Annotated in this window: 46 protein-coding genes and 3 pseudogenes (1 of these 49 running past the window's edge); 18 read left to right on the top strand and 31 right to left on the bottom strand. The window is 56.5% G+C overall.

The window, feature by feature from the left end; all coding sequences use genetic code 11:
• From LCF40_RS18420 to LCF40_RS18410, 3 genes are all read left to right on the top strand, one after another.
• Nucleotides 1-42: the 3' end of a helix-turn-helix domain-containing protein gene (locus tag LCF40_RS18420; RefSeq protein ID WP_224829650.1), read on the top strand. 714 nt of this gene lie to the left of the window's left edge; 42 of the gene's 756 nt are visible here — the last part of the coding sequence; the start codon falls outside the window, past its left edge; the stop codon is at nucleotides 40-42.
• Nucleotides 43-114: 72 nt separating this feature from the next.
• Nucleotides 115-2,664, top strand: coding sequence for a heavy metal translocating P-type ATPase (locus tag LCF40_RS18415; RefSeq protein ID WP_224829649.1), 2,550 nt, complete (start codon nucleotides 115-117; stop codon nucleotides 2,662-2,664).
• Nucleotides 2,665-2,710: 46 nt separating this feature from the next.
• Complete coding sequence (locus tag LCF40_RS18410; protein WP_224829648.1) at nucleotides 2,711-3,733, top strand: sodium:calcium antiporter; 1,023 nt, start codon at nucleotides 2,711-2,713, stop codon at nucleotides 3,731-3,733.
• On the opposite strand, the gene LCF40_RS23820 is transcribed toward LCF40_RS18410, so the two are convergent.
• Nucleotides 3,730-3,897, bottom strand: a complete 168-nt coding sequence (locus LCF40_RS23820) for an amphi-Trp domain-containing protein (protein WP_224829647.1) — start codon at nucleotides 3,895-3,897, stop codon at nucleotides 3,730-3,732. The two genes, LCF40_RS18410 and LCF40_RS23820, sit on opposite strands and share 4 nt — an antisense overlap.
• A 179-nt stretch (nucleotides 3,898-4,076) precedes the next feature.
• On the bottom strand, nucleotides 4,077-4,487 hold the full coding sequence (locus LCF40_RS18400; protein WP_224829646.1) for an arsenate-mycothiol transferase ArsC: 411 nt from the start codon (nucleotides 4,485-4,487) through the stop codon (nucleotides 4,077-4,079).
• A 102-nt stretch (nucleotides 4,488-4,589) separates the two neighbouring features.
• Between LCF40_RS18400 and LCF40_RS18395 the strand changes: the two genes are divergently transcribed.
• Nucleotides 4,590-5,585, top strand: coding sequence for an arsenic resistance protein (locus tag LCF40_RS18395; protein WP_224829645.1), 996 nt, complete (start codon nucleotides 4,590-4,592; stop codon nucleotides 5,583-5,585).
• Nucleotides 5,586-5,636: 51 nt separating this feature from the next.
• On the opposite strand, the gene LCF40_RS18390 is transcribed toward LCF40_RS18395, so the two are convergent.
• From LCF40_RS18390 to LCF40_RS18380, 3 genes are all read right to left on the bottom strand, one after another.
• Nucleotides 5,637-5,960, bottom strand: coding sequence for an SWIM zinc finger family protein (locus LCF40_RS18390; protein ID WP_224829644.1), 324 nt, complete (start codon nucleotides 5,958-5,960; stop codon nucleotides 5,637-5,639).
• A 169-nt stretch (nucleotides 5,961-6,129) separates the two neighbouring features.
• Nucleotides 6,130-6,393 carry a hypothetical protein gene (locus tag LCF40_RS18385; protein ID WP_224829643.1) on the bottom strand — a complete coding sequence of 88 codons (264 nt, stop codon included), beginning with the start codon at nucleotides 6,391-6,393 and terminating at the stop codon, nucleotides 6,130-6,132.
• A 101-nt stretch (nucleotides 6,394-6,494) separates the two neighbouring features.
• A complete protein-coding gene (locus tag LCF40_RS18380) occupies nucleotides 6,495-6,746 on the bottom strand; it encodes a hypothetical protein (protein ID WP_224829642.1) in 252 nt (83 codons plus the stop codon).
• A 2-nt stretch (nucleotides 6,747-6,748) separates the two neighbouring features.
• Between LCF40_RS18380 and LCF40_RS18375 the strand changes: the two genes are divergently transcribed.
• Nucleotides 6,749-7,660 (top strand): hypothetical protein, encoded by a 912-nt coding sequence (locus LCF40_RS18375; RefSeq protein ID WP_224829641.1) that lies wholly within the window; start codon nucleotides 6,749-6,751, stop codon nucleotides 7,658-7,660.
• 355 nt (nucleotides 7,661-8,015) lie between these two features.
• Here the strand turns inward: LCF40_RS18375 and LCF40_RS18370 are convergent, their stop codons facing one another.
• From LCF40_RS18370 to LCF40_RS18315, 12 genes are all read right to left on the bottom strand, one after another.
• Nucleotides 8,016-8,168: a DUF8012 family protein gene (locus LCF40_RS18370; protein ID WP_224829640.1), complete on the bottom strand. Its 153-nt coding sequence runs from the start codon at nucleotides 8,166-8,168 to the stop codon at nucleotides 8,016-8,018.
• Nucleotides 8,169-8,241: 73 nt separating this feature from the next.
• A complete protein-coding gene (locus LCF40_RS18365; protein WP_224829639.1) occupies nucleotides 8,242-8,712 on the bottom strand; it encodes a hypothetical protein in 471 nt (156 codons plus the stop codon).
• Between the two features lie 608 nt (nucleotides 8,713-9,320).
• Nucleotides 9,321-9,686, bottom strand: coding sequence for a zinc ribbon domain-containing protein (locus LCF40_RS18360; protein ID WP_224829638.1), 366 nt, complete (start codon nucleotides 9,684-9,686; stop codon nucleotides 9,321-9,323).
• 268 nt (nucleotides 9,687-9,954) lie between these two features.
• The gene (locus LCF40_RS18355) at nucleotides 9,955-10,815 is read right to left on the bottom strand and encodes a DNA-binding protein (RefSeq protein WP_224829637.1); all 861 of its coding nucleotides are present in this window, start codon (nucleotides 10,813-10,815) and stop codon (nucleotides 9,955-9,957) included.
• Between the two features lie 1,267 nt (nucleotides 10,816-12,082).
• Nucleotides 12,083-12,622 carry a hypothetical protein gene (locus LCF40_RS18350; RefSeq protein WP_224829636.1) on the bottom strand — a complete coding sequence of 180 codons (540 nt, stop codon included), beginning with the start codon at nucleotides 12,620-12,622 and terminating at the stop codon, nucleotides 12,083-12,085.
• 1,303 nt (nucleotides 12,623-13,925) lie between these two features.
• Nucleotides 13,926-15,479, bottom strand: coding sequence for a primase-associated protein (locus tag LCF40_RS18345; protein WP_224829635.1), 1,554 nt, complete (start codon nucleotides 15,477-15,479; stop codon nucleotides 13,926-13,928).
• Nucleotides 15,472-16,395, bottom strand: coding sequence for a bifunctional DNA primase/polymerase (locus tag LCF40_RS18340; RefSeq protein WP_224829634.1), 924 nt, complete (start codon nucleotides 16,393-16,395; stop codon nucleotides 15,472-15,474). Before LCF40_RS18340 ends, LCF40_RS18345 begins: the two co-directional genes overlap by 8 nt.
• A complete protein-coding gene (locus LCF40_RS18335; RefSeq protein WP_224829633.1) occupies nucleotides 16,392-16,700 on the bottom strand; it encodes a hypothetical protein in 309 nt (102 codons plus the stop codon). Before LCF40_RS18335 ends, LCF40_RS18340 begins: the two co-directional genes overlap by 4 nt.
• Nucleotides 16,701-16,702: 2 nt before the next feature.
• The gene (locus LCF40_RS18330; RefSeq protein WP_224829632.1) at nucleotides 16,703-20,836 is read right to left on the bottom strand and encodes a helicase HerA domain-containing protein; all 4,134 of its coding nucleotides are present in this window, start codon (nucleotides 20,834-20,836) and stop codon (nucleotides 16,703-16,705) included.
• Between the two features lie 885 nt (nucleotides 20,837-21,721).
• Entirely contained in the window at nucleotides 21,722-25,921 is a 4,200-nt protein-coding gene (locus LCF40_RS18325; RefSeq protein ID WP_224829631.1) for a TraC-like domain-containing protein, read from the bottom strand.
• Nucleotides 25,922-25,939: 18 nt separating this feature from the next.
• Complete coding sequence (locus LCF40_RS18320) at nucleotides 25,940-27,550, bottom strand: TrbL/VirB6 family protein (protein ID WP_224829630.1); 1,611 nt, start codon at nucleotides 27,548-27,550, stop codon at nucleotides 25,940-25,942.
• Between the two features lie 73 nt (nucleotides 27,551-27,623).
• Nucleotides 27,624-27,998 (bottom strand): hypothetical protein, encoded by a 375-nt coding sequence (locus LCF40_RS18315; protein WP_224829629.1) that lies wholly within the window; start codon nucleotides 27,996-27,998, stop codon nucleotides 27,624-27,626.
• 732 nt (nucleotides 27,999-28,730) lie between these two features.
• Between LCF40_RS18315 and LCF40_RS18310 the strand changes: the two genes are divergently transcribed.
• Nucleotides 28,731-29,708, top strand: coding sequence for a hypothetical protein (locus tag LCF40_RS18310; protein ID WP_224829628.1), 978 nt, complete (start codon nucleotides 28,731-28,733; stop codon nucleotides 29,706-29,708).
• A 32-nt stretch (nucleotides 29,709-29,740) separates the two neighbouring features.
• On the opposite strand, the gene LCF40_RS18305 is transcribed toward LCF40_RS18310, so the two are convergent.
• The 4 genes from LCF40_RS18305 to LCF40_RS18290 form a co-directional block, all read right to left on the bottom strand.
• Nucleotides 29,741-30,793, bottom strand: coding sequence for a hypothetical protein (locus LCF40_RS18305; protein WP_224829627.1), 1,053 nt, complete (start codon nucleotides 30,791-30,793; stop codon nucleotides 29,741-29,743).
• A gap of 17 nt (nucleotides 30,794-30,810) precedes the next feature.
• Nucleotides 30,811-31,767: a DUF8159 domain-containing protein gene (locus LCF40_RS18300; protein ID WP_224829626.1), complete on the bottom strand. Its 957-nt coding sequence runs from the start codon at nucleotides 31,765-31,767 to the stop codon at nucleotides 30,811-30,813.
• Between the two features lie 97 nt (nucleotides 31,768-31,864).
• On the bottom strand, nucleotides 31,865-32,539 hold the full coding sequence (locus LCF40_RS18295; protein ID WP_224829625.1) for an HNH endonuclease: 675 nt from the start codon (nucleotides 32,537-32,539) through the stop codon (nucleotides 31,865-31,867).
• Nucleotides 32,536-33,435: a hypothetical protein gene (locus LCF40_RS18290; protein ID WP_224829624.1), complete on the bottom strand. Its 900-nt coding sequence runs from the start codon at nucleotides 33,433-33,435 to the stop codon at nucleotides 32,536-32,538. The genes LCF40_RS18295 and LCF40_RS18290 overlap by 4 nt, the downstream gene beginning before the upstream one ends.
• A 113-nt stretch (nucleotides 33,436-33,548) precedes the next feature.
• Here LCF40_RS18290 and LCF40_RS18285 point away from each other — a divergent pair, with 113 nt between their 5' ends.
• The 4 genes from LCF40_RS18285 (at nucleotide 33,549) to LCF40_RS18270 (ending at nucleotide 37,580) form a co-directional block, all read left to right on the top strand.
• Entirely contained in the window at nucleotides 33,549-33,929 is a 381-nt protein-coding gene (locus LCF40_RS18285; RefSeq protein ID WP_224829623.1) for a hypothetical protein, read from the top strand.
• Nucleotides 33,930-33,951: 22 nt separating this feature from the next.
• Entirely contained in the window at nucleotides 33,952-35,577 is a 1,626-nt protein-coding gene (locus LCF40_RS18280; protein ID WP_224829622.1) for an Hsp70 family protein, read from the top strand.
• Between the two features lie 30 nt (nucleotides 35,578-35,607).
• A complete protein-coding gene (locus tag LCF40_RS18275) occupies nucleotides 35,608-37,110 on the top strand; it encodes a J domain-containing protein (protein WP_224829621.1) in 1,503 nt (500 codons plus the stop codon).
• A gap of 209 nt (nucleotides 37,111-37,319) precedes the next feature.
• A complete protein-coding gene (locus tag LCF40_RS18270) occupies nucleotides 37,320-37,580 on the top strand; it encodes a hypothetical protein (protein ID WP_224829620.1) in 261 nt (86 codons plus the stop codon).
• A gap of 117 nt (nucleotides 37,581-37,697) precedes the next feature.
• Here the strand turns inward: LCF40_RS18270 and LCF40_RS23815 are convergent.
• The 4 genes and pseudogenes from LCF40_RS23815 to LCF40_RS18250 form a co-directional block, all read right to left on the bottom strand.
• Nucleotides 37,698-38,396: pseudogene (locus LCF40_RS23815) on the bottom strand (transposase domain-containing protein).
• A 217-nt stretch (nucleotides 38,397-38,613) separates the two neighbouring features.
• A complete protein-coding gene (locus LCF40_RS18260) occupies nucleotides 38,614-39,819 on the bottom strand; it encodes a hypothetical protein (protein WP_224829619.1) in 1,206 nt (401 codons plus the stop codon).
• Between the two features lie 76 nt (nucleotides 39,820-39,895).
• Nucleotides 39,896-40,594: pseudogene (locus LCF40_RS23810) on the bottom strand (transposase domain-containing protein).
• Between the two features lie 78 nt (nucleotides 40,595-40,672).
• Complete coding sequence (locus tag LCF40_RS18250; RefSeq protein ID WP_224829618.1) at nucleotides 40,673-43,630, bottom strand: hypothetical protein; 2,958 nt, start codon at nucleotides 43,628-43,630, stop codon at nucleotides 40,673-40,675.
• Between the two features lie 395 nt (nucleotides 43,631-44,025).
• On the opposite strand from LCF40_RS18250, the gene LCF40_RS18245 reads away from it, so the two are divergent.
• Nucleotides 44,026-44,397 (top strand): hypothetical protein, encoded by a 372-nt coding sequence (locus tag LCF40_RS18245; RefSeq protein ID WP_224829617.1) that lies wholly within the window; start codon nucleotides 44,026-44,028, stop codon nucleotides 44,395-44,397.
• Nucleotides 44,398-45,472: 1,075 nt separating this feature from the next.
• On the opposite strand, the gene LCF40_RS18240 is transcribed toward LCF40_RS18245, so the two are convergent.
• Entirely contained in the window at nucleotides 45,473-46,693 is a 1,221-nt protein-coding gene (locus tag LCF40_RS18240; RefSeq protein ID WP_224829616.1) for a Cdc6/Cdc18 family protein, read from the bottom strand.
• A gap of 236 nt (nucleotides 46,694-46,929) precedes the next feature.
• Between LCF40_RS18240 and LCF40_RS23970 the strand changes: the two genes are divergently transcribed.
• From LCF40_RS23970 to LCF40_RS23580, 4 genes and pseudogenes are all read left to right on the top strand, one after another.
• A complete protein-coding gene (locus LCF40_RS23970) occupies nucleotides 46,930-47,175 on the top strand; it encodes a VOC family protein (protein ID WP_263623755.1) in 246 nt (81 codons plus the stop codon).
• A complete protein-coding gene (locus tag LCF40_RS23965) occupies nucleotides 47,154-47,363 on the top strand; it encodes a VOC family protein (RefSeq protein ID WP_484593362.1) in 210 nt (69 codons plus the stop codon). Before LCF40_RS23970 ends, LCF40_RS23965 begins: the two co-directional genes overlap by 22 nt.
• Before the next feature lie 339 nt (nucleotides 47,364-47,702).
• Nucleotides 47,703-48,005 carry a hypothetical protein gene (locus LCF40_RS18230; protein ID WP_224829615.1) on the top strand — a complete coding sequence of 101 codons (303 nt, stop codon included), beginning with the start codon at nucleotides 47,703-47,705 and terminating at the stop codon, nucleotides 48,003-48,005.
• Between the two features lie 163 nt (nucleotides 48,006-48,168).
• Nucleotides 48,169-48,569, top strand: a pseudogene (locus LCF40_RS23580) (VOC family protein).
• Nucleotides 48,570-49,176: 607 nt separating this feature from the next.
• Here LCF40_RS23580 and LCF40_RS18220 read toward each other — a convergent pair.
• The 4 genes from LCF40_RS18220 to LCF40_RS23800 are packed head-to-tail and all read right to left on the bottom strand — an operon-like array spanning nucleotide 49,177 to nucleotide 54,087.
• The gene (locus LCF40_RS18220; protein ID WP_224829613.1) at nucleotides 49,177-50,397 is read right to left on the bottom strand and encodes an SAVED domain-containing protein; all 1,221 of its coding nucleotides are present in this window, start codon (nucleotides 50,395-50,397) and stop codon (nucleotides 49,177-49,179) included.
• 40 nt (nucleotides 50,398-50,437) lie between these two features.
• Nucleotides 50,438-52,753 carry a ThiF family adenylyltransferase gene (locus LCF40_RS18215; RefSeq protein WP_224829612.1) on the bottom strand — a complete coding sequence of 772 codons (2,316 nt, stop codon included), beginning with the start codon at nucleotides 52,751-52,753 and terminating at the stop codon, nucleotides 50,438-50,440.
• A 19-nt stretch (nucleotides 52,754-52,772) separates the two neighbouring features.
• The gene (locus LCF40_RS18210) at nucleotides 52,773-53,891 is read right to left on the bottom strand and encodes an SMODS domain-containing nucleotidyltransferase (protein ID WP_224829611.1); all 1,119 of its coding nucleotides are present in this window, start codon (nucleotides 53,889-53,891) and stop codon (nucleotides 52,773-52,775) included.
• 22 nt (nucleotides 53,892-53,913) lie between these two features.
• Nucleotides 53,914-54,087 carry a DUF7386 family protein gene (locus tag LCF40_RS23800; protein WP_425504259.1) on the bottom strand — a complete coding sequence of 58 codons (174 nt, stop codon included), beginning with the start codon at nucleotides 54,085-54,087 and terminating at the stop codon, nucleotides 53,914-53,916.
• A gap of 607 nt (nucleotides 54,088-54,694) precedes the next feature.
• Here LCF40_RS23800 and LCF40_RS18205 point away from each other — a divergent pair.
• A complete protein-coding gene (locus tag LCF40_RS18205) occupies nucleotides 54,695-55,447 on the top strand; it encodes a hypothetical protein (protein WP_224829610.1) in 753 nt (250 codons plus the stop codon).
• An 8-nt stretch (nucleotides 55,448-55,455) separates the two neighbouring features.
• On the opposite strand, the gene LCF40_RS18200 is transcribed toward LCF40_RS18205, so the two are convergent.
• Nucleotides 55,456-56,091 carry an RPC7 family DNA-directed RNA polymerase III subunit gene (locus LCF40_RS18200; RefSeq protein ID WP_224829609.1) on the bottom strand — a complete coding sequence of 212 codons (636 nt, stop codon included), beginning with the start codon at nucleotides 56,089-56,091 and terminating at the stop codon, nucleotides 55,456-55,458.
• A gap of 132 nt (nucleotides 56,092-56,223) precedes the next feature.
• On the opposite strand from LCF40_RS18200, the gene LCF40_RS18195 reads away from it, so the two are divergent.
• Nucleotides 56,224-56,643: a hypothetical protein gene (locus LCF40_RS18195; protein WP_224829608.1), complete on the top strand. Its 420-nt coding sequence runs from the start codon at nucleotides 56,224-56,226 to the stop codon at nucleotides 56,641-56,643.
• An 86-nt stretch (nucleotides 56,644-56,729) separates the two neighbouring features.
• Nucleotides 56,730-57,245, top strand: a complete 516-nt coding sequence (locus LCF40_RS18190) for a hypothetical protein (RefSeq protein ID WP_224829607.1) — start codon at nucleotides 56,730-56,732, stop codon at nucleotides 57,243-57,245.
• Nucleotides 57,246-57,671 lie beyond the last annotated feature (426 nt).

Raw genomic sequence — 57,671 nt, 5'->3', positions numbered from 1 at the left:
GGGAACCCACTGGAAGCAGAGTCACTGTCTTCTTCTCTCTGATTCACCTGCGACGAACGAGGTTTGGCGCACGCCAATTAAGGCAAATACGGATAGCGTTCGTATCCTAAATTGATGAGTCAATCAACGGATTCCACCCAGTCCGGATACACCTCTGACGGTCGTCTCCGGACGCTCCAGCTCACGGTTCCCGAAATGGACTGTCCATCGTGTGCTGGGAAAGTCACCAAGAGCGTCGAGAAACTCGACGGGATCGAGGAACTTGATCCACAGCCAACAACCGGAGCGCTCACAGTCACGTTCAACCCTACGAAAACCGACGAAGATGCGGTTCTCGATAGGGTTGAGAAAGCCGGCTACGCTGTTGAGCGTCCGACAGAAGAAGTTACTGGGCGGTTTACCGTCCCCGAGATGGATTGCCCCTCGTGTGCCAAGAAAGTAGACAAGAGCCTGGAGGGGATCGAGGGGATTACCGAAATCGATCTCCAACCCACCACCGGGACGGTTACGGTCATCTACAATCCGAACGCGACCTCAGAGCAGACCATTACTGAGGCGATCGAAGGCGCAGGGTATGAGGTCACTGAACGTTCAGCTGATGATTCGGAGGCCACAGCTGGCGGTGTTGCAGCGCCAGCGGAGATCTGGACGAGTACACGGGGGATCAAGACGTGGATCGGCGCGGGATTCCTGACGCTCGGACTCCTGGTCGAATTCCTGCTGACAGCACAGAACGTCATCGTCGGGGATCTTCTTGGCTTCGAAGTTCTGCTCGCCGACGTCTTCTTCCTCGCTGCAATTGTGAGTAGTGGCATTCCGGTTGTCCGAAGCGGGTACTACTCCGCCCGAAATTTGAGTCTCGATATCGATCTGCTGATGGGAACTGCGATCGTCGCCGCCACCGGCATTGGCCTCTTCGTCGAAGCCGCGACGCTTGCAGTGCTGTTCAGCATCGCAGAACTCCTCGAAGAATACGCGATGGATCGCGCCCGAAACTCCCTCCGTGAACTGATGGAGTTGTCGCCGGATGAGGCGACCGTCCTCCGGGATGGCGACGAACAAACCCTGCCCGTCGACGATGTCCACGTGGGTGATACGGTCGCCGTCCGGCCTGGCGAGAAGATCCCGATGGACGGCGTGGTCACCGAGGGCGGAAGCGCGGTCGATGAATCACCGATTACTGGTGAAAGTGTCCCTGTCGACAAAACCCAGGGTGACGAGGTGTACGCGGGCACGATCAATGAAGAGGGGTACCTCGAAATCGAAGTGACGTCCGAGGCATCGGACAACACGCTTTCGCGAATCATCGAGATGGTCCAGGGCGCACAGCAGCAGAAAACCGAAAGCGAGCAGTTCGTCGATAAGTTCGCAGGCTACTACACGCCCATCGTCGTCGTGGCCGCAATCCTGACTGCGGCCGTTCCACCGCTCGTATTCAATGGCCCGTGGCAGACGTGGTTCGTTCGCGGCCTCACGCTGCTCGTGATCGCCTGCCCATGCGCATTCGTCATCTCGACGCCAGTGAGCGTCGTCTCCGGGATTACGAGCGCCGCAAAAAACGGCGTCCTCATCAAGGGAGGCAAACATCTCGAGGCGATGGGCGACGTCGAGGCCATCGCCTTCGACAAGACGGGGACACTCACGAAGGGTGAACTCACCGTCACTGACGTCGTCCCGCTGAACGGGTATAGCGAAGCTGATCTCCTCCGCTATGCTAGCGGGCTCGAACAGCGGAGTGAACACCCAATCGCGGATGCGATTCTCGATCACGCCACCGAGGCGGATGTGGCGCCTGCGGAGGTGGCTGACTTCGAGAGCATCACCGGGAAGGGTATCCGGGCCGAGATCGATGGGACGACTTACTTCGCCGGAAAGCCGGATCTCTTTGGTGATCTCGGTGCCGACCTCTCACACGCTCACATCGCGACGGACGGCGGTGTGCTCACTGACGCCGAGGACGAGTGCGAACAGGGCAGCTGTGTTGATTTAACGGACGACACGATCCCTGACCTCCAAGCTGACGGGAAGACGGTCGTGGTCGTCGGGACAGAGACGTCCGTATTGGGTGTGGTTGCGATTGCAGACGAAATGCGACCAGATGCCGCTGCGGCTGTCGAGCGGCTGCACGAGCTCGGCGTCGAGCATCTGATCATGATCACAGGTGACAACGAGGGAACGGCCCGGGCCATCGCTGAGCAAGTCGGAATCGATGAGTACCGGGCTGAGCTCCTCCCCGATCAGAAGGTCGAAGCGATCGATGAGTTGAGTGAGGAGTACGGCGGAGTGGCGATGGTTGGCGACGGCGTGAATGACGCGCCCGCGCTCGCAACTGCGACCGTTGGCATTGCCATGGGAGCGGCCGGAACGGATACGGCACTCGAAACCGCTGATATCGCGCTGATGGGCGATGATCTTTCGAAGTTACCGTATCTCTACAAGCTGTCACACAAAGCAGGAAACGTGATTCAACAGAACATCTGGACGAGTCTCGGCGCGAAGGGCCTGCTCGCAATCGGCGTCCCGCTCGGCTACGTCAGCGTTGCAGTGGCCGTGATCGTCGGCGACATGGGGATGAGCCTCGGTGTCACCGGGAACGCGATGCGGCTCTCACGGATTGTTCCCGAGCGTCTGCGCAGTGACGCTGACCAAGAGACGGGCGCATGAACTCATGACCGTCTGACTACCAAACAGAACTCCTTATTCTGATTTGATGTCGCTACGCATTGGCTTTTGGTTCGGTATCCTACTAATTTCGGTTTTTGCAGCCCACTGGGGAGCAGAGCGATTGAGTAGTCCCTTGAAAAAACTGCGGCGGCAGTGGGGATTAACCGCGGTTGCCGGGGGGACGTTTATTGGGCTGGCTGCAGCCAGTCCGGAGATCGCTATTAACACGGTAAGTGCACTCCGTGATGTCGGCTCTATCGGGCTTGGAAATTCATTCGGGGCGAACGTCCTCTCAATGCCACTCATGGTGACGGCCGCTTATCTGGCCGTCCGCACAACGGACGTAACTCAGCAACGTGGCGAAGACAGCAAAGCAGCCGCGTCTCAGAACCCGACAGATTCTCCAGAACAACTTCCAGTCAGGCGAACGGCAGTAACCGTCTTAGCGATTCCCTATATTCTAATTTTAGTTCTCGTTGCTGTATTGACTCTACCTGCGCCCTGGCGAGGGCTCCAACCCCTTGATGGGTGGCTATTGGCCATCGCTTATCTCATTTATGCGGGCCAGGCGCTTGTACGCGGCCGACAGGAGGGTGAGAACGTCCAGTGGACCAGAAAAGAGGTCGGGCTTGCAGTGGCGGGTGTGATCGTGCTTGCTGTCGGGTCATATTTCGCGATTCGAGCGACCGAACAACTCGTCGCTGCGTTCGGCATCTCGGAGATCGTCGGGGGACTGTTCATCACTGGCACGATGAGTACGCTGCCCGAACTTTTCGCGACGTGGAGCATCGTGAAGAGCGGGCAATTTACATCGGGAACGACGGGTGTGGTTACAGATAACGCGGTGACGATGACTGTCGCCCTCGTTCCACTCGCATTTGTGACCGTGCCAATAGATGATTTCCAGCTCTACTGGGTGAGCTTCGCGTTTCTAGTGGCGATGCCCTTGCTATACACTGTTTTCATCTATTGGAGCCCAGAACAATCCGGATTCTCACTCTGGCAGGTGATCGCCTTCGATCTCAGCTATCTTGTCTTTCTCGGTGTCATCATCGCTGTCATCTTCTAGAGTGATTGTTGATAGCTCTTCCAGTTCTGCGTCTCCCTCTTGGCTTGCCATTTGAGTTCGAACTCGATATTCCGTTCCACAGCACCAACTTCCTCACCTTCGTCTTCAACTTCAGCTTCGAAGATGACGGTGGTAGGAGGATCAACGTAGAAGGTCTTGAACACGACTGGAACGGTAACAGGGCCATCATCGCGGAGCTTCTCGGCGAATTCCTCGAAGTAGTTAGGATCTCTGCTCGGGCAAGCTGCTGTTCAGCCTCAATTTCGTCAGACATCCCCCAACTGATATTATGTACATGTGAGTGCCATTTTGACCTTGTGGCATAGACTTTCAAGCATATAGATTAGTGAGAAGCTTCGAGCTCATCGAAAAAGTCGTTCACTCGGTACTTGATCTCATCACGTTGCTCTCGTGTCCCGTCGGTTCCTTCGCTGGTTGCCTCGAGCGACCACACACGATGTTCGCCGTTCCAGCCGTCGGGTCGGAATTGATCGACGGAGCATCCCATCGTCACGATGCAGTCCGCATCCTCGACATCGTCCGGCGTGATACGGCGCGGCGTGCGTTCGCTAATGTCGATACCCTCCTCTCCGAGTACGTCAACGACATCATCATGCACGCTCTCCGCGGGCTCAGTCCCTCCTGTTACAATATCGACGTCGAGATCCCGCCGGTCACGTTCCTGTTCTGCGAACGCTGTTGCCATCTGGCTCCGGCCAGCGTTTCCGACGCACGCGAACGCGATCTTCGTCATCGTCCGTGGGCGTTCGCTCTCTGATGCCTATACTCTGTTGCTGGCACGAATCCTGGGTGCAATCCACAGTCCTAACCCCGCATGGAACCGACGCTTTAGTGAATGGAGTTCGTCGAGAAGTACCAGACGGTATTCGTTCTCGCCGCCATCGTCGGTGGGCTCGCGCTGGGTCAAATCGCGGGTATCCCCGCCGTTGCGGATCGGCTGATCCTCCCATTTCTGATGGTCATGCTGTTTGCTGCGTTCACCGGTGTTTCGTTTTCCCGGCTCCGGGCGGCGTTCGGGAACCGCCGCGTCGTCGGATCGAGCCTCCTGGTCAACTTCGTCTGGAGTCCGCTGTTGGCCGTCGGCCTCGGTGCGCTTTTCCTTCGGGATCACCCGGCGCTCTGGGTCGGTCTCATCATGCTGTTGGTCACGCCCTGTACGGACTGGTATCTCATCTTCACCGATATCGCCGACGGAGACGTTCCCCTTGCCACCTCGATCCTTCCGTACAACCTCGTCTTACAGTTGGTACTGCTTCCGGTGTATCTGTACGTCTTTGCGGGAGCGTTAGTTGAATTACCCCTCGGGGTGTTGATAGAGAGCGTCGGTCTCGTCCTCGTGGTTCCACTCGCGTTTGGCGGGCTCGCTCGGTGGGGGTTGACCCGCACGAAGGGGACGACGTGGTTCACCGATCGATTCCTCCCGAGGCTGAGCCCGGTCCAGATCGTCTTTCTGAGCCTCGCAATCGGAGCAATGTTTGCCTCACAAGGGGAGGTAATCGTCGAGAACCCGGGACTGCTCGCGTTGCTCGCGCTTCCCGTCATCGCGTTTTACGCGATCAATCTCGGTGTCGGCTTCGGTATCGGTCGCCTGTTGTCGTTTTCCTATCCAGAGGTGGTCTGTTTCAACAACACGATCCTCTCGCGGAACTCCCCGACAGCGCTGGCGATTGCAGTCGTCGCCTTTCCCAACGACCCGCTTATCCCATTAGCACTCGTCATCGGTCCGCTATTGGAACTGCCGTTGCTGGGGATCATCGCACAGGTCCACGTCGCAATCAGGGACCGGAACTGGTGGTCGCTCGATCTCCGGTCGGTACTCGGAAGCAGCTGAGGTCAAGAGCGGTTTGTATGCACCTGGACGTAACACGATCGCAAGTATTGCTCACTGAGTAACGACTGGGGGAGCAGAGAGATTTCGAACTCGCTGGAGATTACACGCCGAGTCGAGGACGTGTGAACGGATCGCGATCGTGACTCGATGTTTGCACGCACTTGGATGGTGTTCGTCGGCTGGGCACTCACAGCTGTCTGGAAGCCCGTCGTCGATCGTCACGAGGTACTCGTGATCAGTCGGATCCTCGTGGCTCGCGTTGCGGACGAGCACGCCTTGTTCGACGAGTTCGAACTCGAAGGCTTCGTACTGAGCGCGTTGAAGCGTTCTGTCCGTTAGCTCGAGGCGGTCAAGCGGGTGCGGTGAGACTGACATGGGAGTCACTGGGAAGGCTTTCGTTCAGCGTCCGTGAGCGGCGCTGAGAGCGAGCGAAGGACAGACACGAGGATTGGGCTGGGTAGTCGACCTGTCCTGTTCTCGGCGGCCAGAGACGGCCAGCGTGGGCACGTGTCCGTTCTCAATCGGCTCGAAGCTGCGTTATGGTTCATTCGCACTCCGTACAGATGAGCGAAAGTCCGAGGCGTTCGGCACTCTCGCAGTGGTGTGTCTCGACGAAGCCGATCTTGCCACAGTAATCACAACTCGTATTCGTCTGATCGGGCAGGTCGAACAGTTCGAAACGGGCACTGGCTGTCTCGAAATCGGAATTGGGACCGGACCTGGGACCGGACTCGAGATCAGGATCGAGCGTTGGTTCGGGGGTGAACTCGGCAGTGATCGGTTGTGAAGCCTGACTGGCAGTGATCATCTCGGTCTCCTCGCCCCTCAGGGGGACCGGCCAACGCCACCGTGCGGTGCGAGCCGCATGGTCGCCGGCCCTCTCATTGTCGCTGTTAGTCCCCTACGTCGTCACGGCAATCCCTTCCCGGCCTGCGTTTGGATCTTCTCAACGCCGTGGCTCCGCAGTTCCCATGTTTCGGCAGGCGTCCAGTCGTTGTATTCCCGATCGGCGCATTTGATCTCGTGGCGAATGTCGCATCCAATGCCGGGATACCAGTTCGCCACGATTCGATGCGTCACTGTGATGTGACGCTTTTGAATCCCAGTATACGGACTGTCCGACCACGTAGCGATCAACCGCTCTGTCTCGGTTTCAGCCATTAGTGAAATCCTCCACCCCTCTTGGGGAGTACAACAACACAACCAGGCCGTGCGGTCGGGTCAGTGATCATCAGGCCGTGTGCTGGATCGTCATCCTCGAATCCCTCTCCCCCTTCTCGGGGGTGAACGACATCACGTCCGGTACGGTCAGCGATCAGCGGACTGCTGGTGCTGTGGAGGAGCGTCAGTTACCCCACACGTGTGTACTGGCCGTTGTTCGTGGGGTAACCCAGAGTCAGCAAATAGTATTAATAGCGCGACGACCGTCGATCGGATGGAGCATGGATCGAGACGCTTTCGAGATTGGTGAGCCAGTGGTTGACCGCGATTCACCTGACGACGATCCCAACACGGCAATCGTTGTCAATTGCCCGCCACAGGCTGCCGACGACTGGACTGCCTACCGCAATACGACCGTCGCAGAGGACAATCCCGACTATCCCGAGGATGCCTCCGTTGCCATCGTGGTCTACCGCCACGAACTCGCCGAATTCGACCCCGACTGGGCTGAACGCGACGGGCCGTTCCCGCTCGCCGAACTCAACGAAGCTGGTGTTTCTCACTATTCGTACCCCGTCCCCCGTCTCAGAAGCCTCGCCACCGACGATTCCGGCGAACCCGATGAAACCGACGAGGAAGGCGAGAACGCGGACACAGGCAACGAGGATCAGACCGAAAGTGATCCCACCGAAACCTCTACAGACGCTGACCAGACCGACTCCGAGCCGTCTGCCGACGTCCGCACGCTCAAAGAGAGGCTCATAGACTGTGGGCTGGCCGCCGAGATCGAACCCGATGGACACACTGTCGTCACCGAAAAGCTCGGTGTCACCTACCGCCTCACACCCGGTGAACTCCTCGAGGGCGACGGTCCCCACCGCGACCAGATCGAAGAGATCGCCGCTGACGTGTGACCAGCGGGACGGCTACACCGTCGTCGAAACGTTACCTGCCTATCTGTCGGTCACCGTGGCACCGTTCGATGCGGTGGCTGCGTACAGTATTGCCATACCTCGCGGAGGATTCCGCCCCCGTACTCCTCTCGTGGGCCAATCCAATCTCGTGGGCCAATCCAATACTACGGGCTGGCGATCCGTGGGCCATCCGGAACCGACGCGAACCCGAGCGGTGGCGCGCGATGAAAGCGCGCAATAGCGCGCTGAACGCGCGAGGGACGACCAAGGAAGCGCACGCCAGTGCGCCCCGCAGGGCGTCGGCTGGGGAGGACGCGAGCGAAGCGAGCGTGTGGTTCTACACCAAAAAAAGAGCCTATCGAATCTCCACAATCCCCACCTCTTCAAGACTTCCCACTGCTTCAGCGATCTTCTCTCGATCCTCGCTGCTCAACTGATCATCGTCGATGCTCTTGAGATTGCTTAACGCCAGATGCACCCGGTAGGCGGCTCCGTGTTGGGACTCCATTTCCTAACCCCTCTACCCTGGGGGGTGACCAACGCTACCGGCTGTGCGCTCTCTGCTCGCGAAGTCGATCGACTCAGACGATCGGCTTTGGTCCTCGCAACGACAGTGTGAGATCCCCATTCTCTCGCCCATCGCCCTCCCTCAGCAGCTCGTAGCGTTCCTCGAGGTCACTGCAGACCCGGTCTGCGACCGAGAGTGCTTCCTCAAGCGTTGGGACTTCCGCTTCGATCGATCCCCAGTCCGGGTTCGCGTTCGGGTACACTCCCACTTGGTACGTTCCACGGATTCGCTCGCGCCAGCTCGGCGACGGCTGGTACAGCGGCGTCGGCGCGATCGTCACCTCCATCGGCGTCGACAGTATCCCCTCTTGTATTTCCTCCTCGAAGAACCGAACTAACGAGAGGACACACTTTCGTCGTCCCAGTGCCCACGGACGGACGCTTCCCTGCTCGCAATCCCACGCCTCGAATCGCGCGTCGATGCTTTCGGTCGTCTCGAGTCCCTGTGCGGTCGCGGATCGACTAACTGAGTTCTGTATCGACATCTCTGAAACCCTCTACCCCTCCGGGGGGTTGAACAACGCCACCGGGCGGCTACGTTTTCGTGTCACTCTTGTTCGTGTTCATCGACCAGCCATGGGTCGTCTCGTCGAACTCACCCACACTCTGAACAGACGAGATCAACGTCCTGGATCATGGCGTCCTCGCACGCCGCCGTCGGCACTAGGCCGTAGGTCCCACAGCTGTCGCACCGCGTTCCAGACTGAGCGGCAAGCGCTGGCACTTCGCCGTGAGGATCGTGATCGGGTTTCGCAAACTGCGGATCGTCTTCGGCTGTGAATTCAACAACAATCGCCTCTGGCTGGGCGTCTGGTCGATCCGTCATCTCTGATCCCTCTACCCCTCGAGGGGGCGAGCAACGCTACCCCACGAGCGACTCCTCAATCAGTCTCTCTAGGCCGTTCTTTCCCCACCGTCTCCTACGGAGCGTACGGGGAGGTGGCGCGCGATGAAAGCGTGCGATAGCGCACAGAACGCGCGAGGGACGGCCAAGGAGGCCCACGGTAGTGCGCCCCGCAGGGCGTCGGTTGGGGAGGGCGCTCGCGAAGCGAGCGTGTGGCCAAATACACCAAAAAAGAGCCCTTCGGCAGGGTTAGTTCCCCCGCCGCCACGTGCACCCGCACGTCCCACGGTACAGCCTCGTTCCCGCCTCGTCCGCTGCTCGCGTCTGCTGGATCACCACCGACACGGCAACCTCCACCTCACAGTTCGGACACCGCGCCGTCTGTGCTGCCTCCTCCACCGTCTCGTTTCCGGCTTCGTCTGCGTCCTCGTCCTCCGTCCAGATCTTCTCCACCGTCTCTTCTTGAAACAGCGTCACGCTGAACTCTGTCTCCAAGCTGACGACCCGCGCTGCATCGATCAGCTCGCCGCCCGCGAACAGCGACTCCACCGCTCCGACCGCTTCTGTCTGGATCTCGGTACCATGTCCGTCAGTCGGGTTTGTCCTCGTTGACATCTCTTCGAAACCTCCTACCCCTCGAGGGGGCGAACAACGCCACCGAGCAGTGCACTCTCATGACCACTCTCTCCAAAGCGGTTCCGTCCACCCCTTCCCTGCGGGGCTACGAGCGGTGGCGCGCGATGAATCCACGCCGAAAGGCGTGGAGAACGCGCGAGGGACGACCGAGGAAGCGCACGCCAGTGCGCCCCGCAGGGCGTCGGCTGGGGAGGACGCGAGCGAAGCGAGCGTGTGGTTCTACACCAAAAAAAGAGGGGAGTGTCGGCTACTCGTCGGTCCACCACCGGCCGCGCTCGGGGAACTCGAGTCGACTCCACCCGGTCACGGCCAGATTGCACGTCTCGTCGTACCAGTTCTTCTTCACGTTCCTGAATCGCACGGTCTCTCCCTCGCTCACCTTCGTCTGGTAGGAGTTCTTCCAGATCGTGAACTTGATCTTCTCGGTATCGTCCGCGATCAGTCCGACTTGTTGGATCGACGGCTTCGAGGGCTCCCACAGTTCGATGATCTCGCCTTCCACGTCCACTTCGCCCGTCTCCACCTCGGGGACGTCTGCGATGTCCACGATCGACCCTGCTTCAGCCTTGACTTCCTCCATCTGCTCGAGGGTCGCGTCGATCATCGACTTCCCATCTGCGACCCTCTCGGCCAGCCCACGGCTCACTGCCGCCCGGCTCGGTCCCCCACGCACGCTCTCTGTGATCCGCACTGACTGCGTGTTCACTTCTGCGACCTTCGCTTGCTCCAACTCCGACCGGGGATCGACCCGCTCGATCCGCCGCTCACGGCGCTGTTCGACGACCACTTCACGGGTACGCTCTTCACGCCCCTCTTGCTGGCCGAACGTCGCTTTCGCGCTGATCATCTCGAGCTCTTCCTCTCGAGCCCGGATTTCTTCCTCTTGCGCTAACGGCAGGTGGCCGTATTCGTTCTCGTCCCGCCCGACCACCGTCTCCGGGTGCTCGGTCTCGACTTTCGTGTTGACCTCCTGATCGACCGACGCCGCGAACTCCGGCGTCTCGTCCACGACGTCTTCCGCGAACGGATCTGCCTTGTCCGCAACCGCGTACTGGTCATCATCCTGTCCATCCGAACCTTTATCACCGCTGAACTCCTTGGAACTCATGGTTCTAATCCGAAGGCGCTTTCCAACGCGTCTTCACTTCCAACATCTCTCAGTTCCAACTCCGTCGTCCCCTGCAACCGCTCTCGCTCGCGCCTTCAGGTCCCCTAAGGCGCGAGCAGAGCGGGACACCCACCCCCACCAGCCAGCACCGCGCGCCGACCCGCCCGGAGCGAGCGTCCAGCGCATTCCCCGTTCGCCGCGACGCAACCACGTCCGTCGCGGGCGGCGAAGCCGCGGTCCGCAGGACCCGAACGGGTGAAGCGCTGGCGTCGAGACCACATCCAGTTGAGCCCGGAACGCCGCTGTGCCGGTCAGTCGGGTGGTGAGCTGTCGACGGTGCCGTGCGGGAGTCGGCGGCGCACGCCCGGAATGGTCGGTCGCGAGCGAGCGGAGGGCGGCACGCGGCGAGCGGGGCGTGCCGTCGCGAACATACCGGTCGAGCAGCTCGAAAACGGCCGGCTCTTGATTCCCCTTCCTGGTGGACTGCGAAAGGGCGAGGGCATCTCGGTCGTCCCCCGACGACGCAAGCACCGCAACGCAGTGAGGAGCGCAGCGAGGCGCGGGATGCCGAGCGCCCGAGGGCTTTCGGACGTCATCTGCATCGTCACCTCGACTCTGATTCCATTGTCTCTCCCTCGAGATTTCCCACTTCTCCTCCTTCCTCCTCTGCCTCGATCACGCTCACACCCATCGACGACACGACCACGACTTGCGAACCACACCCACGATGCGCAAGCGATCACACCATAGTTCAGCTGAATATCGATGAAGACTCCAACAATCCTCCCAACAGTAGCAGCGGTGATGACGCAACAGCAGCAGCGGTGATGACGCCGATCGCGACACTGGCGGCCCTGTCGACGCTGGCAACAGCACCGAGATCACCAGGGAGTCGCGACCCCGAGCGCGAGACACCGTTTCACGCTGGCAGACCCCCTCATGACGTCCGCACGGAGCAATGAGCGCGGCATCTGGTGCTGATGCTATCCAGCGCACCCCGTCTGGAGCACTGCAATGCACCACAGAGCGGACAGGGAAAGCCCGGCAGCGCAGCGACCGCAGGGAGCGAGCCGCCCGGACCCTGGAGGTGGGTGGGGGTTCGTGGGATGGCGGTACTGTGCGGTGCTGGGCAGCTCGTGAAGTGAGTCCACCGGCACCGGCCGATCGCCACGCTGTAGCGTTCCGCTCCGATCCACCAGATGCGGACGCCTCGAGCGGCCCCGCTGGCCTCGTGATGCCGCCGTTGGCTGGTCGCTACTCGCCTTCCCTATTCGCCTCTCGAGAAGAGCCCTCGAAGTCGATCGCCAACCGAGGCGAGCCAGGCCCGCGTTTGGACCCGAATCGCATGTCGGAGGTCCTCCCGAAGGACCGTGACTTCCCTGTAGTACGAACGCGCCCCCTTCGGCAGTTCGTGGAACCGCTTGTCGCAGTCGATGCACGTGTACTCGAACTCGGCACGGACCCGATTCTGATGCCGCTCGAGATCGCCCCCCTCGCTGTAGTGGAACTCCTCGTACACCAGTTTCTTCGAGACGAACCTACGACTGTCACACCGGGGACACTGCGTCATCGACAGCGGATCTTCTGAAACCGCTCGCGAGGGCGAGCCAGGAATCGGTGACTCCTCACTCATGTGTGGACCCTCTCGAGTCTTCGCGGCGGCGCCCGCGTCGGACTGTGTCTCCTTCCGACCCCACGGCCCCGACTCTTTGCCTTCCTGGACCCACTCGTCAAATTCTTCCTCCAGAACCTGCTCGTGGTTGTCGTCCGGTTCGTCCTCCGTCTCGTGTCGGTCGCTCCATCCCATCGTACCTCTACCCCTCTCTGAGGGGCGACCGACACCACCGTGCGGATGAGTCCGATCGGGACAAAACTGCTCCCCGTTCAGCCCCGCTCCTCGAGTCCCCGAACTCCCTCACTGGTCTGCTCCTCACTGCTCCTCATTCACCCTGTTTTCACTCCTTCTTCTCACGCCATTCTCACTGACTATGGGATCTGATACTTTCCCGTGATTGTGACCTCCTTTCCCTCCTACTTTACCCTCTCCACTATGCGGAGAGATACCGTTGATCTACGCCCTCTTACTCCCAGCTCTCACCTCCTGTTCCCCCGGCCAGCCAACTACTGCATTCTCACCCTTTTCTGTCTGCTTCTCTCCCACGTTTCACTCTCTCCCAGACCCCCGTGTATTCTCCTCCACCACCCCCGCTCACACATCTATATCTTTCCTGGTAATTTCCTGTTCTTCCATTCTTTCCACCGCCCACTTTTCTCCCCGTTAACTACCCCCCTCGTATCTGCATACCTCCCTTATCCTTTGGACGATTTCCAGGTGTGCAAGAGGAGTTTAACGGGCTTAAAACTGGTTAGAGGTTCGTTGGGCATCTCTAAGGCGCTAGAATCGTGGTTAACGAAACCAGATTTTGATGGTGGAACAGAAAACGTGCTGAACGAGGGGGTGAAACTTCTGAAATCGGTGGAATATCGAGTTTTACATTGATTAGAAGTAATGAGTAATCCATTAGATTCGCTATATTATTCTTCTAGATCCGTTCTAACCTTCGTTTGTAGCAGTTTGAGAGGCTAAATCGTGGTTAACGAGATAGATGCGTCCCAGATTAACTTGTTAAGAATATACTCTATATAACATATGTTTTGGGTGGGATCGTCCTCACAGACAATCTGTGAATATGTACTTTAGTTAGGAAAAGACGTAATAGATAACCTTCTCAATTCAGTCACAAAGGCGGAGTAAAAATGTTGTTTCCGGGGTTGGATATGGGAACCAAATGCTCTACCGTCGAATAGTAGAGGGGGAAATCCCCATTTCAGTCCCTTCTTACGGTGGCCCCAGTCATTGGTTCGTTGGGTGGAGACTTTTCTGCACTACTAATATCCAATAATATATGAAGAAAGGGAGAGAATTCAGAGATATATTAATCTGCTCTGAGGGGGAAGAATGAAGTGACATTTCCCGTTCAATCCGGCTCCTCAAACATCTCAAGGCCACCGTTCGTTCCATTCATCTATAGGTGAAATATTTATAGTTTATACTGGATAACAGTGGTATATATTATCGGATGTGGGGTGGATAGAAACGGTGGAGAACTTTAGAACCAGTCTTCGGATTCGTCAAGTTGATCGTACATTTCGTCGGGGAAGGGAAGGCTGCCGTAGATCGAGTACGGGCACTGATCTTTGCCGATGCAGTGTCGTTGCATATCGTCGTTATCACAGCCCATCGGAAGTGGGGTATTTCCTTTGGGACCGATCCCGCGTTCACCGCGACGGTGTTCATATTTGACTTGGTAGTCGGTGATCTCCGAATCGTGCCACGGCCAGCGGCTGAACAGGTCTTGGATTTGTTCGGTGATTTCGTCGATCGGTTTGTCGCGATATTGGGGGAGCCACATCGTCATCCGGACGAAGTTGAAAAGGTCTTTCCGCACTGGCGGGTCCTCGTGAAGCTTGTCGTCCATCGCTGCCATGCACGGGAGTTCGAAAAAGTCTTCAAGTTCCGTGATTTCGATCGGGCGCGCGCCGCCGCCCGAGTGCCCAATCTGGTAAGTGTTGGCACGGCCGGTCCGGTCAATCGTCACTGACCGATGTGAGTCGTGGTCGGCAAGGGTGTTTCCCACACTTCGGGGACTTGAGAGCTGTTGGAGTTGGGCATGTTCGCCCTCATTATCTGGGTTGTAGGCCTCAAGCGCTTCGTATAACTCTGTAGCGGTGTGGAACTCGCCGATTTGGACGCGGGGATCGGTTCGCATGGCTTCTCGAATGAGTTGGACGACGCGCTCGCCGCGATCCCAGGTTGTCCAGATCTGTTGGTAGTGTCCCAGTTCGATAGCGCGGTCTGTGCGGTCGGTGATCGCTGTTTCGGTGGTTGCTAACCAGTTGCGTTCTTCGTCACTAAGATCGTCTTCTTGGGCCGCTCGCAAGCATCCAAAGCCTGTGTCAACATACGTCCGGTATCTGTCTCGCACGTACGCGAGTGGGATATAGAGATTGCCGTTCGCGATCCGGGTGAGAATCTCGCCAGTTTCCTCGGCACTCGTCGCTTCGCTTGTTGACCGTGCAAGGCACGCGCGCGAGGCGGCTGCCATTGGGATTTCGACGTAAAGCTCCTCTTCGGTTTCGTCTTCGCCTTTTTTCTTGTCCTTCTCGTCATCGAACTCGGGCATGGTGGTGACGTCGGTACAGACCCGTCCGGGGTGAGGGCCGTCGTCGTTTGGCGGTTTCGCGTAGAGGACTTCAGCGATCTCTTGGTAGAGTGTCGGGTCGTCGTACTCGTATAAGAGTGCGAGCACGTTGGTCGCGAACAGTTCGCGGATGTTGGCGACCACTTGGTTACGCCGGAGTGGTGTCTCCTCGAACCGGGGTTGGTCCTCGACACAGAGTGTACTCAACGTCGCCAGCAACACGAGCATTCCAGGGTCATCGACGAACGGGTACTCGAGGGGGCGTTCACGCTTCGCGTTCTCGAACGCCGCCGTCCCAAATTGTTCGATATCCGAAATCAAGTCCTCCCTCGCGAGGTCGTCATCGTGCAGATAGCAGTCGTAGCCCCGGAGGAACAACTGAATGATGTCCCGGTTCGAAAACTCGGTCGGCACTGCGACGACGAGATAGGCGTCTCGTTCGGTGTGTCGTGGGTCAACCATTGGGATCACTCTCGAGGAACTGTGGTTGCGCGTCCGTTCGGGGGTCGAACGACGGACTCTCGATCGGCTGGACGACACGACAGACGTCGGCATGCAACGAGTAGGGCACTCGAAGCAGGCGGCTCCGATCAGCGGTCACCACGGGATCGATCGGGATCTCGTATCGCTCGATCAGGAGATCGTTAAGCACTTCTCGGCTTTTCTCGTCGTAGTCGTGCTCGAGATCGTCGTCGAGCAGGTAGACGTGGACGCCTTGCCCAGAGTAGACAACCATCGTCTCTTCGGCAGTGAAGTCTGCTTCGAAGATATCCTGCGTGTCGAAGCCGTACTCAATTGCACGGTTAATGTCCTCGAACGCGTAGGGATACCCCGCAGGGTCGGCGTCACGAATGCCGGAGTCAGCAAGCAACATCTCGCTTCGGCTTGGATTCTCCTGGTCCATTGCGAACGGGCCGTGCTCACCGTCGAGTTCGCGTTCAGCCCGTGCTGCGGCAATATCTTTTGCATCGATATCGACAGCGACCACCCACGACCGCTCCCAGTTGTCTAACCCGTAGTACACCCCTGCTGAAACCGGGTCGGATTTCTCGATCAGATCGGGATCGACGAGTGCGTACTCACTTCCCTGGAACGGGTCGTGCCGCGCGGGAGATTGAATGAACGACAGAACGTCCTCGAGCCCGCCGAAGTTCTGTGAGATCTGCTCTCCATTCGAGTCCGTCCGCCGCGTCGCTCGTCGGATGAAGTTCCGATCTGGGCGCTCTTTCTTGCGAATTGGATGGCGCTCGCGAAAGCTGATCCCGAACTCTTTCGGTGCAGTCGCCATAATGAACCCTGGAAGCTGGTCTGTGTACTCGGGAAACTCCTCAGTATAGTACGTGTAGATCTCGTCGCGCGTTGCTTCTCTCCAGGTCATGGGCTTATTCCAGCAAATTGGATGAAATCAATCGCGACGATCAACCCCAGGAGAGCAATAACACCGACCACGACGCCATCCCCCCGTCGCGGGAACGGCGTCCACCTCGGAGTGAGGATCGTCCCGATGAACATCCGGACAGTGAAAAGGACTGGCAGCAACAGCGCGTAGATGACGAGCGCGACAGCAGTGATACTGAGCCCGATTTCCAGTATTCCCCCGTAGGAGTAGATTGGTATATACTGCGACAGATATACCGACACAATATCCAGCTCCGACACAAGACGACGGAGGAGCGAAACCATCGCTATTCCTCTATTCCCTCATTCATTTTTCGGAAGGTCTGTATTGTTGTCATCCCATCGGCTTCAAACTCTTCGACCGTCTCTTGCATCCGTGAGAACACGTGAGCCGCCCGTCCACTCACTTTGCTGGGAAGTCGATTGTGACCGGCCAATACCTCTATCGTATCCTCCGCTTCGCCACGGGACCGAAAAGCCCAGATTGCGTCCGCGTCGACGGCAGCCATTTTGTTGTAGTCGTCTACGACCGCTTGCGCGTTATTCGATGCCATCTCGACTTCACCGACCCGAACGAGTTCACCATCGATATCGAACCCGACGACATCGAATACTGTCTCCGAATCCTGCTGGTGATATCGATCAACCCGCTCAACCTCCTCGAACGTGTTGAACCATTGGACCAGGAGTTCTACCCCAACTTTGTGTGGTGTCTTCTCTCCGAGATCACCAGTTCCTGCGTCGGCTGTGAGCGACTCGTCGAGTAGCTCTCGCCCCTCTGGAAGAACCGTGTAGTATACCCGTCGATTCACCGTCTCTTTCTCGAGCAAATCCTGCTCAATCAATACATGAACATCAAGCCCATCAAGCCCATCTTTCAATTCGTCCATCCCGTCCAAGAGCGTGTAGTCCGGGAGTTCGCGGTTCATCGCGTCTAACACTCGTTTGAGGAAGATCGCGTCGTCTCGAGAGAGGCCGCATTCGCGAAGAGTACCGTCCGTGACTGGACAACTCTCAGTGCCGCCCTCGTTCGCGCCAAAGAGCGAGGGAGTTGGGGAACTGTCGACGGACTCGTCGGACTCGTCGGCATCCCCCACGTCTCCGTCGTCTTCGGTGTCATCTCCGCTGTCTATGACGTCCCTATCGTCTGTGGAGTCAATCCTCTCCCCCATCTCCCTGCTCTCGCCGCCTTCTTCGGTGTCTTCATGCTGGGCCTCGCTCCCACTCTCCGGGGCAGTGTCATTTAACGACGGGCGTTCTGAGTCAGCAGCAACTTCACCTTTCTTTTCGTCCTCACCCCGATCCTCCTGTTCGATCTCAGCCTCACCCTCTTCCTCGACCTCATCTTCGCTCTCGCTTTCGACCTCGGCACCGATCTCGACCTCGTCTGACTCGAGTTCCGGCGGCGACCCCCGCTCGTGATGTGCCCCGTCCCACTCCGACCAGTTCATCACGTCCTCGTGCGTGGGCACTTCCAAGCCGTATTCGTCGTCAGTCCGCTCGATGACCCCTGGCAGGATTTCGTCATCAAAGCGTGCCTGCTCGGTCTCCGACAGCGGCTCGTCGCTCTCTGGATGTCCACTGATGATCGGCAGCGAGTGCAACGTCAGCGGTGCTGGTCGATCCTCACCGAACTTGGGACTCGCAAGCTTCGTGAACCACTCGCCTGACGCTATCCGATTGATCCGGTTGCGAACATCCTCCACGGACAGATCGTCGTGCGTGAACGTTTTCGCAAACCGATCCGTAATCGAGATGTCCCCGACCAGTTTCGTATGCACCTCTGTCAACAGCTCTTCGTACGCGCCGTTGTTGTCCTCGTCCCAGGGGTTGACCTGCTCGGGATACTGCATGACGAGTCCCATGCTCAGCCCCGATGAGCGACCCTGTGGGAGGAGCTGATCGGCGACTAACTCCGTCGCGATGAACGGCGCGGCCTCCTCAAGAATCACGTTCACCACGTTGTCTGGCGACGATCGCCGTCGGTGCTGAATCGAGTGCCACAGGTTACTCAACAGGACCGTGGTCAACCCACGCTGGGCGTCCAGTGTGAGGTCGCCGAGGTCGAACAGGATCGTCACGTCCTCGTCGAGGATATCGCGGAAATCGAAATGGACGTTCTGGTCGTGGAACCCGTAGAGGCTGTCGCCCTCGGCCTCTCGACCGGGCTTGTGGCGCAGCATCCAGTGGAGGTGACGGTCCTCTTTCAGCCGGTTGAGTCGATTGAGCACCGCACCCATCGTGGTGTGGAACTGATGATCCTCCTTGGCGAACTGTGCAGTGAGAGAGTCGTGGATATCCTGGTTGATCCCCGAGACGTCCGGCAGCTCTTGATTTCGCTGCATCCGCGTCGCAGCCTCGACCAGATCATCGAGGCCGAAGACGTCGTCCCCGTGAACAGGATCGAACAGCGCGTGGATGAGGAACGTCAGGATTTCGTTCGCGACGAACGCCTGCTCGTGACGCTCTGCACCCATAATCATCCGCATCAGCGCGTGGAAGTGATCGGCCTTCTCCTTGACCGCGGTTTCCCGGTCGTGGCCGGCTTCGAGCGCGGGCCGAAGATCGAAAAACGAGACTGCAGGAAGCGTCTCAGGCTCGCGGAAGTAGTAGACGTCCTCGAGCGAGCCATGCCGCTTGTAGTGGCCCATGAGGTAGTTGGTGCACATTCCGTCGCCTTTCGGCTCGAACAGGATGTTCGGCCCTGACGTCGTCTCGCTGAGCGAGCGCAGCATCCGATTGACGAGTTGACTCTTCCCACCTCCGGTCGTCGCGCAGACGAGCCAGTGGCGGGTCTGTCGGTCCGGTGGTAATCGAAGCGGCCCATCAATGGAACTGGCGGGGTCCTCGCCCAGCACCATCCCTGTCGTGTACTGCCGGCGCTGGGCAGCCTCCAATCCGGGGAGTGATGTCCGGCTTTCTGGATTCGCGTGGGTTTCTTTGGTGGCCTCGTCAGTGAGGTGCTCGGTGCTCGGCACGATGATCATGTTGCAGAGTTCGTTCGGGTCGAGATGGAGGTCGGGCGTCGAGCGTCCGAGTCGCTTGCCGGTCACGACGTCTCGATTCAGGACACGGTTGAAACAGCGCCGCGAGTACGTCCGGCTGCGGCGGGCGAGCAAGCCTTTATCGTACAATTTTTCGCTCTCAATGCCATAGAATCGCCCCTCAAGCGGATCGAACACCGTGCTGATGCTTCGGAGCGACTGTTTGAGCTCGGACGTGTCACTGCTCGCCGACTTCGGGGGGACGGTTACTACCCGCAGGTTGGCCGTGAACGTATGCCCCAAGTCTTCTGTTTGGAGGTTGTCGATCAGATCACGATCGGCTTCGGGGATCGGTTGGGAGTCCTGTGGATGGCGCTCTTGCTTGGGCTCGGGACCATAGAAGAAATCTTCGATAGCTTGATTGATCGCCTCCCCCCACGTTTCTCGGTCGCCTCGGATCTCCTCGATACGCTGATTGCCACTGTGGGTCGAATCCTGTTCGCCTTCGAACGCTGCCTGAAAGACGATCGGATAATCAGTCGTTGCGAAGTGGTCGATCAGCACGGTTAGGGGCGCGTGCGAGCTATCTTTCGTGAAGTCTTCGTCATCAAGTTCCTCGTCGAAAAGCCTGATCGGCGTCATCGGGTCGCCACTGCCCGTCCACCGCAGACTATACGGCTCAACGTCGTCCGGGTGGGGCCGCGCGAGAACGCCCTCGCCGGTATCACGTGGCGTCTCGAGCCCGAATCTGAGCGAGCCTGGATCGCGGTTTTCTTCGTCCTCTTGTTTCCGGAGTGCGTCGAGGTCAACGCTTGGGAGTTGCCCTCCAAGCGGGGTGTTGGCTCCCGACCCCAACTCCGGCCCCGACTCCGTTCCCGATACCGACACCGACCCCGGGCCGTCGCTGGTACCGGCCCCATCAGCAGCGAGGGGCTGACCGCCGTGAACACGGGTGATCGCTTCGACCTCTTCGACAGAGGTCTGAAGCGCCCCGTTTTCCAGCGCTGCCTCGAACTCCTCGTAGCTGTATTGCTCTGGGGCGACAAGCTTTTCGGCGAGATCGACGGTCACGCGTTCGATTTCGACTGTATCAGGGTAGGCGGAGTTGAGCCGGTCATAGAGCGTCGAGAGATGCTGGTCAGTCGAATAATAGAACTCGATTGGCGCATCCGTGCCGTTGCTGTAGATGGTGAAATCGAACGTCAGCGGGTCAGGGCTGGCAAACGGGTTGATTCGCTGCCAGAACGATTCTTCGGTCGGGTTCAGGGCGTGCAGAGGGCGGATTTGAGTGACGATCTCGGACGGTGCTCGCTCACCCGTCGACGGGATGACGCGAACGTACTCCTGTTTGCGATCGAGCGGAGAGTCGGTGGACGCGTCGAGAGTGAGGACGATCGAATGGACATCCTTCGGGTTGTGGACGCCTTTGCAGACCACTTTGGGGATCTCGGCTTCGACCGTCCGGAACGTGATCGTCCCATAAGAGAGCAGTCGTCCCGCAAGCGACTGGTGACGGGTGGTTTCGACGACACGCTCGAGAGCGAGCTTCGTAAATTGGTCTCCTCGAATCCCTCGTTTGCGGGCGTAGAGCACGTCAGACGTGAGAACATATTCGGTTCGAATCGATCGCAATAGTGGGAGCAGGCCGACGACAACGCCCGTGACTCCGAGGGCGATTGGGATCGCCCCAAGCCACCACAATGGGAGGGTGACGGTCGTCACGACCAGTCCGATCTCGACCGGCGCGAGCCCGATAAGGGCCGGCCCCGTAGCGAATCCAGCGACGCTGGGAGTCGCGAGGGCGATTGCAAGCCCAACGAGGAGGATCGCGCCCGCGTACGCACGAAGCCCACTCCGAGCCAGTGGAGTGCCGACCCACTGCACGTCGAGGTCGGCAACGTCAGCTACTCGGTCGTCTTCTGCAACGATCCACTCGAGATTTGGAGTGTCATCCGTTCCTTCGTAGGCAGACTCACGAGACCGGTCCGCATCATGGTCGCGTCCATCCCAATCATCGGTAGTCATTCCGAGTCACCACCTTCACCGTCAGGGTGGCCGTTGTCGGTCCAGCATCGGAGGGAGTGAAGAGCATGCCACGTTTTCGCACCTCCACTCTGGCCGGGAACGACTGATCTGTCGCTGTCGGCATCCATCTCTTCAGCCCCACCCCTGCCTTCGTTCTCACTCGCTCGCGCGTCGTCCGTTGGATTATTGTCTATTGGATTGGCATCTATTGAATTGGTCATTCGTGTTTCACCTCGTGAACTTGCAGACTGGTGAGCACGGGTCCCACATACCGGTCGCACTCGAGGCACTGCTGTCCTAATCGTCATCGTCTGGACTCACCCCCTCGTCCGCAGGAGCTGATCCACCACTGTCTGGCCTGCCCGGCTGCTCATCAGCAGCAGTGTCACTGCTGGTGGTGGACTCGGTCCGAGCGACGCCGATCCACTTCTCTAGAAGCGTCGAGGCGATCAGCGTCTGCTCCTCGAGGGACCCAGGTTCCGCCGCCGCGAGGTCGTCAACGGTTTCGACCCCCGCCTCACGGAGCTGGCTGCTGTAGGATTCCCCAATCCCCGTGATCGTCGTGACCTCTTGGCGATCGTCTGCTGTACTGTCAGCCGCTTTCTCGCTGCTGGACGGTTCGTGCGTGTGTTCTCGTTCGGTGGGAGCGTCTTCACTCTCGTCCTCGGGTGTCTCGTTGTCTGGTTCTTCGTCAGTGCTCTCGGTACTGCGTTCCTCCTGCTCGTCTTCCGTCGTTTCTGTCGACGGTTCGCTCTCTTCTGCTTCGTTTGCTAACTCGTCCTCACCATCTGTCTCTGTGGTCGTCGTCCCGGTCGAGTCGTCAGCTGCGGGGAGTGTGTCTGCAGTGCCACCGGTACTATCAGCAGTCTCGCCAGCCGACGAGTGATCCTCCTCGTGAATTGCTGCCAGAGCCGTCTCAAGCGGACCTGGCCCGTCGCCAGTCTCCTTATCTTCATCCTTGTTCGTCGCCTGAGCAGTGCGTGACTCGTCGTCGGTTCCGTCCGTGTGACCGTCGGATTCCTCGCCCTCGTCCTTGTCCTTCTCTGCCGCCCGATCAGTACGTTCCTCGTTGGAATCTTCGGCCTCGAAGACCTGATCGAGGGCAACGGGGTCGCTCACATATGGGCGGATGTACGACTGGAACGCGCCGTGCTTGTCAGGATTGTAACTCAGGAGTGCGTCCTCAAATTCCCCGGAAGCGACCTCGAACGTGTACCACTCTTCTTCGTCACTGAACCCGACGATCCCCGTCGAATGGCCTACACCAGCCTGCCCTGTCACTGCCTGACTTGTCACAAAATTGTATTGGCTCTCGTTCAATCCGAACGCCTTACCGACCGACCAATCGATATCCTTCAACCGGAAGAACTCGGTCGTCGTACACTGGCCTCGGATCGCGTTTTTGTGTCCGGCTCTGTCGTCGTCGCCGCTGATGAACTCGTCCGGCCGGTGCGAGAGGAACCACAGCCCCGCGTTGTAGTGCCGCCAGTGGCGTGCAGCTTGTTGCAGCCACGGCAGCATCTCCTCGCTGTGCAAGAGATAGTGCGCTTCGTCAACCACGAAAATCGTCTCCTCAGGCGCGCGCTTGACCATCTCGTAGACGTTGCGCAACAGAAGTTGGAGCATCGTGGACTTGTCCGCCGTTCCTAGCGCCTCGATCTGCTGCAAGTCCAGATAGTTGACTTCGCCCTCCTCAAGCGTCACCTCACTCTCGCCGATCAAGTGCTGGTAGCGCCCGTGTTTCTTGAAGCCGACGAGCTTCCGGAGAAACTGCCGCACTTCCTGTTTGACTTCCTCCCCTTCGATATTGTGCCCGGAGAGGGTGTACTCCGTCGGGTTTTCGAGCATCGTGGTCGTCTTCTCAATAAAGTCGTCCATCGTCGGGCTCTCCCGCTTGTGCGTCTCCGGACGACCGGGGTAGATCCCCGCCTCTCGGTAGGTCTCCGTGACGATCTCGCTGACTAAGTGCTTGAAGTTGTCTGGATCACCACCCTGAGCCTTAATGATCGAAAGAATCCAGCTCACCGCCGAATCGCGGGCCATCCCGAATGGATCGACGTCTTTGGTCTCCATCACCGTCTCGGGCGTTTCCTGGATCAACAGCGGGTTGATCGTCGTGTTGCCGTCGACGACGATCCGGTTGCCGTTGACTGCCTCTGTATGCTGGTAGAAACCGCCCATCGTATCGAGGAAGATCACTGTCCGATCTTCCTTGCCAAGCCACCAGCGCAATGCTTGCTTGCCCGCGTGGTAGGTCTTCCCGCTGCCTGAGTCTGCCAGCGTAAGCTTGTGCCCGGCCCCACCTCTCGCGAACTGACTCGCGATGATCTTCTCACCGTGATGTTCAGAGCGACCGTACTCAACCCCGTCCTCATCTTGGACGGTCGATCGAGCGAACGGGAACAGCGCACCGAGCGCCCCGTCGAGCACCATCGTAGTGTGGTCTTTCCAGGACGACTCGTTGTAGTGATCGCGCGCACCCGGAGCGCCCGATCGGAACAGCTCGTCAGCACGCGACGACGAGATCGGCGTGAGTTCCGCAGGCGTGTCTTCGACCGCGTTCAACACCGTCTCTTCGGCCTCTTCGAGCGCCCGCCGTTTGGCAACATCGAGGGTAAGCGTCTCCGGGGATTCGTAGCCCTGCTCGATCTGCGACTCGGCCAGATCGAGCGCTCGCTTCGATCCGGCCCGAACCGTGAGATAGCCGTTGAGTTCGAACGGTCGGACCGTCGTCTGCTTGAGCAGCTTATACATCCCCTGGTAGTAGTGAACGTCCTCGGTCATGACCGAGGACTCGATATCGTGAATCTGCTGTCTGTCGCTGATATCCGCGTCAATATCCTTGATTTTCGGCTTCAGACGCTCGATCGCATCAGCCTTCTCGACCGGGCGTGCACGGAGTCGAAGATCGAAATCAACGCCCGTGAGCGTCTGCAACGATTGGAGGAAGTTGCTCGAGGGGCGCTTGCGCCAGCCAGTCAACCAGTAGGTCCGTGCGTACTGATCGCCGACCTCAACATAATCGCCGTGAATATCGATCGTCCCGGGAGCAAGGGCGTCCTGAAGGGGCGAGGACGCCACACCACTGTCACTGTCTGTGTCTGAATCCGAGAGTGGGTGGAACAATCCCTCACGGAGGCGAGCGAGGGTTAATGTCTTCGCTGCTGTCTCCGTGTCGTCGAGAACGTCGTCGGAAGGTCCTGCCTCGGTCGGCGATTGGAGGAGCTGCGTGACAACGCTCTCAGTTGGTTCCAGGCCAGTCACTCCACCGTCGCCCGCCACTTCAACCTCATCGACGTCTGCGACTGCATCGAGTGATATCCGCCCATCGGCCTCTTCGTCGAAGTCTTCTGCTGCGGGAGTTGTCTCCGCGCTGGTTCGAGCTTGCTTGTCGAGGTGCGCGTCGACCGCTCCCGGCCGGTGACTGTCCATTTCCGCCTGCTCGTGCTCGTGAGCGTCCGATTCGGCCGATTTGATATCGGGCCACACCGAAAGGTTCGCCACCTGGGATGCTGACTCGTCGGTAAATTGCCGGTGTTCAACCCCGGCCCAGTATTTCGCGAGCAAGAGGGCGTGCTCGGCCGGATCGACTAACTCACCCGAACAGCCACTCACCGAGCCCGCGACGGCCTTCGCCGAGGCAACCCGATCACGCAGTCGCCGTCGCATCTGCTTGCGCTGGCGTGCGTCCGGCTCGTCTCCACCAAGCGAGAAAAGCGAGCCATTATCCGACTGACGGCGATGCTCGAGATCAGTCGGGTCGACCTCGACGACGATGTACGAGCGGAGTTCGCGAGCATCCCACGCCTCGGCCTCCTCCTCCTCGTAGAGCACATAATCCTCGAGTAGATCACGAGCAATGATCCACTCGTCGCCGCTGAATCGGCCGCTGTGGAGTTGCTCACGGTACTTGTCCGTGATCTTGTCAACGTCGGTATCAAACGTTGTGACAAAGAAATCGAACGTATTGTCCATCTCGCGGCGAACCGCAAACGTCAAATCCTGAACCATATCATTGACAGCCGACCGGGACTGCCGCTCAGTGTTACGACCATCGACGCGAACGAGCGCAACGTACCGCCCGTCTTCCATTTCGGCGAACCCGTTCGAGAAAATTCGCTTCACACCGTGGATCGGGTCGACCGACGATTCGATGTGGGTCTTCGGGTACTGCCAATGCAGGACGAGCGACCGCAGGCCAGCTCGAGCACGGTCGATCCCCGTCGTCGTCTCGTAATCCGTGCTGTACGAAACCGCCATCCCGATCACGGCCAGCGGAATCCCGATTGCTGCCGTCGTCCAGAAAACCCCAGGACCACTCGTGAACGGCGAACTAAAAATCCCGAAAAAGAGGATGATTCCTCCGGGCGCACCGTAGAAGATGTGTTTGAGCTTGTACCCTCGCACTTTGATCGACGAATCGATGTACGGCAGGGCAAGCTGTGACGGATCTCGATCGATCGTGTCCGAGCTGGGCGGTGATGAGTCGGTTGTCATGGGGCAATTGTGGTGATTTTATGAGTTGACTTTCCGCTCGATCCGGTCTTTTTGGATCTCGCTGAACGTCTTTTTCTTGCGCGATTTGATGCGTGGCCTGCGGTTCTCCTGGCTGGAATCGCCATCCTGAGTCGACGATGACTCTTGCTCACTCTTCCCGTCTTCACCCCCACCTCCGCCTCCGTCCCCACCACCACTACCTCCGCCTCCGTCTCCACCACCTCTGCCTCCGCCTCCGTCTCCACCACCTCTGCCTCCGCCTCCGTCTCCACCACCTCTGCCTCCACCTCCGTCTCCACCACCACCTCCGCCTCCAGATCTCTGGTCGTATGCTGCTCTGTAGTGTCGAGCTAGGTGATGCACCTCGCCAGGTGCTTGCCGCATTCGTTGACCCACGTCCTGGGCCGGCCCCTTCCCGAGTTTGAGTGCGGCGGCGACATGCGCCTTTTCGAGCATTTTCCACGGGAGGTAGACGAGCGCGAACGCCAACCCGAAGAGAATCAAAACGATCGAACCAGCGGTTCCGGCAATTGACCCGTCGAGCGGTAGATATATTAGGAACCGCAAGATGACCGACTGGATAACCGAGAGGGCGAGAAGAGAGCCGAAAACGAACAGGCCAAAACTCCCGTAGGCGTGTGCTTGACCGTGGGTTGCCCACGCAGCCCACGAAAGCGGCCAAAACAGTATGGAAAGATATGTCAGTAAATGTAGCATGATGACACTGACAAGTGCTGCGACGACGACGATCGCCTTAAATATCAATAAGATTGCCAGAAGATAGAGACCGAGCCCAAAGCGGATCGCACCGTCCGGAGTGACGAATTGTTCGCCATCAGGATAGATCCCCTGAGCTACCTCCGCAAACAAGTGCAGGAGTGCCGGCGCGAACACCCACGTCCCAAATATCATCACGCTAGCGAGAGCGATACGCTTCCAGCCCCGACGACGTTTCTCGGCACTATCGTAGGAAAACGAGACGCCTATTTGTGCCATCAGCCATACTATGGCGGCCACGAGCGGCCACGAGATTACCGCAAAGACGGTCTGCCACTGCTCACTCGCAGGCTCGGCCCAACTCGAAGGGTCCTCTGCCTCCCCCGGTGCTGGAACCTGGATGGCGATTGCGTGTATCGCATTGATGGCCGCGACCACTTCCGACAACACCCCGTCAACGAACGCCGCCACCCACGAATTGAACCATTGGACTGCTTCGTCTGAGGGGTTAGTCATCGTATCATAGATGTTGCCGGCCGCTGCTGCCCCAGGAACGTGTTCTTCAATACCGTCCCGTGCCTTGCCTTTCGCCTGATCCAGCCATTCTACAGCACCCCCCACTGCGGATAATGCGCCACCGTTGTCATCTTCGTCCTCTGAGTTCGTTTGATTTTCGTTATTTTCCTCTCCGGTAAGAATAGAATTTGGCTGGATACCGAATCCATCGTCCACGCTCTCGTTGTTTGATTCATTTTCGGCCGTCTCGTTCTCGACTTCTCCCTCAGACCCGTTCGTTGCATTCGCTACCTCGCCAGGGTCAACCCCAAATCCATCGTCTTCAGACTCATTACTTTCATTTTCCTGGGCATCGACAACTCCGATACCAATCGCGCCAAAGAGCGCTCCACTCACCAACAAAATGCCTAAAACCGCAACCAACAACCACCTCCGACCGATGAACAACCGGGAGTTCATGCGTGGAGCGTCAGAGCAACACCATGACCCACAGGATCTCACCCTCTAGACAGCCACTGATATTGACACCTAAATAATCAAGTACCGCCGACATACTACCTAAAAATAACCCTCCGAGAAGGGTCACAAATCCGTTGATGATCGAACTACGCTCGCCTCGACGGCCACCACCCCCAAAACCAAGAAAGCCGATCGCAATTTGGCCAATCCCAGCCAATATGAGTATTAATGTCAACAATCCAAATCCAAGGAAAACCGCCGATCCCAATGCCCCCCCGCAAGCAACCTCGGATGCTTCTTCAAACGCAGACTGGGCAACGACGGGTTGGATCAACATCAGTACCCCTGCGGTGACCATCGCAATCTTGGCTGCTGTGGGACTCACTCGAGCCAGAGCTCGGAGTGTTACCTCTGTCGGTCGCCTGTGGTTATTGGTATGTTCTCCCATAGAGATTACATCTAGACAGAGACATTTATAGATTACCCAAAATCTACCCGTTTTCATTATTTTAATATATTATATGGTCAGGTGAAAATATTTATTGGTAATCCCACATAGATAATATATAAGTTATATAATATTTTATGGCCGATCGTTTTGAATTGATTCCCCGGGGATTTCAGGTAGAAATAATAGATAAATTGAATAGTCTAGGAGTGATCACTAGTCTGGTAAAGGGGAACAATCCGTATGCCATCTCCCAGACTAACACGCCGTCGGCTCCTGGCGGGAATCGGGGCCACAGCTGGTGCAGCGGCACTTGCCGGCTGTGGTGACCAAAGGAGCTCTGGCCCTCTCAACATTGAGGAGACGGATACACCAACCGCACTTCGGCCAGATCAGTATGCAGATCGCTTTTCCGAGGTCGTGAATCTCGTTGACGATTTCGGTGCAGACCCGTCGGGCGAACAGCCGATCGATGCCCCTCTCAGACAAGCTTGGGACAACGACCGACTGATCGTGCTTCCGGAGGGCGAATATAAGATGAATCGGCCGTTCCGACGGACGAGTACCTCGAACGTTGGGTTCATCGGCCAGAACGCGACTATCCGGCATGGTGAAGTGAAGGCGATCAATAAACACACAGTCGATCGGGGGGAGTATACCGGCTCTACGATGATGTTCCGCATCGGGACCTCAACGAACCCACATGGCGATCTCGTCTTCGGCGGCCTCATTTTCGACTGGGGATGGCACGAGAACGCGGGAATGCAGGGCCTCAATGCGTTCATCGATGGACAGGCTGAGATCCGGAATATCGTCTTCAACGGAACTCATTCGCTTGGGTCATTCGCCAATTTGCGCGTCGCGAGCGCCTCACCCGACTCGGTTGCCCTCGTTGATTCGGTGGCTGCACCCGGCGGCGGACTCCACTACATTGATACGATCAACACTCGAGAAGAGCGTCGGTTCGATGAGGGACCCGAGCATCCCGACTTCGGGCAAAGCTGGGGCTCGACGGGGTTCACGGGCCATCCCGATCAACAGGGGACGACCGTTATCCGCAACCTCGTCTGCGGACCCTGGCCCGATAACACGATCTACCCTCGGGGAGGAACCGGCCGAAAGATCGTCTCGGGATGCACCGTCTGGAACGGCGGCGGGTCCCAGATTCGGAACAATGGAGGCGACGATTGGGAGCCTGTTGAATGGTTGGATGGAACCGACGACAAAGACGAAGCCCTCAACGGGCCGTATCCAGGCTCCGTCATCGAAAATTGCCACGTGTTGATCGATGAGAAACCAGAGGGCGTCTACATCAACCCGCGTGGAATCCTGCTTCAAGACGGCCGGCAACTCGTTCGCAACTGTGAAATCGAGATCGCGTATGCCGAGGGCGGCGGGGCTGGAGGGACGTACGGCTTCGGGACGCGCGGCGAAGGCGGGAAGGCACCGGCCGGCCCAGCCGTTGTCGAGAACTCAACAATCACGCTCCACGAAAACACGGACGCAATCTATGTCTCGCCGTATACTAATTCGATCGAGGTCCACGACATCGAGATCAACACGGTTGGCTGGGAGGCCAGGCTTAATCGCCTCATCGGTGGCGTGGGGGCCGATCAACTCAAAAATGTCGTCGTGAGCACTAATTAATCATCTCGATCTGGGAGAACGGTGCTCGTGAGTCAGCCAAGAGCAACCGACGCAAGGATTTTCTCTGCTAACTGAGCGTATGCGTTGTTATATAGCGACCGTGAAATGATGACAGAAGTGAGATACTGGATGCCGTTGGCTTGTGCGATGAGCTCGTGAGCGATGATTTGGTTGGTCTCTCTGTCGGTCATCTCGATGACAAACCGATGACCGTCTTCGCCGCTCGAGAGTGTCACCGGGTCGTCCGCATGGATCTCAACGCTGGGTTCGGGCTCAAAGGTGTCGCGGTAATCCCGGACCTCCTGTTCGAGATCGAGACGAGCCTCCTCGGTTTCGATCCAGATCCGTGCCGTTTCATCGCCATTGAAGATTTGGACGTAGCCTTCGTTTGACTCGTCCACCTCCCAGTCAGCCGGGTAGTCGACTTGGTAGGGCAGATCTTCAATGGTATACTGCTCGAAACCCCCGTCCTCATCAGCTTCTTCGGTACCGGAGTCCTCATGGTCACCTTCGGAGTCGGTCTCGCTAGCGCCGTCGCCAGACTCATTCTCGGCAGCCTCATCTTCAGACTCATTCCCGTCCGTCTCATTGTCCGCGTCTTCTTGGGGTTCTTCAGGGGTTTCGGTGTCTTGGCTCTCGTCTGCGGTGCCGTTCTCGGTATCCCCATCACCCGCCTCATCCTCAGACTCGTTTTCGGTCGCCTCGCTCTTGTCTTCAGAGTCGTTTTCAGAGTCGTTCTCGTCGGACTCTTCTTCCTCGAGTATCGAACCATCGCCCTCATCATCTACCTCTTCCCCGTCAGTCGCGTCCTCGTCTTCAGACTCGTTCTCGACCGTTTCGTTCTCCGGTTCCGCTTCATCGTCTTCAGACTCGTTCTCAGTCTCCTCTGCCTCGTCAGTCGCGTCCTCGTCTTCACTTTCGTTTTCAGTGCTGTTTTCGTCCGTCTCGTCACCGGGCTCCTCAGCTTGCTGTTCATCGTCACCCAGCCCAAGACATCCTGCAGTCCCACTGAGAACTGCGATACTCCCAGCCCCAGTGGAAAGAAGATACTCACGCCGAGAAAAAGATCCGTCCGCGTCCCCCAAATAACGGTGGTCCATCGTTAGCCGCTACTGTTGTCGTCACTCTCACTGTCGCCGAACTCATCGCTATTCTCGAAGTGGTCGGGAATTTCGATCGTCTCCTCGACTCGATCTAAATATTCCTCCTCCGAAATTTCCTCGTTAAAGAACGCCATAGCCCATTCACTTTCAACAGAAAATGTTCCTTGCACAACATCATTCGGGTCGAGGATAGTCACGTGGAGCCCCTCTGTCTGCTCTTTGAATACGCCTTCATATTCTTCTTCTTCTGCAACCTCGTTTCGAAGCACGCCCTCCATCCCAGCATAATTGGCAGCAATCTCAACTATTTCAGCGAGGGCCTCATCACGATCTTCTGCATACGTGCGGTATTCAATGTGGATGACTCCCTCATCCATTTCCCCATCAGTGATTTCATACCCAGCTTCTGTTAGCATATCTTCAAATAGCCCCTGCGTGTTAGCAGCCCTTTCCTCGTCAGAGAGGTCATCTGATGCTGAGGCTCCCCCATCTATGAACGATTCCCCACCCCCATCTATGAATGATTCCCCGCCGAAACCGTCATCACTATCGGCTGTATTCCCCCCTTGCTCTTCCCCTTCTCCTGCTTCTTCCTCCCTCTCTTCGTCATCTCCTTCCCCTCCCTCTTCATCAGCCCCCAGATCGTCGGCTCCACTGCCTGGTTCATTATCGGTACTAGCTTGGGACCCACCGCCGCTGTCGGCAAGCACCAAAAACGGAGCGACACCGAGGCTTGCGATCAGCGAAATCGTCACGAGTAACACAACGAGTGTGACTGCTGCTGGCTTCACACCTCCCCCAGGAGTGAATCCAGGCGTATTTCTCATCGCGAGCCGGTCGGAAATCTGGTTATAGTTCGAGAAGGCTGCATACGCCAAAACGAACGGCACGACTGGGAAGCAGATAAGGTACACCACGAGCACAACAAGATTGCGCGGTGTCCGGCCCGGTGCCATCCCTGGGATGTACGTTGTGAGTGCCATTATCTCTCTTCCTGTTCTATAATACTAGATACCTATCAGTAATAAAATTTCCCCCATCTGAACTGACGTACTACTGGGTCCCCTTCAAATGGCCTCGAACGATCGCCCACAGCCCGATCAGAACCGGCGGCCACACCAATAGCGCTATCGCCAGCAGTTCGAGACTCACCCCGAACTCCTGCCACGCCATCGCTGTGAGTCCTGTTGTCCCCACTCCGAGGAGCGCCGTGACGACTCGCGGCTTCGGAAGCAAGAATACCAACACGACCAGTGTCGGGATTCCGATCCAGATCGCCTCGTCCACGAGCGATCCAAGCGGAGTTCCTCCCTCGTAGAGTATCAATCGACCAAACAGCGCAATCCAGACCGACATGATGAGCGCGGCGAGAATCCCTCGCAGGCTTGCTCGCACCGCCCCAATCCGATACCTCCGCGGGCCATCTCCAACCCAGCCGTCCTGGAAGATATTGTGCTCGTGGCTGTTCTGGTGACACGGTTCACACAGTGTCTCGAGGTTCGATAGCCGGTTCGACCCGCCGTTGGCGTACGCCTGGATGTGGTGAGCGTGTAACCGTTCGCCGTCGTCACCAGCGTGGGGGCCGCTCTTTCGCCCGCAGTTCTGGCACGTCCAGTCGTCGCGTCGGTACACTCTCTTGCGGCGTGCCTCCCAATCCGGCGGATTCTTTCCCGAGTACGTGTCTGGATCGTCGTAGCGGGGGTTGATCTGGGATTCGTACTGGCTCATTCGATCTCTGCCTCCACAAGCCGTGTCTCCTCGAAATACCTCACGTTCGACTCGCGAGAAATCTCGCCGTCGAACGCAACCGTGAGCGTCGCGCGATGCTCGGTTTCGGGGAATGTCGCGACTACCAGCGTGGCCTCGATTTCCGTACCCGCCCACTCCGTTGCAAGGTCATCTTCAGTGAAGTCTTCCTCGGGGAACGCAAACGGGTGATACGCGGTGACGGCGTGTGTTGTCTCGTCTGCCCCAACGACCACGCCGTCGATCGTCGACTGCATCCCATACCGATCATCATTCAATGGGATGAGTCTCGCCCCATCCGGGGTTGAATCGTCGCGATTCTCCGGACCACGCCGTGGATTCGGGACGTTCTCGCCAATCACGCCTGATTCAAAAAGGAGCCCTGGGGCGTTCCCCTCATTCTCCAGTGTAATCGCTGGTGCTGTCGTCGAGACCCCGTGGAGATCGGTGAATGGTCCAGTGCTGGGGTCCTGTCCCATCTCGGTCTCTCCGAAAATGGCGATCTTGGAGAGTTCGACAGCTGGGTCAAGCGTGATCGCCCGCTCGTGACGCTCGTCGTCGGCATCAACGACCGCGAGCGTGTACTCGTCCCCCGGCCTGTAGCTCGATTGAATCTCGCCAAAATTGTGCTCAACGAGCGGGAGTGCAACGCGGCGCTGTCCCAGCTCGAGGGACCCCCCAGTAAACACGTCGCCGTCGGGCGTCACAAGGCTGATTTCTTCAATCTGTGATTCTTCGGCGAATGTGACAACGAGGTTCCAGCCTGTGCCCGTGATCTCCTCGAAGACGCTCTCCTCGGAGCCCGAGCCGAGGCATCCTGTCACTCCCAACCCGGCGAGCGACGCACCTGAGGCGGTGAGCAGCCGCCGTCGATACATATTGACATATCTTACATCACTCTACATAAGTGTTCGGCCAGGATAAAAGAATTCTAAGAGAGTTACCCCACAACAATTATTAATCTAGATCACGTGGGGTAACGGCAAGGACGATGGCCGAAGACAAACCGGACTCACCCGATCTTCCAAAGACTCTCCTCAAGCCTCTCGAACGGCAGTCACCCGATCGCCTCGAAGAAGTGAGTGCGTACGCTCGTGAGCTCGCACGCTGGAAGCGTGCCGAACGCGAACAAGAACTCACCGAAGCTCAAGAACGCGAGTCGATCAGCGACGACGAACAAGCCGAACTCGAAGCACGCGGGATTTCGACCGATCCGGCCGACTACGACGATGTCACTGCTAGTGGAGCCTATATTACGATCAAGGAAACGAAACCTGGCTATAAATATTATTACTGGCAATGGAGATCTGGAGAGGATTCCTGGGAGAACCAATACATCGCCCCCGTCGACCCGAAGGACACGACCAGCTGACACCTCCCTCACCGCAAAACCCATGAGTGACACACCTGCAATCGGAATCGATTTGGGAACAACCAACAGCGCGATTGCCCTTGCTGAGGCGGGCACAGGCGAGCTCACAATCCTCGAAAACGGCAGCGGCGAGCGGACCACACCCTCTGTCGTGAGTTATGACGGCGTTGAAGCGCGTGTTGGCACTCCAGCTGTAAATCAGGCCGTCCAATATCCGGGACGAACTGTCTTCTCGGTCAAACGGCTGATGGGAAGCGATGAAGTCGTTGTCTTCGAAAACACCCTGACGAACAACACGGATGAACTCACGCCCGAAGAAGTCTCCGCACTCATCCTCAAGAAACTAAAACAAGACGCTGAACACCATCTCCAACAGTCGATTACGAACGCGGTAATCACTGTCCCGGCGTATTTCAACGACAATCAGCGGCAGGCAACCAAACACGCTGGGGAGATCGCAGGCTTGACTGTCGATCGAATCATCAACGAACCCACCGCTGCCTGTCTCGCTTACGGACTTCAAGGCGGTGAAGGCGAGACCGTCCTCGTGTACGATCTCGGTGGCGGCACGTTCGATAGTTCGCTCGTCAGCGTGGGCGGTGGCGTCTTCGAGGTCGTCGCGACCAACGGTGAGACTCAACTCGGCGGTGATGACTGGGACGACACGATTGTCGACTGGCTCATCGAGCGGATCGAACGCGAACTCTCGATCGCGTTCGACGCCGAGACCAACCCGATCGCACTCGAACGACTGTTCGACGCGGCACAGCAAGCCAAACACGACCTCTCCGCACGAGAACGGACGACCACCTCCATCCCGTTCCTCGAGATCGACGGAGAGACACACAACGTCGAATACGAGCTGGCACGCGATGAGTTCGAAGCGATGACGGATCACCTCGTCGAGACCACGATTGATTGCTGTGCGGAACTCCTTGAGGACGCAGGCTATACACCAGCAGCGATCGACACGGTGCTGCTCGTCGGTGGCGCAACCCGGATGCCTCAAATCCAGAACTACGTCGAAGCGTTCTTTAATCACCCTCCCTCGAAACGGGTGAATCCTGACGAAGCAGTCGCCCTCGGCGCAGCAGCCCAAGCCGCGATCATCCACGAAACCGCCCTTCCCGTGCCAGCCGATAACACAGGCGGTGGACAGACCACCTCTCTCGAAAAGAACCAACCCAACAGAACCCTCGAAACGACGTCTGCCAACACGAACGATATTGCTCTTGCCGACGTCACACCACAATCTTTGGGTGTCAGAATAACAGACTTGGAAACGAGAGAATACTATTACAGCGTGCTGATCGACTGCAACTCGCCGATTCCAGCACGCGCCACGAATAGGTTTACAACGCTCTTTGACAATCAAGAGTACGTCACGTTTCCGGTCTATCAGGGGGATAGTCCCACGCTGGACGAGAACGAGCAGATCGACGAGTTCGAAATTGGACCGATCCCACCCCGTCCACAAGGTGAACCGAATATCGATGTTGAATTTCGACTCAACGAAAACGGGATTCTCCACGCCAGCGCCGAGGATATCGACCACAACATCGATACCGAGATCGAAATCCACCCGACAATGACACTGACCCATCACGAAATTTCCAAACTCCGCCAAACCCTCCCCGTCCTCCGGTAAGCAACAGGTGCCCAACACCCACCTCAGCCAATGTCCAGCACTGATCCCGACCCTGATCCCGACGCAAACTACTACGAGATCCTCGGTATCACCCAGGACGCTACCGACGACGCTATTATTGCAGCATATCGGGAGAAGATCAAGGAACACCACCCAGATCTGAGCGATGCTGAGAACGCCCAAGAGATGACACAGTTGATCAGTGAGGCCAAAGCCGTCCTCACCGATTCAACAAAACGGGCACGATACGATCGTCGCCGTACTCGCGACGAAGACAAGTCAACTCAGAGCGAGGAGACAGAGACCGAAACGGAAACGAACTCACACCGCACGAACCGGAATCGAAACCATCGGACGAACCGGAACCGAGACCACAGAAAGGAGCGCCGTCACTCACGAACCCGAACGCGCTCACGCACAGGCTCACGAACGGCTGGCGGGGATGGTGATGGTGACACCGACCAAACCCAATCGCGGACAGAGACCAATGACAGTCGACAGTCGTTCATCGGAGCTGTGTTTGCTACTTTTTGGAAAGTATACCACACTATCGACCAGCGGCTCAGCCAGCCAGCCAAGCGATTCGCGCCGTTCCGGTACTTCTTCTCCCCTCCGAGTTTCCGTGCGGTCGTCGGCGAACCACGTCGGTGGCTCCTCGCGCCGACGTCGATTCGGCTCCTGATCGCGGCATGCCTCGCCGTCCCAGTCCTCATCTGGCTTGATCGGACCCTGGCTTCCCTTTCTCTTTCTCAGGGACTTCCCGTAGTGGTGGCCGCAGTCGTCCTCAGCCACGCTAGTTATGGATGGCTTGGGCCATTCTCGTTCGAACCTCGAGAGCCCCGTTCGAAGCCGAGCTTCAATCCGGGGATGACTGCTCCCGTGTACCCGATGGTGGTCGCGAACCTCGCCGGGTTCGCTCTGGTCCTCACCGGCTATCTGACTGGCGCACCGTTCGGTGGACTCTGGTGGATGTTCTCCGCGATCGTCGGGCTAGTCATTTTCAGTCTGTTTTTGGCCCCCATCTGTGTGTTTCTTGGAGTCTGTCTCGAGGCGATCCGTGAGCACAAGCGGCTGCTTCGTGGGGCGGGACTCGGCGTGAAGTTCACGCCAGTTCCCGTGTTCCTGTTCGCATTCACAACGTGGGGTGGAGGTGTGAATCTTTCAGAGGCCATTACGGACAGTTCACAGGCTCCTGAGACGGTTTGGATTCCACAGGTCCTGGTTGGCCCGCTTGAGGTGGGGACACTTGTGACGTTCCTGATCGGGATGGTGATGCTGGGGTGTCTGCTTGCGAGTGTGCTCTACATGGGCCGGTTTTTCGCGCGGGTGCCGAGCTGGGACCGGTATCAACACGGCTATTCGATCCGGCCTGGCGTGTGGAATCTGATCGTGACGCTGCCCGTCGCGATCATTGGGTGGGCCACTATCTCAAACGTAGACGTTGCTGTCGTTTTCCTCATTGGGCTGCTGGTCCTTCCGGTCCCGCTTGCGAGCGCGTATGAACTCCGCCGCTGGCTTGAACTCTGGATCTGACGCCCCGCTGGTGACGATACCAGACCAGCAAATTTCACGGCTCACCATCAAAATCATGAACCCCCCGGGCTTGACCTCAAGGCACTCGGCCTGCCCCGCCTCGAGAGTTGTAGCCTCCTTATCCACACTCAGAGAGACTCTTAAATTCGATAGATAAGGTTGGAAAGTAATAGATAGTGTTAAATAATAGCATCTAACAATTGTGGCATATGATGGAGAATCCCAATAAAATATCAACAACCTCGTCTCTAACATTTCTTCCAGGAGTGTTTTTTGTGGGGGTAATGCTCATTCTCCTTCATTTCGTTTTCGAAAACCCCTTTGAGACATTCTCAACAGCAGCACAAGCAGGAGACATGGAGTTTCTTCTGCCTCTCTTGGGCATCGGCTTTCTCCTTTATATAGGAATAGCTCTGGCTTGGATCGGAACAGTATTCCTTCTCGAAAGCCGGCGTTCAGAATCGATGTGAACCCGCCGATCCCTGTAGAGAGGGTACCGTTCCGTCGTCGATTGTGACGCCTTCGAAGAACGCCATCGAACCGGTCAAAGGCGTTCGTTTACTGGTTTAGCAGTTGTACAGGCACTGCTAGATTGAATCCCCCAGTTCGAGTGCGTTGAGCGGCGCCTGATTCTCCAGTGCTTGGTGGCTGCGGTGGTGGTTGTAGTAGGCGGTGTAGGCAGTCAGCCAGCGCTCGGCGCTGGCCTGACTGCCGTTCCAGGTTTCGTGAAATCGTTCGATCCGCATCGTGTACGTCTGGAATAGCTTTTCGACGATGTTGCGCTCAGAGTAATCGAGGTGGCCGGTGAGATCGGTTCGAGCGAGGGCTGTGAGATACCCCATACCATCGACGAGAAACTCCGCGTCTCCGACGCGGTGTTTCTCTTTCAGTTCATCTAAGAACGTTTCAGCGGGATCTCGTCCACGATGTTCAGAAAGTCGTGCGTGGAGCACGACTTTCGAGTCAACATCGATCGTCGCGTACAACCATGCGGTCCGTTCCTCCCCGAGCTGAACCTGTTTTTCGTCGACAGCGACGCGATCAGGTTCGGCAGTAAACTCCTGATCGTAGTACTCGGCAAAAGACTGGTACCAGTGCTGGATGGTTGCTCGGGTTCGGCTGACGCCGAACCACTCGCAGAGATCGCGACACTCAGCTAAGGAGGCCGCTGCAGCATGCCCAGCGCACGCCAGCCTGGCTGATCAGGCTGGCGTGCGCGTCCGATCACTATCCAAAAACGGTACATCTGAAGAACCCGTCACCTCAACCTGGAGTTCTTCGAACAGCATCCTACCCCCCTCGAAGAACTCCGTTCAGTTCAGCTTCAATCTAGCAGTACCGTTCTTTGGGAAATTCTCGGAAGCCGATAAAAGACCGTTCAAAACGATCTTATCCGGTACTTAGAAGGGATACAGGTCGATAAGGGCAATTCGACGCTACTAAGCTCGGCGTAAAGCTCAAGCTTTTCTTGTAGAAAAATCTAAATACTCAATAGATCTTATTTCATTGTTCATCATATAATCCTAAAACTAAACCAAGAGTGGAAGTATGTATAATATCTCTCAAATGCAAGTCTGAATGAAGGTTTCCAATCTTATTCTTTGATATTTCGATTTCTATATCGGCGTATGTGCCAAGTTTCGGGATGTCCATCATTCTATTCAATTTAATTTTATCTGCATTAGAAACGTCTGTTGGAGACATTGAATTATTGTATCTATTATCAATAAAATCTGATTTATAAGAGCTATTGTCTGATAGAACCTCATAAGCTGAGTCCATTGTTACCTCCCCTTTCATTTTTGCGACGGTCTCCATGAAGTCAATCGCTTTTTTAGCATTTCCGTCCGCATATCCAGCTACAAATTCTGCACCATCCTGATTAATAGTGATCCCATTAACGTTCGCTACTTCTTTTAGAGTGGCCGTTAATTCACTGGATATTATGGTATTATCAATAGAATATTCACTACCAACTTCCACTTGCGTAGGTTCTATAAAGTCTTCAGATACACCTTTTTCAATTAAGAATCTCCCCGGAGAGAAGCTTGTAAACTGATGCCCTTTCCTGACTTTGCCACGATACTCGTTAAACACACTACGAAATTCATCTGCAAGAGATTCGTCGAATAAAAGCAAGAGCTGCCAGAATTCTCTACTAGACGGGTCAATTAGTATGTCGTCTTGAATTATTGACACCGGTACAATAGGAGATCTATCGAGTATTTCGGTGGTCGGACAAAAAGAAATATCTGATGACATGCTTGTGCTTTCACGCTCTACTAACTCAATTATCTCTCTATACATAGCGTAATTATTAATGAAATGTCTAAAGCATTCGGCAGAAGGAGTAAAGACGAGTTGGAAATATACAGAATCACTATTGGATAGATTATAATCTGTCCCTTTAAAGAAATACTCTCTCATTCGGTTATATTGTCTAATGATTTCGTTTGCACCTGTGGCAGATCTAATTGCCCAATGGCTTTTAATTTCGTAAATATAATAATTCCGGTGTATTTCCGTACCTCCCTCATATTCTAGTTTTACAAACAAATCGACTGATCCGCGATTAGAATAATGGTCATATGGCCTTTCTGGTTGAATGTCGATATTTTCTGCCGATATCCCCTCGTTTTCGCAAGTTTCTCTGTGATGATTTATTAGGTAATCAGCAACCTGATCCTCATTTGGAGATATATCAACCATATATACTTCTATAATTAAACCAGATTAAGTATTTTGTATTCATACAACCGTTGTTAGGATGATTAGAAAGGCACTGCTAGATTGAATCCTCCAGTTCGAGTGCGTTGAGCGGCGCCTGATTCTCCAGTGCTTGGTGGTCGCGATGGTGGTTGTAGTAGGCGGTGTAGGCAGTCAGCCAGCGCTCGGCGCTGGCCTGACTGCCGTTCCAGGTTTCGTGGAACCGCTCGATTCGCATGGTGTACATCTGGAATAGCTTTTCGACGATGTTGCGCTCAGAGTAATCGAGGTGGCCGATGAGATCGGTTCGAGCGAGGGCTGTGAGATACCCCATGCCATCGACGAGAAACTCCGCGTCTCCGACGCGGTGTTTCTCTTTCAGTTCATCTAAGAACGTTTCAGCGGGATCTCGTCCACGATGTTCAGAAAGTCGGGCGTGGAGCACGACTTTCAAGTCAACATCGATCGCCGCGTACAACCATGCGGTCCGTTCCTCCCCGAGCTGAACCTGTTTCTCGTCGACAGCGACGCGATCAGGTTCGGCAGTAAACTCCTGATCGTAGTACTCGGCAAAAGACTGGTACCAGTGCTGGATGGTTGCTCGGGTTCGGCTGACGCCGAACCACTCGCAGAGATCGCGACACTCGGCTAAGGAGGCCGCTGCAGCATGCCCAGCGCACGCCAGCCTGGCTGATCAGGCTGGCGTGCGCGTCCGATCACTATCCAAAAACGGTACGTCTGAAAAACCCGTTACCTCGATCTGGAGTTCTTTGAACAGCATCCTACTCCCCTCGAAGAACTCCGTTCAGTTCAGCTTCAATCTAGCAGTGCCGTTGTACAGAAGTTTTCATATAGCCTACACTGTCGTCTTCTCGACAATTTCAGACTGCTTCGGATCGGTCCCTGTCGGGCGCCGCCCAATCGTCGCGACTCCTCTCTTCCTCGGATCTCCCACTATCTTACCGGGGCCCCTCATCGCTGCAGTCTGGCGATTTTCGAAGAGCCCATCGAAAAGGTAGATCAGCATCGGACCCCAGTGTTCCCACTCAGTCGCCCGAAGAATCTCGGCGAGATTCTGCGGCCAGCTGAAGAGGTCGTTGACGTCGACGTCGTCGTCGCGACCGAGGACGAACACCGCCTCGAAGAGGACGTCCGACCACGTTGACGGGATTTCCCACTCTTTGAGGTCCTCTGGGGACGATTTCGATCCGACGTCACTCCAAAACGGGATCAGGCGGGCCTGCCAGCGCTTATCGTTGAGCCGGTCAACGAGCCCAAAGGCCTCGAGGGTGCGAAGATCACGCCAGTTCCGGTCGTAACTATTCTCCGAGATCCCTGCTGCCTCGATGAGTTCCTTCCGACCGAGCGGATCGTCGGCCTCAAGGAGTGCTTTCACCATCTTCTGGACAGTCGCCTTCTCGCCGCGGAGAAGACGATCAGCCGGAAGCATCGCGAGCGCATTCTCCAGCTGGACGAGTGAAAGCGAGAGACCCGGCTTCTTTTTGAGGTGCAGCAGCGCTTCGGCGACATCGAACGGGCTCGCACCCCGAGTTTCCGTACCCAGAACGGCCATGCAAGCCCTCGTGAGTGAGACGACGTTGTCGTGACGCTGGCGGAATCCTTTACGCTCCAGGTGGCGCGAAATTTCGGACTTGATCGCGCCGAACTCGTTTGCGACGACGACGGGAATCTCCATCGTCGGCGCCGTCTCCGCTCCTTCCTGGATGGCTTCGCGGACGTCCTCGTCTGCGGCGCCGATCGCATTCTCGAGGTCTTCTTGGAGGAGTGATGCTTGGGGACCGGAGACGACCCAGGACGCGGTGAGATCCATCGTCGGGTCGTCGGCCTGGACATCATATGGGAGCCGCTGCCGGAGCTTCTTGCGTCGGTCCTCGAGGAGCATCCGGTTCCCGCTGTGGATGCCATATGCGGTTTGCTTCGGGACTGTGTGGCGCATGAACGAGAGGAAATCGCCGAGACGCGTCTCGTCATCTCGCAGCATCGCCGTATCCGGCATCCGGATGTGGATCGTGACGTCGATCCCAAGCGAGCGGTAGAGCGCGGTCGCCGACGCGAGCAGGCCGTGGAGGTCGTTGTATAACTCTTGTCTGAGTTCGTAATCGCGGGTTCCGACGGCCTCGCCGAGGCGCTGGAGCAGCTCCGTCCGGACGTGACCCCACCGCTTACGCCAGGACTCGTACTGCAGCTCGTCTTCGGAGAACCAGCCGATTTGCATCCCACGCTGGATGACTGCCTCGATCTCCTCTTCGAGGTGGTCTTCGAAGAGGTTCTCGAACGCGGAGCCGACTGCACTGGGTTCGAGAATCTTCGAGAACGCGCGGTCGCTCAGTAAGGCTGCTGGGAGACGTGCCAGTGTAGGGAGCGACCCGCCCCACTGGACGACGACCTGAGCGTCGTCCTCGAAACAAGAGAGTTGGGCGATGCGGCCGTCCTCGAACTCGGAGATTTCGTGATCGACGAGGTTGACGCCCTCGACGCGGCGACCAGCAGCAAGTCGATCGTGCATCGCCCACGCGTCGAGCGTTTCACTTGGCCCGCCGTCGATCCATTGGACGTACGCGGCACCGTCGTCAGGATTGCCGGTCTGAGCCAGCCATTCTTCAGCAGTAGATGCATTCTCGGAGCTGTCTTCGTCGCCCTGGCCATCCTGGGGGGGAATCTCATCTTCGGGCGATACACTGTACTTGTCGTCGAAAGGGGGGTCCGCGTAAGGCGCGTCGAGTTGGGACTGAAGCGGGTGACGAACAGAGTAGTCGTCAGTGATGAACTCAAGTGCGGTCTCCCCGAGAGGCGACAGTGAGACAGTGTTGTATCGGCTACTGTCGTCGACGGTCACCAGATCTATGCTCTCGAGGTCACCGACGTAACGATCCACTGAGCCAGCAGCCAAGTCGATCTCATCGTCTTGCTTGAGGTCTCGATGTTCGCGAGCGCTATCTGGATCGAGATTCGCGAGCAGCCGGAGCCGTCCTTCCCCCCGACCGTCGAGATCACACAGGCGATCCCATGCGTCGGCGAGCAGATCAGACTCAGTCGGGTCGGCAGAAACAGGGGGTGGGGTGGTGGAGGCATCCCTCTCCTCAGTAAGACCCACAACGTCCTCACAGAAGGACTGGAAGTGTTGCTCGAGGTAGCGCTCCAAGGACGGTGAGAGAACGAGTCGGAGGTCCAGGACCTCGCCGAGCAGCGTGATCGCGTCGAGAGCCGACTGGATTGTCCGGTTGTCGTCGACGGAGAGCCACTCTTGGCCGTCGAGCAGGAGAAGGACCGTCGGCGCGATTTCCGCACGACGGTGGACTTCGCAGAAGCCGTGCTCGAGGACGGGAAGGCCGGCATTCCACTTGCCGCGGCCCGTCCCGATGGTTGTGATTGTCTCGATATCCTCGACGCGTTGCTGGCGGTACTGGCGAGGCCAGTCCTCGATCTCTGCCTCGAATCCGTCGAACTCCAGCGCGTAGCGTGTAAGCGACTCCAGATAGCTCTCGAGAGCGACGCCAGCATCGGCGGTCTCAATCGCGACCTCGCCGGTCTCATTGATTACATCGTCCAGGAGAACCTCGCGCACGAACGACGACCGCAGCCGCTTGTCCGCGAAAACGCGGGGATCATGATCTCCCACGAGCTCGCGGATCGCGCGGCTCGTCGTCGGTAAGAGTTCGTCGAGGGCGTCAGGCAACCAGGATGATCGACGCGGCCCAACGTCAGAGATGATCACATCGGAGAGCGACGCCTGCCCGAGCGGTCCGACCGCCCGGAGCCCTGCATTCGTGGGGGCGCCGCTCTCGTCGGTCATAGCTGGAGCTCCGGCTCGGTGCCGATGGCAGAGCGCTCGTCAATCCCGAAGACAGGCGTATCGGGGTTTGGCATGGGGTTGGTCGAGAGAACACTCGACACCAGACGCTACTCCAACGAGATTGCGGATGGATCTCGGATTTTGGAACAGCGCTCCCGCTATCTAAGCGGAACACTTATGTGGCCGAACAACCGAGGAGAAGATACCAACTTCCTCCTGCGGTAATCGACCTTGAGCAGCTGGTTTCCTGATGCGTTGTCCTATCTTTGGGCTAGTCGGTTTCCCGAGGGCTTATTAATCCCTTTGGTAATGTTTGGTGCATTTTTCATTCTGTTCCGATTTTTGGGTTCTGGGGTGCGTGTAATTGTCTGTTAGTAGCCATCCTCTTAACCTTTGTGAGCGAAACTCACTACCTGGGTATTGGATATAGATGGATTCACTACCGGATCATGGCAGTAAAGATGCTGTACGTGATCGATCGTAGTGACATGTTCAGTCAGGTCTCTTGGCTCCGTCCTGTTGATATTGCCATCTTGGAGATCCTAGGTTCTCCTTTGAAGTTAGCGCTCAATCCTGCTGCAATTGCAAAGAACATAGATTACTCTCCGAATTATGTTGGACAACGGACTGAGTTACTTTTTGAGTGTGGGCTACTGACAATTGATGAGGAGAGTGGACCATATTATTCAATTACAGATCTTGGTGAAGAGGTCCTGGATCGAGAGATTGATCCTGCTGAACTCGAAAAATTAGGGCCTGATAGATGATTATCTGATCGCCCGTTTCAAGACCTCATGGGTATGTCTGGAACCCGGACTCGGTCGCCTTCCTCGAAGCGCCGGCCGAGTTGCAAGACTTCAGCGGTGTGTCTGGAACGGTCGGCGATGAGCACTCCAGAAGCCTCTAGCTTGGGGTTTTCGACCGTCAGGCAATACCGTGTTCAGAGTGAACGGACAGGATGGGAGGATGTCACGGAAGTGCAGTCTGGTCGATTGCAGGCCCGAACTGTGCAACCAGTGGCGTGCGCTCTGGAGCATCGACGCTCCCCTAAGCGGATCGATCCCCATTCGTCCCCACCTCCACGACCGTCTCAGACGATCGACCGTGAGGAGCAGCTCCATGAACGGACCACAGATCGGATCGCCGAGGTCACCCGATCAACTCGGCTCGACGAGCTGGGCAGCTGCCTCCCACAGAACATCCTAGAGGATCGCCTGCTCGACATCGGCGACGAACCACGTAAGCATGTCATCGAGAGGAACGCCCAGGAGGACACACCGTTGTTTCCGGAGGTTCCGCAGGCCACCCCAGTGTTTCCAGAGGGTCCGGAAGCTACACCATCGTTTCCGGAGGTTCCATAGGCAGGGTACTGTTTCCGGAGGTGGATAGAGATTAGCCGGAGAATCGCAGTACAATGCTTGATTTCGTGGAAGAAGGACACACACCCTCCACCATTTCCGTAGGTAGGGACGAAAGGAGTGACATAGACTCTTCTTCAACCCAAGCTCTTACTGCCAACCCATCTTATTAACTGCAGTACGGATTCGGTTTTTCTTGCTATGTAATAAAGCTTTCTCCTAGGAAATAGAGATGAGGATTGCGACGGCCACTCTCTGCGTGAACCCGCGGAAACAATGGAGGGTGTGTGTCGCATCTATCGGAAACTCCACTCTCTCTTGTGATTTTCACGTCCTTTGAGAATCACCTAAGGAAACAACGGTCCCCCGTACGGAACCTCCGGAAATAGTGGTGTATGCTACGGAACCTCCGGAAACGGCGGTGGGTGTCGTCGTCTTGGACCTCTACTATCGCATTTGCCGTATATAACGTGAAGAGGCGATCTTACTGCTCGACCAAATGCTGAATGCTATTGTGGACTCCGATTGTATCGACAGTATCGCTAAGTGCTGTGAGTACCTCATTGGTCGGATGATTCAGCCAATGAGTTTTGTATTGTCCTCCAGAGGAATCATGTTTCACCTGGGATTCGATAATGTTCAGGTCATCAAGCCGTCCGTAGTAGTCCCGTGCTCGGCGCTCCGAGACAGGATCGTGTCCGACGATCTGAGTGAAATCACTATAGAGATCATAGAGAACTGCTGATGTAACTTCCTCGTCCTGACGCTCTTCGAGAACTGCGAGGGCATACACAACTATCTTGATGTTTTCTGGGAGATCAGCCAACACTGACATTGATCGTTCAATCTCATATTCGTCCATTGCTTCCTTAATGAGGTCTTCCGTGACGTGGTCCAGACCTCGCTCGCGAGCATAGTCTCCAGCGATACGAATCAAGTCAAGAACCATCCGCGCATCACCACTGTTCTTCGACCCAAGGGCGGCCGCATAAGTGATCGCGGCGTTGGTTACTACATCCTCGTAGAAGGCGGTGTCAACACGCTGTCGCAGGACCTGTTCAAGCTGACCGGCATCGTACGGCGGGAATTCGATGACTCGTTCGCGAAGGGATGAGCGAACGTCTGATGATAGATCTTCGCTGAAAGCAGTATCGGTGCTAATCCCGATGAGGCCGAGTTTTGTTTCGGTGAGATCGCCATAGCTCGCTGCGCGCGTGGCTTTGTAGAGGAATGTGTCGATGTTCGCCACGTGGTCGATTTCGTCGAGGACAACGAGTGCTGTTCCTCCAATTTTGTCTAGCTGATCAAAGAAAACGGAATAGACCTTACTTTCAGGATGGCCTGTTGAGGGAAGGTAATCTTCAGAATTTGGGATCAATTGGTTTGCCAGTTCAATTGTCAACTGATACGACGTGTTTACACCTTCACAGTTGATGGGAAGAACTGCAAGCTCGGTCTGGAGCTTCTCTGACGCTTCAAGCTGACTGAGCACCCAGTGTGTGACAGCAGTTTTCCCAACACCGTTCTGCCCGTAGAGAAAAATATTATCTGGGCTTTCCCCTTTGTAGACGGGTAGGAGAGCATTCATATACTCCTCTTTTTTCTCGTCGCGTCCGACAATTTCTGAGGGTATGTATTCATCAGCAAGCGCGTCGCGCTGCTCGAAAATCGCGCTCTCCGATAAATCATCAAAGGCTGATGTCATAGCAAAACTTGGTGTTGGTTCCCTCAACCAGAGACCATCATAAAAAACCTTCGACCGATGTTTCCGCAGGTTCCGCAGGTGGGGGGTTAGTTTCCGTAGGCCGACCGGTGGCCCACAATACCGACGGTTCCGGAGGTTCCGTGCCCCACACCATATTTCCGCAGGTTCCAGACACTCCCAACCAGCTGTTCACTCTGTATTCATAGGGTCGGTGGCGAATCTTTGGTCGTGCTCGTATGGCGTCGCTGGGTAATATTACGTTCGCATGTGGGGATCCACGGGCGCTCGCCGAGTTCTGTGCCGCCGCGCTCGACTATGACCTTGAAGAGCCACCACCGGATCTCATCGACGCGATCGAAGCCGAGGGTGGCGATCTCAACGCGGCCGCTGCAGCGGTCGATCCAGCGGGGGATGGCCCACAGTTGTTCTTCAAGAAGATGCCGCGGTCGCACTCGAGCACATTCCGATCCATCTCGACCTGAACGCCAATGACCGGGAAGCGGAAGTCGAGCGACTCACCGAACTCGGAGCAACCGTCGTTGAGACGAAAACTGGGACGACCGGCCCCTACACAGACCTGGACAGTCATGCACGATCCCGAAGGAAACGGGTTCTGTGCCCAGTCCCTACACTAACACCTGGTACTGCAGAGCACTCGGTGATCAATTGATGCCGTCGGTGCCCGTGACCGATGCGAAGGCCCGTGGCGCGGTCACGAGACACCGCGTTTCCGCTGTATTAGTCACAGAATCCGCTGATACCGACACTTGATTCCCACTGCCTTGTGCAACATCGGAGAGAGTATGCACCCCATTGTTGCACAAGGCAAGACGACTGTACTCTCGCCCGTCTCTCCCCAATAACCGATAGATTACTCACTCAAGACGAGAGAGTTGATTGAGAGACATAGTCCTATGCTGTATTGAGTACTAGAACGGCGATGGGGGACTAGGCGTGTGAAACGCTCGGAACCCGGACGTACTTGTGGGGACGGCTGGTATCGGTAGCTATGACGGGCGAGGATGATCCAGTGCAGCACTGTGAATTGACTGCGCCCGTCGATATTCTCACCGCACTCGAGGCGGCTGCGATCGACTCTCTCCCTGTCGACGACCGCCGTACGGTAGTGATTTTCCAGCAAGCGATTCTCATGGTGGCCGTCACTGACGGGCAGCTATCCACAACTCATGCGTTCGATGTTGAACTCTGGAATCCACCACCGCACGGTCGCGAGTACGATCCCGATGACCTCCTTACGGGGTTCATCCAAGAGCTGCTAGCGGCCACTGACGTAACTCGCACTGAATCCTGAGACGATGTCCCCTGGAGGGGAGCCTGTGAGGGTGATTCTATTCGTTCCAGTGGAACTGAACGGTCAGAAGCTGTCACGAGGTAGTAGGAAGAGGTTCCTATTGAGCGATCTTGTTGCAACGAGGAGCGGAACGGCTTATTGTCACAGTACTCTTCTACCCACTATGGGCCCACAGATTACACTTGTGACACTTGGTGTGTCAGACCTTGCTGAATCCATTGGGTTCTACCGAGATGGTCTCGGATTACCGATGCAAGAGCGGGAAGATGACAGCGACGTCGCCTTCTTCCCCCTTGATGGGACGTGGCTCTCGCTCTACCCGAGAGAACTACTCGCCGAAGACGCGACCGTTACTGCGGACGGCAGCGGCTTCTTTGGAATTACTATCGCTCACAATGTATCGACAAAAGGGAAGTAGACACAGTTCTTGACGAGGCAGAAGCTGCCGGCGGATGAATTGTGAAACCCGCTCAGGAAGTCTTCTGGGGCGGTTATTCCGGCTACTTTGCGGACCCTGGCGAACCCCTTTGGGAAGTGGCGTACCCCCAACTCATCGACGACTAACCACTTCAGCCACCAACTGTCGTGGAAGAGTTTCGCTTGGTTTGCAGTTCGAGACGGTAGGTATGATGTTACGTACAGGAAGTGATTGTAACGCTCAGAATCGCAAGTTAGAACGATCCACCAATCGCGATGTAAGCAAATATTCCGACCACGGTCGCAATCACGTCGAGTACAAACAGCACCACGTAATCTGAGAAATCCATGCCAAGAGAGCACGGGGCTGGGTACTAAATTCTTGGCCAGGGCAGTCGTTCAGTTCACAATCGGATGTAACGCGAGAATCAGCCGCCCATCTCGTGAAAAAATGGCTCCGATGAGTTGAGCTTACTCAGACTAAGCTCCAATTCTATTGTGTCCACCTTCGGAAATACACAGTGGGTTTGAACTTAGTCCTATTATGCCCAATTCTCGGCACCTATTTTTCACGAGAGAGTCGGCTGATCTTCGCGTCACATACAGGTCAAGCCGGTCTCGTGAAGATCGACTCGTTGTTTCCCTACTGAGAAAATCTGTCGATAGAGGTCCTCTCGAAGATGTTTAGACAGTGAATCCGTCATTTGGTCAACGTGCAAAGCTGAGTTCCCCAACAAGTTGCTTTCGAGCGTAGTCAGTTTCCTAGTGCGGCAGCAGGTTGGTATGTTCTTGCTCCGTCTGTAGTTTCCAGGAGATACGTCTGGATTTCGGGGAAGGTGTTGCTCTGTTGGCCGAATAGGAACGCCAGTCCCACTGGGGCCGCCATGAAGAGATGTATTGTTGATGTGGCAGATAGTTCATTCAGTGCCGATTGAACCGCTTGGCGAAAGACGTGCGCGGCGTGTGCGGCCTCTGAAGTATTAAGTGATGATCCGATGTCATCGCTAAGCGATAACTCAAGGACACCGCCGAAATCAGGAAGTGATGATTTGGATCTCCCGACAGCTGCGCCTACTTCATTCGTGACACAGACTAGGACGGCCAAGTCAGAACCCGTAATGTCGTTCACATGGAGGGTGCTCTCCAATCCACTGTCTTGGTGATCAGTGTGGAGGTTCCATGGACTATGCTGGCCTGCGCTGTATTGCAGCCACGTCGCGTCGATCCCTCTGGTCGTTTGGAGGCAGCGTCCTAGTGCGAACGCGGCTGGCAAGTGGGCCTGTCCGCGGACGCGGAGAGATCTCCCGGGAGCAGATTCTTCCACAAGGTCAATGACCCTTTGGAGTCGAGGGAGAAGCCGTTGATTCCAATGATCAGGCGTCGGAGCCTCGTCTGCGAAATACGATGACCAATCGATGGTAACCGCTGGTCGAGATGCATGGGAGGGAGGAGCGTACGTATCGAGAGATACGTCAAGTGGGTGGTCCTCATCAAGTCGTTCATGGTTGAGACGAACCCGTTCAGTGAGGACGGCAGTAGCGACGTCATCGGCTGATGCTGGCGTATCCGCTGTAGACCCCAGTTTAATCATGTTCCAATCGGAGAAGTCGAGCAGTGTCGGGGATTCGGAGAGGATTTCGTTGGCGTCGTCATAGTCAATCCCAGGACAGAGCGCGACTACCACGAAGAACTCTTCCTCGTTCTTCCACCGGTTATGAAGACGGGGGAGTTCCAGTTCGAGAATGATATCCGATTTGGTGACATCCTCACTCACCAGTACAATGCCACCGGCGAGTTCAGGATTCTCTACCTCTAACACGTTCCTGATCTCGGGCTGGGTTGGCTCGGTACGTAGATCGGAAATGTCCTGCCAGGTTCGTATCCCATGCTCGTGTAACGACGTGATGAGTGCTTCAGCGATGTCCGCTTGGCTCCTTCGGTAGCTGACGAACATTTTCCCCGTCGGGTCAGTCATAGTCGGTCACCGTTGATCTGAAAAAATAGTTACTCCTATCTCACTGACTATCTTCCGGTTCGTCTTCCGGGTTCGCACGATGGAGCTCTTCGAAGTCGCCTTCGCGGTGGAAGACGTACACATTCACGGAGAGATCATCGGGTGGTGTTCCGCCGACAATGACGAGGATTGGATCGGGGCAATGGTAACTCTCGTTTGTAGCGATGGACACCATCTCGTCATGGTCGTCATCACTTGCTTCCGGTGGCGCGGCCGGGTGATAATGCCACTCACCGAGATACTGGATGCCGAGGCGTTCGTTAGCCGCTTGGAGCCATTCATCTACTTGCTCGGTTCCTCGGTGAAAGGTCGTCGGCCCGTGAGTCGAATCGCTCGGCGGGTCTGTCGCCCGAACAACGAGTGCTTCACTTCCCGAGAAGTATGTCCCCGCCAGAATCCCGCCGGTTTCAACCTCCCTTGCTTCAGCACACAAGTCTTTCACAGCAGCAAGGCGATCCGCCGGGATTCTCACAGTGATTGACGAATCTGCAGATGTCCACTCTATCGCGTCTTGGAATGGTGGCTCGGCTTCAGACACAAGTGGTACTTCACCTTCTGCCTGTGTTTCAAGAACAGTGAGGTCGTATTGTCCGTGCCCGAGGTCTGTTGTTTGGTCGAGGTGCCGGGAGATAGTACCTGCCCACGTGGTCACTCGGTCCATCTGAACGACGGACGCCGGGTGCCAGCAGCCAACTCGTTCCGGCACAGCATCCTCACCGTGCGACCACTCTAATCGTTCTTGGAGTAGCCACGGTTCGAGCGCCTTTCGGAAGCGATTATGTGGGAAGATAGTATCGTACGCAGAATAGACGAACAACCGGTTGCCGCGTCGTCCCATCGAGGCGGAGGTGAACAACGTCGGGTGCTTCCACGGGAAACGGCGAAGTGCTTCCAGCACAGCGTTTGACCCAGTGCAATCGATAACAATCTCTGATGAAACGACTGCATCCCGTGATTCGTCGGTCGGTGGGAAATCTTCGATTATTGCTTCGACGCTGGCGTGCGGGGTGAGTGACTGGAGTCGCTCAGCGAGTGCGGTGGCTTTCTTTTCGCCAACGTCGGCGAGCGTCAGAGTGTGGCGCGCGAGATTCCCGATTTCGAAGGTTTCACCATCGACGAGCGTCAACTCCTGAACACCTCCTCGTACAAGGCATTCCGCAAGTGTACTCCCCAACGCGCCAGTCCCAATGAGGAGGACCTTTGTCTCAGATAGCGGCTTCGACAGCGAGCCACGCCGTGCGAGTTGCTCGTGCGCCCAGTTCTCCGAGTCCAGCCATTGAATCTCCTTGTTCACTAAATCGACGCGGGCGAGGATTTCGCGGTCTCGCTCGGTGTTCCGGTATCCGCCGGCGTGCTCGGCTGGTCGTTTGAGACTGGGGAGCTTGACAGCCTGCCACCGGATGAGAGCGTCAGGGTCACCAATCTCTTCGGGAATCGGAAACCCAATGAGTAGGATTTGAACGTCTTCCTCCGTGACAGTTGAACTGACCTTCCCCATGAGTTCGTACAGCTTAATGGGAGCGTCTTCGAGAACGTTCTCCAGTGCACGCCATGTTTCTGGTGCTTCCCATGGGGGTTCGAACGGTGTCGAATCGAGGAGAATCCAAGCTCCGGGGAATACGTCCTCGGTATTGTTCTTGATGTAGTCGCCCCACTCGGGTTGGTGAATGACGTGATCGTCCTGGTCTCTGAATTCTCCGGTAGCGAGTGTTCCCATGGGTTCCGCTAACTGTCGAAGTTCGACAGTGCCCCACGATCCGCTAACTGATTTCCAGTCTTCGAATGAGTCATAGGTCTCGTTGAAGGCGAGGGTTCGATTCGGGGCTGCTCCGGTATCGAATTCTGGCACCTCATACGGATCACCTGGCTGCTGAAGATTTCCGTGCGCGGCGATCTCCAACCACGCGACGGCTCTCTCTAGGTGCCACCGGAGCCGTTCATCTGGGTCGCGTGGTTCGGTAATTGCACCCGACCGGCCAAGGATGTGACCGTATTGAGAGACACAGATGTCCCCATTTCGCCACGGCTCACCTTCATTACCGGGGTGGTTCCGTCGTTGATGGGGGAAGGTTGCAGTGATGCTGTTTTCCTTAGACGGATGGATCTCGATTGACCCCCACGGATAGGTATCTTCGATCAGGACATACCAGTGGGTCTCTCGCGGCACCTGCGTGTCCACTGGGAGGTCGGTGAGGCAAAGCCTGATTTTGAGTATCCATTTACGCCCGTCCTTTTGCTGTCGGAGGCCTTCACGTACCGTGACTGCGTCGAGTTGGTTGAGGGCATCCACTGCCCGTATTAGTTCTCTAGGAGGCATGCGTTAGTTCAGCAGTGGGTTAGGCGAATCGCTGGTCGGAAACACTGGTAGATCCTGACGAGGAGCGGAATTGTGCAGACTGACGCTCGCCGTTGCTGTCGTCGTCATCGCTCCCGTACGGTGGAAATTCGTCTCCGAGAAGGGAGTGCCACAGATCACGGGAGGTAGACGGGTCTTCCTCATCGAGGGCCTGCCGGGCGAGGTCGGCGGCTTCAACGACGTTCTCGTGGAACGCAGCGAAATCCTCGCCATCGATGCGGGCCAGGACGTTGTTGTCGGGAAGGCCCCTGGCTCCGAGGAATGGTGTTTCCTCGTTCTGTGCATGAGTAGTGTAGCGCTGCGCGATGTCTTCGAAGGTGAGGGTCACACCTTCTGCGACGCTCTCGATATCGTCTGGACAGCACCAGCCGACGATGTGCTCAAGAGGGTAGCCCTTCGGACGCTCTGGCTCCGAGACTTGGGTTCGCCGCCACCACTTGATAGTCTTCACGACGTTGACGTAGTGCTTGTTGGTGCGGGCGTTCTTGTCGATGGTCCAGGCGATGGTGTAGAGTGGGTGGGTTTTCTCCCAGATTTCGAGTTCGCGGTCGGGAATGTCAAGCGGATCAATCTTCCACTCGTCACTTTTCGTACCGGGTTCGAATCCGAGACCCTGCAACAATTCTTCGGTCTCTCCCATGTCCAAGGCTGCATTGACCGGCAGCGATCCGATAGAACTGTCTGGGCCTATTGCGTCCCGCATCGCTTCACTGGGTGCGGCGGTCAACACGAGATCAAGTTCGACGCTTTCCTCGTCAATTTGGTAGGCCCGGTGTTTCCGCTCCCATTGGTCGCCGTAGTGCTCCTCCAGGAACGGCTCGCAGTTCTCCATCGCCTCGGCAGGAGGCTGATCGTTCCTGTCAAGATTCGTAACGAGAATGATGTCTACGTCAGATTTCTCGTCTCCAATCGGCTTCACGGCAGTCCAGCGTCGATAACTCCCCTGAAGAAAATCCCCGACGTAGTACTCACTCACCGCGTCGTCCTCGTGCAACCGCTCACGAAGCGTCTCGTGGCCGTCCTTGTAATCCTGTTTGTGTTCTTCTGTCGGCCGGATGTCCGATAAGAACTGCTCGAAGAGGGACGGGAGAGTCGCCATAATGACGACACGTATTGCCTGTTCAAATAGGTAGTGGGACTGGGGTGAAAGTAGTGCACTCCTGAATCACGTCGGCCATCGGCGGATCATCCTCGGAACCATCCGCGACGATCTCGTTCGCTTCCTCAAGGAGTCGCTGGTGCTCGTCGCTGAGCCGAAGGGTGGTTAGTTTCGTCGCATATAAACGAATGTGCATACGGGGGGCGCGAACCCGTCGATCTCGACTACCTGAAATGAGTGTTCGTAATATAGGCGGGTCGGGCTGGCGCAGTGATCGGGCTGAAAGCGGTCGCGATCGGCGCCGATCTATGCACACTGTACGCTCGTCGACGACGTTGAGCGTGCATATATTCGATCGGTTGCATATATCGACGTCCGACTCCCGGGTCCTACATACCAAGACCTTTCTCCAGGCTGTCCTCGAATACTCTACCGGGATCATTCCGCTAGTGACCAGCTTGATCTTCGCGTTACATTAGAGTGCGGATCAAATGCAGGTGGATCAATTCGGAGTGGCACAAGCCCCGAGGGACGGTGTTGGCGTCCCATGCAGGGTGTCATAGAACGGTTTGCATGGCTTTGAGGATTCGGTTGAGAGTTCTGCTATCGTCGCTTCCGAATGGTGTCAATATTGGCTGCCTTTCAGACACCGTTTCTCGGGGTGCTACTGGGGTGTGTGAAGAGTTCTATGACACCCAACGGGAAGAAGGAGATTTATCGGGTTGAGACGGTGGAAACCGAAGAAGGATGGATGGCAGAGGTATTCGAATAGGTAGGAGCAGGTCGCAGAGATCCTGGCAGGTATGTTTCCCCTCCTTCCTTCTGGTTCTCTTTCTCCGCTACCGGGGGCGGACAACTTCGTTGCACGACGAGCACTCGGAAAACGCCGTTCGCTCGTCGCCTTTCTCGTACTCGATCAAGATCTGCCCGGATCCTACTACCGCTCCACAGACCGGGCAATCACCGACCGGCGCGTCTTCTGGGTCTGTGTGCATAGCCGGGAACGTGGAGCCATGGAGCGTGTGATCCCGATCCAGGGCTCCATCCGAACCATTCTACTCCTCTATCTAAAACCCGATCCATCCACACTGAAAGTGAAACCTGCCGCCAGCAATCTTTCAGGAAACTGGGTTAAAGGCAATCTCCACGCTCCGAACGTTCAGACGACACTGGACCGGCACATCCTACCCTCAAAAGGCAAGCTCGTCCGCCCCTCGGCGGAGAAGGACGTGCAAAACCCTCTAATCCGACAAATCGGTATTATACCGCTCGTAATCCGTCGACTTCTCCAACTCCTCCAACACCGTATGAAGCGTCAACACAAAGAACAGGACCTCAGCCGTTGCAATGTTCTCGTCAAAATACGCATCAAAATCCCCGTGCATAATCTTGTGCCGATGATCATAGAACGCATCCAGGTTATCATCAAACAAACTTTTTGGCGCAATCCCATAATAAGAATCGTACCGATCCTTCAACACCTCCTTCTTCGTTCTCCCGTAATAGGTCTCATCCCGCTGATTATCGTAGTCTACACTCTCATCCCGTTCACATAGCCAATACATCAACCCATCCTGCAGACTGATAAATACGAAAATCGCCTCATGAATCCGTGACTTGACGTCCACCGGCCCCTCATCCTCATCATCGGCCGTCGGAACACACCCAATATACGCATCATACCCCACAGCCATCCGAGACCGCACCACCTCCATATCCGAATCACCGACACGCTCCAACGCATAGAACATATCCCGCAACTGCTTAGCCGCCACCGCTTCCGCCTTCTCATGCACTCGGACTCCGCCAGATCATACATCTTCGGCTCCTCCAGATCGATCATCGTTTCGATCACCTCCCGCATCTCCTCCCGGTGCTCCTCGATCACATCCAGCACCTCCTGCATCTGCTGGTTCACCAACTCCACCATCCGCATCACCCCGGTATCTATCAGATTATCAGCGATTCGAAACTGGTTCGGAAACAGCGAGAACCCACCACCACCGGCCTGTGATGATACACCACCGTCCGTTCCCTCATCTTCCAATGGCTCCGGAAGATCAACACCGTCCTCGTTCTCGTCTTTGCCCTCGTCTTCGTCTCTACGGTTCTCCGCTTCCTCCTCCAACTTCTCAAGGATACGGTCCACTCCCTCCTCACCGTCGTTATCCGCCTCGCCGTCGTCCCCGTCATCAGTCATACCATCCAGATGCAGAGTCCAGCTACGAAACGACTCCGGCGGGAACCTCCGGGGACATCACCCAGTACACACCATAGATAAACAGACAGGTCAAATCGAAATATTTTTGATCAAGTAGATACTAAATACCGTATGACGGATTCTGATGACGTGAAAGACCAGATTCATCGCGTTCTCGAATTGTTCGATGATCGGATACTACTGCTCTTCATGGCTACCGCACCCATGTTCTTCATCATGGCCAACGCCATCCACAAGTTAGCTGCATCCGGCGTCGAACCCGCAACGAACTACACCGTAGAGGCGGCGATCGCAGTGATCGAGGCGCAGATGGTGATGTCTCTCGTAATCGTCGATCTATACCTGTCTGTGTTCTACACCATGTTTGAGTTCGCCACGACCGGCATGGCTCTGGAGCTACTCGTTTTAGGTTTAGTGTTCACCACCGCCGCATTGATCGGTCTATTCGTAACGGACCACGCCTGGGCTCCACCTATGGTGCTGTACTCCCTTCACTACGTCTGGAAAGAGGCCAAAGACCGGCGGATCTGACCCATACCTCCACCAGTGAACTGCGCCCCTGCGATCTAAACAACAGACCGCTGGAATTTTCTTTCCTTGCTAGAACAGTGCTAACCATGGACGAAGACATCCACCTCGGTGACGACGGATCAATAGTATACGACGGATTCGGTGAAATCGAATCACTCTACGATCGCCTCGACTCCGTTATCACCGCCATCGAAGACCGGAACACCTCTGGAAACGACATCATCCTCGAACCGGAGGAGCGTACTTGCCTCCTCGAGTTCTACGTTGTCGGCCACGCACACCTTGAACGCCTTACCGCGATCATCCTCTATGAAACGCTTGGCGGTGAAGAACGCCCTCCACAGAACACTATCGCGTTCTTCCGCGAGTTTTCCCAGGCCAGACGCGAAGACCTACTCTTCCACACCGGGATAATTGACTCAGGGCTGAAAGGCGAATTGAGCAACATCCGGCAATACCGAAATGACCTGGTCCACGCCCAACACAACCGTATGTATCTTCCAGACGGAAAGCCGCTTAGGGCATTGGTGAACCGTGCGATCGACACAATCCAGAAACTGGATGAACAAGTGGACGAGCTGGGTTCGTCGGCTTCCAGTTGAGTTGACACGCGATAATCTCTCGGAGCACGCTGTCCCAATATAATGACATTTGCCATTAAACCGACAATCACGTTGTATGTCCGGTCCTCACCGATCACCGTCTGAAACCTACGAACTGTCCTCCACGTATTCTCTATAGTTCTTTGCTGCCTTAGAAGAGGATTTGAATTCTTCTACACCACTAATCTCGTTCCGGTAAAACAGGTCGCGATTTTCCAAGGCGTCTACGAAAAAATCGTCCTCTATCGTTTCTTCCGTAATACGGTAATCCAGAGAATGCAGGTGGAAAAACTCACCACCATCTGTCTTTAGCTAAGAGACAAACCGCATGACTGCAGCCGGAATCGAAGTTGGTTCATGGCTTAACTGAGGAGGGGTAGGTGTGTCATCCGAACCCTCCTCGCGCCGAATTGAACGACGACTCAC

The sequence above is a fragment of the Saliphagus infecundisoli genome (genome assembly GCF_020177375.1).
Classification (GTDB): domain Archaea; phylum Halobacteriota; class Halobacteria; order Halobacteriales; family Natrialbaceae; genus Saliphagus; species Saliphagus infecundisoli.
This window is presented reverse-complemented; position numbering and strand designations above follow the sequence as displayed.

What these genes read in the sequence shown, in the direction of transcription:
- LCF40_RS18415 (WP_224829649.1), top strand. Translation starts at nt 115, where the DNA reads ATGAGTCAATCAACGGATTCCACCCAGTCCGGATACACCTCTGACGGT.
- LCF40_RS18410 (WP_224829648.1), top strand. Translation starts at nt 2,711, where the DNA reads ATGTCGCTACGCATTGGCTTTTGGTTCGGTATCCTACTAATTTCGGTT.
- LCF40_RS18400 (WP_224829646.1), bottom strand. Translation starts at nt 4,487, where the DNA reads ATGACGAAGATCGCGTTCGCGTGCGTCGGAAACGCTGGCCGGAGCCAG.
- LCF40_RS18395 (WP_224829645.1), top strand. Translation starts at nt 4,590, where the DNA reads ATGGAGTTCGTCGAGAAGTACCAGACGGTATTCGTTCTCGCCGCCATC.
- LCF40_RS18390 (WP_224829644.1), bottom strand. Translation starts at nt 5,960, where the DNA reads ATGTCAGTCTCACCGCACCCGCTTGACCGCCTCGAGCTAACGGACAGA.
- LCF40_RS18385 (WP_224829643.1), bottom strand. Translation starts at nt 6,393, where the DNA reads ATGATCACTGCCAGTCAGGCTTCACAACCGATCACTGCCGAGTTCACC.
- LCF40_RS18380 (WP_224829642.1), bottom strand. Translation starts at nt 6,746, where the DNA reads ATGGCTGAAACCGAGACAGAGCGGTTGATCGCTACGTGGTCGGACAGT.
- LCF40_RS18370 (WP_224829640.1), bottom strand. Translation starts at nt 8,168, where the DNA reads ATGGAGTCCCAACACGGAGCCGCCTACCGGGTGCATCTGGCGTTAAGC.
- LCF40_RS18365 (WP_224829639.1), bottom strand. Translation starts at nt 8,712, where the DNA reads ATGTCGATACAGAACTCAGTTAGTCGATCCGCGACCGCACAGGGACTC.
- LCF40_RS18360 (WP_224829638.1), bottom strand. Translation starts at nt 9,686, where the DNA reads ATGTCAACGAGGACAAACCCGACTGACGGACATGGTACCGAGATCCAG.
- LCF40_RS18355 (WP_224829637.1), bottom strand. Translation starts at nt 10,815, where the DNA reads ATGAGTTCCAAGGAGTTCAGCGGTGATAAAGGTTCGGATGGACAGGAT.
- LCF40_RS18350 (WP_224829636.1), bottom strand. Translation starts at nt 12,622, where the DNA reads ATGGGATGGAGCGACCGACACGAGACGGAGGACGAACCGGACGACAAC.
- LCF40_RS18345 (WP_224829635.1), bottom strand. Translation starts at nt 15,479, where the DNA reads ATGGTTGACCCACGACACACCGAACGAGACGCCTATCTCGTCGTCGCA.
- LCF40_RS18340 (WP_224829634.1), bottom strand. Translation starts at nt 16,395, where the DNA reads ATGACCTGGAGAGAAGCAACGCGCGACGAGATCTACACGTACTATACT.
- LCF40_RS18335 (WP_224829633.1), bottom strand. Translation starts at nt 16,700, where the DNA reads ATGGTTTCGCTCCTCCGTCGTCTTGTGTCGGAGCTGGATATTGTGTCG.
- LCF40_RS18325 (WP_224829631.1), bottom strand. Translation starts at nt 25,921, where the DNA reads ATGACAACCGACTCATCACCGCCCAGCTCGGACACGATCGATCGAGAT.
- LCF40_RS18310 (WP_224829628.1), top strand. Translation starts at nt 28,731, where the DNA reads ATGATGTTCCGCATCGGGACCTCAACGAACCCACATGGCGATCTCGTC.
- LCF40_RS18300 (WP_224829626.1), bottom strand. Translation starts at nt 31,767, where the DNA reads ATGGCACCGGGCCGGACACCGCGCAATCTTGTTGTGCTCGTGGTGTAC.
- LCF40_RS18295 (WP_224829625.1), bottom strand. Translation starts at nt 32,539, where the DNA reads ATGAGCCAGTACGAATCCCAGATCAACCCCCGCTACGACGATCCAGAC.
- LCF40_RS18290 (WP_224829624.1), bottom strand. Translation starts at nt 33,435, where the DNA reads ATGTATCGACGGCGGCTGCTCACCGCCTCAGGTGCGTCGCTCGCCGGG.
- LCF40_RS18285 (WP_224829623.1), top strand. Translation starts at nt 33,549, where the DNA reads ATGGCCGAAGACAAACCGGACTCACCCGATCTTCCAAAGACTCTCCTC.
- LCF40_RS18280 (WP_224829622.1), top strand. Translation starts at nt 33,952, where the DNA reads ATGAGTGACACACCTGCAATCGGAATCGATTTGGGAACAACCAACAGC.
- LCF40_RS18275 (WP_224829621.1), top strand. Translation starts at nt 35,608, where the DNA reads ATGTCCAGCACTGATCCCGACCCTGATCCCGACGCAAACTACTACGAG.
- LCF40_RS18270 (WP_224829620.1), top strand. Translation starts at nt 37,320, where the DNA reads ATGATGGAGAATCCCAATAAAATATCAACAACCTCGTCTCTAACATTT.
- LCF40_RS18260 (WP_224829619.1), bottom strand. Translation starts at nt 39,819, where the DNA reads ATGGTTGATATATCTCCAAATGAGGATCAGGTTGCTGATTACCTAATA.
- LCF40_RS18250 (WP_224829618.1), bottom strand. Translation starts at nt 43,630, where the DNA reads ATGACCGACGAGAGCGGCGCCCCCACGAATGCAGGGCTCCGGGCGGTC.
- LCF40_RS18240 (WP_224829616.1), bottom strand. Translation starts at nt 46,693, where the DNA reads ATGACATCAGCCTTTGATGATTTATCGGAGAGCGCGATTTTCGAGCAG.
- LCF40_RS23970 (WP_263623755.1), top strand. Translation starts at nt 46,930, where the DNA reads ATGGCGTCGCTGGGTAATATTACGTTCGCATGTGGGGATCCACGGGCG.
- LCF40_RS18230 (WP_224829615.1), top strand. Translation starts at nt 47,703, where the DNA reads ATGACGGGCGAGGATGATCCAGTGCAGCACTGTGAATTGACTGCGCCC.
- LCF40_RS18220 (WP_224829613.1), bottom strand. Translation starts at nt 50,397, where the DNA reads ATGACTGACCCGACGGGGAAAATGTTCGTCAGCTACCGAAGGAGCCAA.
- LCF40_RS18215 (WP_224829612.1), bottom strand. Translation starts at nt 52,753, where the DNA reads ATGCCTCCTAGAGAACTAATACGGGCAGTGGATGCCCTCAACCAACTC.
- LCF40_RS18210 (WP_224829611.1), bottom strand. Translation starts at nt 53,891, where the DNA reads ATGGCGACTCTCCCGTCCCTCTTCGAGCAGTTCTTATCGGACATCCGG.
- LCF40_RS23800 (WP_425504259.1), bottom strand. Translation starts at nt 54,087, where the DNA reads ATGCACATTCGTTTATATGCGACGAAACTAACCACCCTTCGGCTCAGC.
- LCF40_RS18205 (WP_224829610.1), top strand. Translation starts at nt 54,695, where the DNA reads ATGTTTCCCCTCCTTCCTTCTGGTTCTCTTTCTCCGCTACCGGGGGCG.
- LCF40_RS18200 (WP_224829609.1), bottom strand. Translation starts at nt 56,091, where the DNA reads ATGACTGATGACGGGGACGACGGCGAGGCGGATAACGACGGTGAGGAG.
- LCF40_RS18195 (WP_224829608.1), top strand. Translation starts at nt 56,224, where the DNA reads ATGACGGATTCTGATGACGTGAAAGACCAGATTCATCGCGTTCTCGAA.
- LCF40_RS18190 (WP_224829607.1), top strand. Translation starts at nt 56,730, where the DNA reads ATGGACGAAGACATCCACCTCGGTGACGACGGATCAATAGTATACGAC.